The organism is Mycobacterium sp. IDUB_36 (genome assembly GCF_055419225.1).
Genome location: NZ_JBVAXH010000001.1, coordinates 905914 through 962815 on the forward strand (window position 1 = coordinate 905914; position 56902 = coordinate 962815).

Consider the following 56902-nt stretch of genomic DNA (forward strand, 5'->3'; position numbering starts at 1 on the left):
ATGAACGCGTACTCCTGACCGGTGACATCGGGCACGAGCAGGTCGATGCCCGTGACTGGGATGCCGATGGCCTCGGCAGCCGTCACCGCAACCCGGCACAGTTCCTGGTTCACTTTGGGGGTGACGTCGTGGATGGTGCCGCCCTGGTGCAGGTTCGCGGTGTGCCGGACGCGAAGCCGCATCCCCTGCGGCAGAACGTCATCGAAGCTCCAGCCGTATTCTCCGACCGTGGCCTCGGTGACTGTGTCGAGCGGGATGCGCGACTCACCTCCGGTGGCCGCGGAGCGCCGTCGGCTCTCACCGACGATCAGATCGCGGATGGTGTGCTCACCGGTGCCGATGACCTCCGGCGGCAGCCGCAACGCGGCCGCTACCACCCGACCGTCGATCACCACGAGGCGAAGGTCGTCGCCTTTCACCCGCTGCTCGATCAGGACCTCGGGGAATTCCGCCCGTGCTCGCGCGACCGCGGCAGCCAATTCGTCGACGCCGTGCTCGACGGTGATGCCCACCGTGATGCCCTTACCCTGTTCTCCGCGAGTGGGTTTGACGACAACCTCGCCCACGTCATTCAGGAATTCGAAGTCGCCCTCGTCGAAAGTTGCCAGGCGGGCCCGCGGGACGGTGATACCGGCCTCGGAGACCAGTCGTCGGGTCAATCTCTTGTCGTCACAACGGCACATCGCGACCGCCGAGGTGAATTCCGACAGCGACTCGCGGGTAATCACACTGCGACCGCCGTGGCTGAGCCGGATCTCGCCGGTCTCAGCGTCCAGCACTTCCACCCAGATTCCGCGACGTATCGCCTCGTCGGCGATGACCCGGGCATAGGGGTTGAGGTCATCGATGGTTTCCGACGGCGGAGTGAACAGCGGCACGTTGATGGCGTTCTTGCGCTTGATCGCCAACACCGGCACGCGCCGGAAACCCAGCTTCTCGTACAACCGGATCGCGGCCGCGTTGTCATGTGTGACGGAGAGATCCATGTAAGCGCGGCCCGCACGACGGAAGTGGGCGGCCAACTTCCGAGTCAGGGCGATGCCTATGCCCGGGATGCCGGCCCCCGGGTCGACAGCCAACGTCCACAGGCTCGAGCCGCGTTCGGGATCGGAGAACAGCAACTGGTGGTCGACCCCGGTCACCGTCCCCACCACAGCGCCGTCGTCGTCGCGCACGGCGAGCAGGTAGGTGATGGCGGGTTGGTGAACATGGTTGTCCCAGATCACCTCGACCGGCGCCGGGACCATTCCGCAGCGGACGAAGACGCGATTCATGGTGTCGGCATCGCCCGGGTCGTTGAGCGCGCGCACCGTCACACCGACCGGCGATGGCGCTGTGTCGGCGTCGTCCGAATCCTCGGTGAAGCGCAGTCGATAGGTGTGGCTGGGGTCGATGAACAACTCGGTAGGCGCTCCCGCCACCACGACATGGGATTCGCGCGCATAGATACAGATGTCGCGCCGCCCGGGCGCCTCCCGCCGGAGGGCCTCCGCCAACGTCCGAGGATCTGCAAAGGTCTGGCCGAAAATCAACCGGCCCCAACCCAATTCGACTTCGACATCCTTCGCCATCGCATCGACCAGATGCGGCGGGGTCGCGTCATGGAGGCCGAGGGTGATGGCCTCGGTGTGGTCCTCTTCAGGACCGTCGGAGGTCATGCCGCCGGCCCGGTTACACCATGACGTTGTAACCAGAGTTCGAGCAACGCGATCTGCCAGAGTTCGTTTCCGCGCAGCGGCGTCAGACGACCGTTGGGGTCAGCCAGCAGCGCGTCCACCGCTCCAGTATCGAACAGCCCCCGCTCCTTCGCGACCGGAGCGTAAAGAGCGTCGCGGACCATATCGAGGTAGGGCCCCTGGAGGTGAGTCAGCGCGGGCACCGGAAAGTAACCCTTGGGGCGGTCGATGACTTCCGCCGGAATGACCCGGCGCGCAGCCTCTTTGAGCACACCCTTGCCGCCGTGCGCGACTTTCAGCTCCGGCGGGCAGGTGGCGGCCAGCTCGACGAGCTCATGGTCGAGGAACGGCACCCGGCCTTCCAAACCCCAGGCCATCGTCATGTTGTCGACCCGCTTGACCGGGTCGTCGACCAGCATCACCATCGTGTCGAGCCGCAGCGCGCGGTCGATGCCAGTCTCGGCGCCGGCGTTGGCGAAGTGCTTGGAAACGAAACGCTGGCTCGGGTCATTCGGCGCCAGGTAACCCTCGGCGAGCAGGGCGGCGAGTCCTTCTTCGTCGCGGTCGAAGAAGGCGGCGCGGTATTCGGCGACGGAGCTTTCGACGGGTGATGCCGCGGACGTGCCCATCGGCGGGTACCAGTGGTAGCCGGCGAAGACCTCGTCGGCGCCCTGTCCCGACTGCACCACCTTCACGTGCTTGGCCACTTCCTGGCTGAGCAGATAAAAGGCCACGCAGTCGTGACTGACCATCGGTTCGCTCATCGCCCCGATGGCGCCGTCGAGGGCGGGCAGCATCCGCTCGGTGCCGATGCGGATCTGGTGATGATCGGTGTCGAAACGCTCGGCCACGATGTCGGAGTACTGGAACTCGTCGCCTTTGATATCGCCCGCCGACTCGAATCCGATCGAGAACGTCGCCAACCCGTGCTGCCCTGCCTCAGCGAGCAGGCCGACGATCAAGCTGGAATCGACACCGCCGGAGAGCAAGCAACCCACCGGCACGTCCGCGACCAGTCGCCGCTCGACCGCGGTCCGCAGCGACGCCAACACAGCGTCTTCCCAGTCGCGCTCGGACCAGTCGGATCGGTCCTCGTGCCGGGTGAAGTCCGGAGCCCAGTAGGTGGTCGCGACGCGGCGCCCGTCCGGCTCGATGGCCAGCAACGATCCGGGCGGGATCTTGCGCACGCCGCGCAGGATGGTGGCCGGAGCGGGCACGACGGAGTGGAACGTCATGTAGTGGTGCAGCGCGACGCGGTCGATGCGGGTGTCCACGCCGCCCCCGGCCAGCAGCGCCGGCAGCGACGAGGCGAATCTGATCCGGTGGGTGTCCTCGGTGACGTACAGCGGCTTGATGCCGAGGCGGTCGCGACCGAGGAGAACGCGGCCGCTGTCACGTTCGACGATGGCGAAGGCGAACATGCCCTTGAAGTGGCTGACGAAGTCGTCGCCCCAGCGGTGATAGGCCTTGAGCAGGACCTCGCTGTCGCTGGTGGAGAAGAATCGGTAGCCGTAGCCCTGAAGTTCGCTGCGCAGCTCTTTGTAGTTGTAGATGCAGCCGTTCCAGGCGATCGTCAGCCCGAGGTCGGAGTCGACCATCGGCTGCGCGCCCGCCTCGGTCAAGTCGATGATTTTCAGGCGACGGTGACCGAGCGCGACACGACCCTGCGACCAGACGCCCGCGCCATCAGGACCCCGCGGGGTCATCACGGCGGTCATCGCGGCCACCGCCGCTACATCAGGCGCTAGACCGTCGAGTCGCACCTCACCGGTGGCTCCACACACGCGAATAACCCTACAGAGGTCGTTTCCCGGGCGCGCGCCGCTGACCGGCGCCGGCGACGCTCGCCACCGATGTACTCCGCGTGCGTTCCATGTGAGGGCTCACTTCCCGTCGGTTGCGTTGTCTTCGACACACAGGCGCGGAAGGCGTGCCAACCGGTCGGCGTCCTCGTTCTCCACCTGCAGGTAGCGACGCCCGTCATCGGCGGTGGCGACCTCGACGGACGGGCCGTCCCCGCTGACGCTGTCAGGTTCCATGAACAGCTGTAGTTCGCCGGAGTCGGCGTAGAGCATGGCGTCGTCGATGGAGAGCTTCCATGGCTGGTCATCGGTCGGCCAGCGGCCGGCGACCACCCGGACCTCAGGGTGTTCGGCTTCTTCGTCGTCGACCGCGACGCTGCCGATCCACATCTTCGACGGCAGCGGGCGGAAGTACACCGCGAGGCGCTGACGGTTGAAGTCCACGTCGACCGGTATTCCGATCGGCGGCAACGACGTTCCCTCCGGACGGTCGTTGAGCGATTGCTTCACTTGCCGAGAGCCGAGCCCGACGCCGAACCAGTCGATGGTCAGCACAGTGGTGAGGTACTGCACGATGGCGAGACTCAGCAGACCGCCTGCGCCCGCGGCGCCAACGCCGGCCGCCCCCGCCACCCAGGTCACCGGCAGCGCGAGCAGTCCGACAGTGGCCGCGGCACCGGCTGCCGCCGCCACCTTCCCGGGGATGGTCAGGCTGAAGTCCGGGTTGACTTCCGCCTCGGACGGATTCTGGGTCGGTCGCACGCCGACGGTCTTGGGAAGGTCGTCGAGCCGCTCGTGGACCCGTTTGACCTCCGCCTCGTACTCTTCGTCGCTCAACCGGCCGGCCCGCTTCTGGTCGCGAGCCGCGCTGAGCGCTTGCTCGAGGCTCTCGATGGTTTCCAGATCGGCGCGACGGGTCTCGTGGCCATCGGGATCGCGCGGGATGTCGTCGAGACCCATCTCGTAGGTGACTTTGAAGGTGGCGTTGAAGTCATAGAGGGTGGTTTCAGCGCTCACCGTGCCGTCGACGACCAGCCGGCCGTCCTGAGTGCGCGGCACGACGTCGGCGTCGAGGGCTTCCAGGCAGCGCTCCTGCCCGCCGATGGAAATGGTCTTCGGGCCCGCAAGCAGGCAAGGAACCTCGGCGTCGAAGTCGCTCTCCTCGAGATCGAAGGTGTTCATCACCGTGTCGCGGACCTGACGAAGAATGCTCCAGCCCGTGACGGCCAATCCTGTTTTCTCATGCGGGTTTTCGGCCAGAATCGAGATAGGCAGCTCTTCGCCCGACGGCAACTCGCGCACGGTCTGCAGCTGAATGACCATGGACTCATGGGTGACCCCGCCGAGGTCGAAGCGCTGGACAACGGCGTCGAGGGCTTTCACCGTACTGTCGTCGCGTGACTCGGCGTCGACTTCCAGCGCGGCCGGCATCAGGTCCATCACGCCGCCCTCGCCCATCTCGGCGAGTTTGGGTCGGACAGCGTCGGCGATCTGGGCGGCCAACGAGTCCAGCACTCTGAGCCTGGCGTCGTCGTCGGAAAGGGTGGGATGTTGCACCTTTTCGAGGTTCACCATCAACTCGCCGGCGATGCAGTGGGTGATCCAGTACGCCTCGGCGTAATCCAGTTCCCAGGTGATGCGCGGATCTTGGTCGGTGAACGCGACACTGCCGTCAGGGCGCCGGTCGATGTGCGCACCGAATATCTGCGATGCATAGTCATCGTCGGAGGGCTTGACCAGCAGCACAGGCGAATCCTGGCCGTTGAAATTCAGCGCGATAGTTTGCTTGCCCGGCTCTGTTTCCCGTGGTTCGAGCTGATCGTGGACGGTCAGCCGCCCGAATAGCGGGATCTCGTTGTACGGGATGTCGCGCGACTCATCGGCGCGCGGGCCGTCCGGGACCGTGATTGTCCTGGGCGGCAACGAGACCAGCGGAATACACGACACCGAGTCGATGGCGATTTTCGAGTCGAAGATTGCCAGATCGATTGCGAAATGCCTTAGTGGATCCGTAGTTTCGTCGTCAATTTGTTCCTGCCACGGCCGCTGCTGCGCGTCGTGGATGAACCAGACGCGGTCGAGGGTCAGATCAAGTGTCGCGGTGGCCGAGTAGCCGGGTCCGTCGACTGCCTCGGTGTACTGGTCGCCGCCGAACATCTCGACGGTCTGATCCTGGACGCGTTCTCGGTGTATCTCGATCATCGTGTCGGGCCGTTGCATGCCGATCTTGTACCCAGAACATGCGGTATTACAACAGCCCTTCCGACCTGCTCATAGGGTTGTCGAGATGGGATCTGAGAGCGTTGCCTTGACCGCCTTCATGGCCGCAACCTTCGTGTTCCTGACCGCCCTGCTCATCGCCATCGACTGGGCGGCCGCGAAGGGGCGCCTGCGGCGTAACCAATTCGTCGGGATTCGCACACCTTCGACGATGCGCAGTGATCGCGCATGGGTGGCCGGTCACCGGGCAGCGCTGCGCCTGACGCCACTGCACGTCGTCACGGGCGTTGCGGTTGTTGCGGCGGTCTTGTCGGTGCGGACCGTCCGCGGTCTCAACATCGCCGGGCCCTGCGGTGCAATCGTTTTCGTCGCTGTGGCCCTGGTGACCGCGATGGTGGCGGGTCGGGCCGCGAAGGTGGCGGAGCGGGATTCTGCGCTGTGAACCGGCCTAGTTCCGGAGGATTCCAGCGTGCGCGTCGTCGTAGCATTCGACTATTCGATCTCTCACTGCTGTCAGCTGCTCAGAATCGGACTTGGCCTTGTAACCGACGTTTTTAGCCAGCTCCTCGAGCGACACATCGGGAGTCGGCGAGAACTCATTGAGGAATCGCCAGGTCAGCGACCGGTCTTGCGGACCGAACGCGTTGCGCGCGGATATCGGAGCGATCATGCAATTGACGTTGCCTTCACGCGATGACTTGTAAATTTGAATCTTGCAATCAGACGCACGGTAGTAAACGACTGCGGCCGGTCGCCCGCCTTCGTCGAAACTGCCGTCAACCTCTTCCGTTAACCCGTCGAACGTGAGGCCCAATTTATCCAATGTCGGTCCAACGATCGTTCGTACGTCGTCAGCGAACGTTGATGCCACTGCTCACCTCGTCAGCAATCGTGCTTCGACGCGAATCTGCGACGAGCTGGCTCGATATGAATTTGGAATAGCGCTTCAAGCCAAGCCATTTCGGTTTCGTCATCTGCACCCGGCCCTGGCGTCACGAGATCATCGCGTGCCTCACTCAGCATCAGCATGAGGTGCCATTTTTCCGATCTGTTGCTTAGCGACCGAAAATCCGGCCTGCGCCAGGCAGGGTCTAAGTTTCTGTTCCACTCGGACTGCGTCCATCGACAAGCTTCTCCGCCACTTAACAGAAATGGCCGCCCGCTAGCTCGGCGGACCGTACTTCTCCAGAATACCGGCCCTCGCCGCGTCAAAGTGCTTGATAATGCGATCTTTCACCCAATCCAACCGGTCGTCGTACGCCCGTACTTCCGCGAGCGCGGCGCGGACCCGCTCCTGGGGTGAAACATTTGGTGGCCGCTCTGAAAAGTAACTGACGAAGTACCACTTCTCGTCATTCAACCCGAATTGATTGCGGGCATTCGCCGGCGCAACCATGCAATTGGTTTCGCCTTCGCGCGCAGAATAGTAGATCTGTAATTTACAGTCGGTAGATCGGTAGTAAACGATGTGACGCGCGGCCCCGCCATCATCAGGACTGTCATCCACGTCGTCTAATACGAAACCAAGACTGTCTAGCAGCGGCTCAATTTTGACCTTGACTTTTGCGTAAAACTCGGAGGTCATCTCGTCCCTCCTCCCATGTGTATCCACGAGTCTCCGACGCGCTCGTAACCATACGTGTGCGCCACCTCGTTGAGATAATTTACTTCGTAGGAAGCATAAGATCCTGCACGGTCTTCGGCCATGTGCTCCAGAGACGAGTATTTGGGATCCAGCACGAAGTCGATACGCCCGACCTGATCCTCCATCTGAGTGCGAAGGAATTGCTCGTTGACCGGCCAGACTAGATCTTGCTCGGTGTATTTGTTCAACCCCTCGGCTAGGGCTTTCCATGTCGGGTCGCCCGTATCGAAGAAGATGCCGCCGTGCGACCGGGCTTCACCGATGTAGCCGCCGTCCTGGCCGTCCCATCTCCCCAGCACTACTCGATCGGGATTGTCACCAACCGTGTGAGTCACCATGTCAGAGAGATGTTCCGTCAGGCCTCCAGTGGGCTCCCCATGCGTGAAAGCTGAAAAAAGATCTTGGGCCGCTGACTCAGCCCACTTGTGGTAACTGGTCGGATTGTCAAGGCCGATATCAACATTCGCGGGACGCGTCATGCCGGCATACACGTCGATATCACTAAGCCCTGCCCTCAGGCCCAAGGTCTCTGGACCGAACATCATCGCCGGCGCGGAGATGGCAGCGTCAGCAGTTCTGCCGCCCGCGTAGTAAGCGGGGTTGTCCAGGAAGCTCTTGACTTCGTGCGTCAGATCATTGACGGGGGCAAGCGGCCCGTAGCGTGCCAGTTCCTCGGCTCTGTTCGCCAGGCCCTTCGCCATTCCGCCCCAGGCGTCGCCCATTGCGCCGCCGCCGTTTTGCCCGGTGAGGTCGTGGATTGCGTTCTCCATGGCGAACCATCGGTCGCCGAATCCCTCACCGAATCCCGGGGCAGGCGGCCGCGGGGCTTCCGGGGCGACGTAGTTCGGCGCCCCGGCATTCAACCACTGCTGGGTATTGGCGACGACTGCATCGAGCCTGGCCTCGATCTGCTCCGGCGGCACGCCGTCGTTGATCATTGTCTGGCGTGCCATTGCCTTGAAACTCTCGATTTCCGCCGGCTTCAACGGCGGCGGGGCAGCGCCCCTGTTCGCAGGTGGTATTCGGCTCAACAGCTCGAGCGGATCTCCGGACGGGCCCTTGGGGCCGGCCGGCTCACCGCGCCCAAGCATCATGTCTTCCAGCGACGGCGTCACGCCACCCGCAGCATCACCTGGAATCGGCGGCCCCTTTGCCGGGTCGCCGCCACTCTGCGCGCCGGCAGGACCGGCCGATAAAAGCATGTCTTGCAACGTCTTCGGCTCACCCGCACCCAGCGGTGAGGGTGCAACGCCATCCGGAACCTCGCCAACGGCGCTGCGAATCGCGGCGGCGAGTTCTTGATCAGCGCTGTGCGCGTGCAGCCTGCAGACGTCGAGCGTCCCCTGCAGCTGTTGTTGCGCAAGCAACTTGGCGTTCTCGAGCTTCGCGCCACCGGTGTCGACCCGCCAGTCCGAGGTGATGGTGAAGCCGAACTGGTGTGCCGATTGCTCAATGCTCTCGAGCTCAGCCTTGACCGCTCGCACGTCAGCCTCGGCACGCGATACCGCCGCGGCGACCTGCCTGGACTCATGCCCGTCTGCTTCGATGTCACGCCGCGTCTTGCCGAGGTCGGCACGAAACGCGTCGCCGGACTCCCCGTGCCATTCACTGAGATTGAGGTGCACCTGCTGCAGGTTGTCGCCCAGCGTCTGCAAACTCGACGCGCGATTGGTGGCGGTCTGGAACACACCGTGGATCGCTTCAGGATCCCAACGCTTGACGTCGGCCGGAGTCAGCGGCGCCACGAACTACCTACTCCCCCAACGACCTGACCGCTTGAGTCGAGTTGTCCTCGTGGGCGACGAAGCGAGTCATTGCCTCACCGACATGTGACCCCAGCCTGCCGACCTGTGACTTGTGATGACCGTGGCGGGCTTCCCAGCGCGCGGCTAGCTCGCCGAGCGCCTCCTGCGAAGAGCCGATCCAACCCGAGGCGGCCGCGGCCAAACCGTCCTCGTGGCCGACGAAACGCAACGACGCATCACCCACCGAATCCAGCAGGTCATTGCTGCCGTTGTGCAGCGCGACGGGATCGACCTTCACCTCGTCGGCCATGACGATCGCTCCTGTTCGATGGGCTTTCGCGCCGAAGCATAACGCGAAGTACGGGGGTGCGCCCTTCACCTTTTTCGCCAGGCTAAAGCCTGGTCAACGGTCGATATTCAGGGTCGGCGGAGGGTGACGATGGTGACGTCGTCGTGGGCGTCACCCCACTCCATCACCTCCCGGATTCGCGACGCCGGCGCGTCACCCGGGCGGGTGAGAGTCTCCTTGAGCCGGTTGATGCCGTCGTCGATCGCCTCACCGCGTCGTTCGACCAAACCGTCGGAGTACATGACCAGCCTGTGCCCCGACTCGATGGTGAACGTGCTTGCCGCGTAGGTCACGTGCTTGAGACCGATCGGCGGTGAAAGCTGTATGGGCGCCTGGAAAGCCGTCACCGCGTTCGTCAGGAATGGGATCAGGTGGCCCGCGCAGGCTGCCTCGACCTCCCCGGTGCTGAGATCGATGCGCGCGACGACCACCGTGGCGAACGCCCGCGGCATCAGGTGCTCGCAGAAATCGTTGAGCTCCTTCAGCGCCTCCGCTGGATGGGTACCAACGAACAGTTGCGCGCGCAAGGCATTACGCAACTGCGCCATCGTGCCCGCAGCGGTGATTCCATGTCCGGCAACATCACCCAGAACCACCACCAGTCGCCCGTCACGCAATTCGAAAGCGTCGTACCAATCGCCGCCGACCCGACCGCCTGCTGCAGGCTCATAGTGTGCCGAAAGCTGCCAATTCTCAAGGGTGGGAATGGAATCGGGCAGCAAGCTGAGTTGCATCGTCTCGGCCATGCGTAGCGCACTGCGAGTGCGGCGATAGAGCGATTCGACCAGATGACGGCGCAGCGCCTCGGCCGACTCGGTCTCGGTCACGGTCCACGGTTCGCTGCGTTCCCGCACGACCTCGCGCCAACGTTCGAACGACTTACGCGGGCTGATTCGTACTTCTTCACCCTCGCTGACGGCAATCGCCTTATTGTGCGGATCGCCACCCCAGTCCACGGATCGCTCCACCTCGCGTCGGAACCAGATGGCGTATTGACCGTCGGGCAAGTTCAGCGCGAACGCCCCAGCAGCCACGTGCGGGTCGAGGCGCAACCCAGGCAGGTCCCGGGAGAGAAACTCGGTGCTCGCAATTTCTTCTCCCGCCCCGCGCGCCCATTCCGCGACCGCGGTCACCGCCTCTGGCGATGGGACCGTTCCGCGGACTTGGGTGTCGCCGTCGATACTGATCACGACGCCGTCCGCGGGGACGAGGTCCAGTAAGTCGGGCGCCCCCAACAACGCTGACGCGATCGATTCGTCCTCGCCCATCGTGGCGGACGTGAGCTTGGCCAATACGGCTTGCGATGCCAGGCGCTTGTGTAGTTGATCGTCCTCGAACTGATCGACCAGACGCAGCGACAGAGTCGATCCGAGGAATTCGGCCGCCGCTCGAGTGCCGAACGGCGGAAGGTGCGGACCCGCGTAGTGATGACACGCAATGAGTCCCCACAGCCTTCCGCGCCGCAGCAACGAAATCGACATCGACGCGTGCACGCCCATGTTCTGCAGATATTCGATGTGAATCGGTGACACGCTGCGCAGCGTCGCGTACGTCAGATCAAGCGCCGCGCCGGTGTCCGGGTCGACGGGCGGCATCAGTGGAATCGGCGTGTAGTTGACGTCCGATATGAGCCGGATCCAATTCTTTTCATAAAGCGCACGCGCCTGCGCTGGGATGTCAGTGGATGGGTAGTGCAGGCCGAGAAACGAATTCAGCTCGTCGCGCTTCGACTCGGCGACAACCTCACCGTTGTAGTGATCGTCGTAGCGATAGACCATGACGCGGTCGAAGCCGGTGAGGTCGCGGACTGCACGCGCAGTGGTGTTGTACAACTCGGCCAGGGTCGACGCTTGGTTCAGCTCCTCTACGGAGCTCCGAACCGCCTGATACGTATTCGGGAACGAGAAAGGCCGCTCGCCGAAAGCGATTTCGAGCTCGACGAGCAGAACACCGTTCGGCTCACGGCGAAGAATGGCATCGAAGGGACGCAGGTCTCCGGCGACCTCGACCTGACAATCGAGTGGGTTGCGCTGGCGGAGCTCACCGAACGTGGACGCAGCCTGCTGAATGCGCGCGGCCTGCGCGACACCGATCAGCGCCGACAGGTGCTGTCCGAGGACGTCGTCGACGGAGCGGCCGAGGAGTTCGGCGACATTGGCGCTGACCTGCCGGATCTCGAAGCTGGGCTCACGCAGCACCGCCAGCACACCGCGCGGCTGGATGCTGCCGGGAATGTGAATGGGTTCGCGGGCGCAGTTGTCCAGGTCGATCGGTGTGCCCACCGGGACGAAGTCGTCGAGCGGCTGGTCGTCCGGCGCGAATGAGTCACCGTTCACGCGAACCGCTCTCCGCGAACTGGTCGCTGAGTTCGTCCAGCACAGCCTGGTTCAGTACGAACGCGAACTTGACCTCACGCAGCAACGTTTCGATCTGCTCGGCGTCGAGCGCCAGCGAGTCGAGACGAGCCCGGTACTCGTCCTTGTACTGCTTGGGCCGCACGGGGAACGCGTAGAACGCAAGACCCGCACCACCGAGGTCGAAGACGCGATCCAAGCTGCGACCGATGGCTTGGCCGCCGGACAGGTCGCCGAGATACCGGGTGTAGTGGTGGGCCAACAGCGCGGCACCGCTGTCGAGGCCTTCCAACCGACGTCGGTACGAGTCGGCGGCCGGCGACTCGAAATGTGCCGTCGGACCGTCGGCCCAGTGATGGAGGTCGCCGTCGATCGCCGGCAGACGTTCGAGCGCGGGGTCGTAGACCGTCGCGACGACTGGGTCACGGCGATAGTGACGGATCGCTTCCTCCAACGCGGCATAGATGGTGCGCAGCCTGACCAGGTAGGCACAGTAGGCCTCCGCGCCGAGGCTGCCATCGAGGAGGTCACTGATGAAGGGTGATCGTTCGGCGGCGTCGTGCTCTTTTTGCGAGGCGGCACGCATCGCGGCCGATAACTGCCAGGCGGCTGTGGGAACAGCAGCAGCATTCATCCACGTGCTCCACGGGTCGAGACTCACGATGACGGACAAGGGGTGAGGGGCGCCGATTCCGACAGTGTGTCAGACATCTGCCCGCGGCTCACCAGCCAGGTCACCTGTGTTTCGCGCGAATTTTGGCGACCGCCTTGAGGTCACGGCCGCTCCCCGCGGACTCCTTCCATGATCCGATTCGTGTCTTTTTCGTTAGGAATGTTTAGCCCAACTGTAATCGAGGGAATTACATACGTGTGATTCGTCGTTACACACCCTGAGGCCGTCCAGCCATGAGTCGAAAAGGACATCGGATATGAACACCATCCTCTACTTCAGTCCTGAGGGCGCCGTTTACGAAACCCGCGCCTACAGCAACGCCGATATCGTCGGGCTGGTTCACGATTACGGGCTGGAAAGCCTCAGCAGTGCCGACCGTCAGTTCGACTATTGGTTCACTCCGTCCACTCGACGTTGCCGGCGCAAGGTGAATCGCAGCGCTACCGAAATGCTTCTGGCGACCACCGAGTTCACCGCAAAAACCGTTCCGCTGCTGTACGGCGCGGTGGTCGTCGCGACTCACGATTCCGTGGGCGATCTCGACGGACTCAGCTGGAAGCAGTTGGACCTGCTCAGCAAGCGTGCCGCCACTCTGACGCGACGGGACGACCGGGTGCTCAACCGGCGGATCAAGCGGGAAACGCAACGCCTGGCGGACCTGGCCACGGCAAACGTCGTGACCGGTCGGTACGTCGAGCAGCGCATCGTGACCGGAAACTGACCGACCGGAGCCGTAAGCGTCCGAGATGATCGGCACGGTCCGTACCGTGAGGCCATGAATGGGCTCTCACCGCAGGCGGTCAGCCGCCGCCGGCTGTTCCGGTTTGCGGGAAGCGTTGCCGTCGCGTCCGCTGTCGGCGCGTGCTCTAGTTCGGCGAGCTCGACCACCCGCGTTCAGTCGACGGCCGCCGAATCGGCGCTGTTGCTGTGCCGGGAGGCGTGGGGCGCGCGACCTGCGCGGCCCGGCGGAAAACACCACACGATTACCCGGCTGACTCTCCACCATGAGGCAGTTGTGCTGGGCGACAACCGAAACGCTCCGGAGCGGCTGCGCAAAGACCAGGAGTACCACCAGAACAAGGGTTGGATCGATATCGCGTATCACGTCGCTGTCGACCGCAATGGCAACCTCTACGAATTGCGGAGCACCGAGTTGGCCGGCGACACGGCGACCGATTACGACACCACCGGACATTTCCTGGTGCTCTGCGAAGGCGACTTTGATCGCGAGGCAGTGTCGGAAGCCCAACTTCGCGGAACAGCACTGGCATTCGCCTGGGCCGCGCAGAATTTTCGCGTCAAGACCGAAACGTTGGCAGGTCATCGAGACTTCGCGCAGACGTCATGCCCCGGCGCGAATCTCTATGCCCACCTGTCGTCCGGCGACCTCAAGCGCCGCATCGACGCTGTGCTCGCGGCGGGCGGAGTGAACCTAGAGCGGTTCTGCGGACCCGACGCGACCGCGCGGGTCGCGGCCATCGAAGCCGGCCACTGAGCCGCGTCACCGTCTCGAGCGATGTGCTTTTGAAGGCTCGCAGGCCAGACCATCACCGTCGAAGTCCAACTCCGGCTGATAGGCCGGGTCGGTGTAGGGAATGCTGGATCGCCCGTCGGCGCGGGCCTGGTCGCAGTCCTGGTAAGGCGGGTCGGCTGACGCCACCGACGCAGTACCGACCTCGACCCCGAACAGCAGCGTCAAGCCGACGCAGGCGGCGTGCAGCGCGCGGATCGTTACCACCCTCGCTATTTTAGGCAACTCGCGCGCCGCAAGGGCGCGTTTGTTTACGCCGAGCCCCCGGTGAATGAATCCGACCCGCTCATCCAGCCTTCAGGCGCACCCACCGTTATTGGAGCTCCGTCGAATAAACTCGGCGATTCTCGCCCGTGCCGCCCTGACCTGCCGATACGCTCCCTCCACTCAAATACCCGATACGAGGGGCGGCAAATGGCACACAATTCGACCGGTCGAGACCTCAGTCGCCGACGGTTCATCACAACCTCAGCGGCGCTCAGCGCCAGCGTGGCATTTGCCGGAACTGGATCCTGGCCCGCTTTTGCCGATCAACCGAACGACAACTGCGGCGGTAAGGACGACAACGTCTCGCTGTGGAAGGACGTCAAGGACGCCACCCCGGCGGCGCCGCATCCCAATACCAAGGTCGACTATCCGATGAACCCGAAGAATCCTGAGCCTAAAGACGGTTACGCGGTTCACACCGGTGGTCCGGAGTTCGCCGAGTGGGATTGGTTGGTACTACCCCTCGTTCGGGCGACCGGAATCGAATGCCACAAATGCTGGAAGCCCGACGAAATGCTCAACCTCTGGCCCTGGGCCGCGAATTGGGCCAAAGATTCGGCCAGCCATCTCGCCGGACAGGACTGGGTGCTGGCCATCAATTCCGGCAACACCCACAAGGTCCCGCAATTACACATCCACGTCACCAGGTTCGAGCACAACATCCGGACCATGCTGACCGAGGCGGCCAAGACGGCTAAGCCCGCGACCACCGCCGCCGACTGGCCGAATCACACCGTGGCACTGGACGACAAGCTGTACCGGTGGCTGCAGCTGAAATCGATCGACCATCAATTGTTTGCAGATGTGCGTAACTACGTGGCCAAAAGCGACCAGGCGATGGTCGATCAAATCATTGCCGTCATCCAGGTCGACCCCAGCAACCCGGGCGGCGGGTACTACGTCCTCAACAGCGACAAGGCATTGAGTGCTCACAAGCCGTTCGGTGTCGACTACGTCGAGAACCTCATGCACCGCAAGCACTAGACGCCGGACCGAATACAAGGGAAAACCCTGTATCGCCCGAGCAACCGCCGCCATAGCGTCACCTAGAGAACCCCGGGGGGCTCTCGGGTGTCGCGAAGGAGATGGAAATGATCGGTGCACACCGCTTGATGGGCTCGGCCGCGGTCCTTGCCTGTATGGCCATCGGTTCGACCGGTCCTGCGTGGGCCGCACCGCCGGCCGACGGCGACTACATCGGAACCGTGACCGAAAGCAGCGACCCCGGCCAAGCCCGCGTGGGCAACACCACGAACATGCACCTGTCGTCCTGTGGTGACGGATGCATTCATCTGCAGGGCCGGGGCTGGACCGCCGACACCCACCCGGAGGGTGCTGTGTGGAGCGGTCCCACGTCCGGGGGTGACCATGTCTGGTTTGACGAGAACACCCTCGCCGGCGGGATGGACTGGAGCAACGGTGTCCACCTGAAGACCCAGATGAAGCGCGCCTAAACCGGCGACAACGCCGGCTGTTTGCCGGAATGAGCCCTCTCGCTGAAATCGGGCCGATAGGGTCGTGCTGTCGTCGCGGACCGACTGATGGAGGCGCTATGAGCTATCGGGTGATCGTGGTTGGCACGGACGGCTCGGAGTCGTCGTTCCGCGCGGTCGACCGTGCGGGCGCTATCGCCGCGCAAGACTCAGCCAAGCTGGTCATTGCGAGCGCGCACACCGACACCTCGGAAAAGGGTGGATGGTCGCGACCCCCGTCCCCCGATCGGGTGACCGACGGCAGGGCCGCCGACAGCCTCGGCGATTCGGGTTACCGCATGCACGGAAGCGCGCCCGTATACGCAATCCTTCAAGATGCCCGCCTACGTGCGAAGTCCGCGGGTGCCAGCGACATCGAAGAGCGCTCGGTCGTCGGGGCGCCGGTCAACGCGTTGCTGAAGCTGGCCGACGAGGTCGATGCGGACTTGCTCGTCGTCGGCAACTTGGGTCTGGGCACTGTCGCCGGCCGCCTGTTGGGCTCGGTACCCGACACCGTTGCACGCAAGGCGAAGGTCGACATCTTGATCGTCCACACCATCGACTGACGCGGTGCTGCGCTACCAATTGCTCGGTGCGTAGTCCTTCAGGAAGCAGCCGTACAGATCCTCGCCGGATTCCCCGCGAACGATGGGGTCATAGACCCGGGCGGCACCGTCGACCAGATCCAGCGGGGCGTGGAAGCCCTCCTCGGCGAGGCGAAGCTTGGTCGGGTGCGGACGCTCATCGGTGATCCAGCCCGTGTCGACCGCGGTCATCAGAATGCCGTCCTGCTCCAGCATCTCTCCGGCACTGGTCCGGGTGAGCATGTTGAGCGCTGCCTTGGCCATGTTGGTGTGCGGATGCCCGGGACCCTTGTAGGCGCGGCTGAACTGGCCTTCCATCGCCGAAACGTTGACGACGTATTTGCGCCGCGCGGGCGATGACGCCATCGCCGGGCGCAGCCGGCTCACCAGAATGAACGGCGCCGTCTGGTTGCACAGCTGCACTTCGAGCAGCTCCATCGCGTCGACCTCGTGCACGCGTTGGGTCCAACTGTTGATCGATGCGGTGTCGGGCAGCAGACCGCCGGCGTCGATCGCGATGCCCGCAGCGATCCGGTCGGGTGACGCGCTTCGCGCGGCGAGCGCCAATTCGGTTAACGCGTGCGGAGTTTGGTGTTGCGCGAGACTTCCGGCCAGCGCCGCGGGATGGGCGTCGCTGACCCGGTCGAAAGTGATGACGTCGACGAGCTCCGGCGCCGGCGTCCGCTCGGCGTCGACGAGGGCCGCGTAGGAGCCAGGTGCCCTGCGCACGGTCTGAGCGGCGTTGTTGATCAGAATGTCCAGCGGCCCCTGCGCGGCCACGGTGTCCGCAAGCGCCACGACCTGAGCCGGGTCCCGCAGGTCGATGCCCACCACCCGCAGTCGATGCAGCCAGTCGCCGCTGTCGGGCATCGAAGCGAAGCGGCGCACGGCGTCGTTCGGAAACCGGGTCGTGATGGTCGTGTGGGCACCGTCGCGAAGCAGACGCAGCGCGATGTACATGCCGATCTTCGCGCGGCCGCCGGTGAGCAGCGCACTCCTGCCGGTCAGGTCGGCGCGGGCGTCGCGCTTGGCGCGGTTGAGCGCGGCGCAGTCCGGGCAGAGTTGGTGATAGAACGCGTCGACGACGGTGTGGTGGTTCTTGCAGATGTAGCAGGCCCGCGATCGGAGCAGCGTTCCGGCGCTCGCCCCGACCGCGGTCGAGACAAGCGGCAGGCCTGCGGTTTCATCGTCGATGCGGCCCGGGGCACCCGTCGCAGTAGCAGCGATGACGGCGCGGTCGGCGGCCGCCACCGCGTCGCGCTTGGCGTGCCGGCGGGCTTTCTTGACCGACTTGAACAGGCGTGCGGTGGCGCGGCGCACTGTCACCGCGTCGGGATGCTCCGGCGGCAACGCCTCGATATCGGCTAGCACCTGAAGGCAAATGTCGAGCTTGCCTGGGTCGATCGCGTTCACGGTGGAAGGGTACGGCGTCGCGACCTCGGCCGACGGCATCAGGCGGTGTGAGGTACCCAGACTCGTGACGTCAGGTTGACTCATCGACCTCTGGATCTACCGTAAATACCTGCACCGCCGCCGACTTGCCCTTCAACGCGTGCGATCCCCGGTCGATCAGGCCGAGCGGCCGGCGAGCGAGCGCGTCGACGCACGATTGGCTGATCAAGACGGTGTCGCCGGTCGATTTGGTCAGCTGCTCGATGCGGGCCGCGACGTTCACTGCGTCACCGATCAGCGTGAACTCGAGTTTTCCTCCGCCGCCGATGGTGCCCGCGATCACGACGCCGGTGTTGATTCCGACACCGATCTTGAGAGCGCTGCCGAATTGCGCGTCAACCCGCCGCAGAATTCGCCGGGCAACGGACACGGCTTGATCGGCGTGATTCGCGAGGTCGTTCGGCGCACCGAATACAGCCAGCGCCCCATCGCCGAGGAATTTGTTGACATGCCCTCCGGCATCGACGACGGCAGGCACGACAATCTCGAACAGCGCGTTCAAACGGGCAACGGTGTCCTCGGCCGTATTTGCCTCGGCGAACGGAGTGAAATCGCGGATGTCGATGAACATCACGGTCACTTGGCGACGCTCGCCGGTGAACACGTCGTCGCCCTGCTCGAGTAGCCGCGACGCCAACGCAGGATCGACGTACGTCCCGAAGGCACCTTGAAGCCGTTGCCGCTCAGCCAAACCCGTCTGCATCCGGTTGAACGACCCTGCCAGCGCGCCCAAATCGTCGTCTTGTACCACCGGCAAACGCTGGCTGTAATCCCCCATCGCGACACGTTCGGCACCGGCAGCGAGGTCGCGTATGGGTTGAAGTGATTGAGAGAAGCCGAGCCCGACAGTGACCGGTACCGCAAAAGCGAACGTCATGAGTCCACCGATCACAACGGACAGGATTGGAGCGTCGCTGACTGAATTGAATGCGGTCGCAAGCATCGCGCCGGCCACTCCGTATCCGAGCGACACGGAGATCATCGACAAGTTGGAGCGCATGGCGAACGAGGGGCGCGACCGCGGCAACGTGTCGCCGATACCGGTATCACCGATGAGGGCGATACGAACTGGTCGCATCGTTCCCTCGACGATGCTGTGGTAGGCGATCAGTTGCACGGCCGCTCCGATGACGGCGCCCCGCATCCCGTATTGGATCACTCGCGACCAGGGAGCCCCGGCTATCGCGGCGATGCCGACCGAAAGCACAGCGGCCCAAACGCCGGTCGCCCACACCACTCGAATCGATGCGGTGCGGGCATAGGTGTAGGTGGCTTCCAACGCTTTCAGTGGATCGACATCTTGGCCCGCCCCCCACTGCTTCACCAGTCGGGCCCACCGACGACTCGGGAGGATCATGATGCACGCCAGCACAGCAATTGCGGCGACGGTGACAGCCGTTGCCCCGCAGTAATTGTCGGACTTCTCGAAGGCGACGATCGGCAGTGATACCAGCGTCGAGTAGATCGGCAGTGACACGAAAACGCTGGTCGCGCAGAGCCACCAGATGTAGTACCTCGACCCGTATCGGTCCCACGCCCACTGCCAAATGCGGTCCATGTCGGGAGATTAAAGGGACAAAAGCCGCGACAGATCAGAAGTGCACATCTGGTGAGCGAGCCAACCCCAGTGGGAAGGTACGGCGTCGCGACCTCGGCTGACGGCATCAGGCAGTTGCTCACGCGTCAAAAGTCAGGGCCGGCCCGAGCGCCGAAACCTCAATTGGCCTCGCGGCTGCGCTCAAAACCTACGTACTATGGGTAACTAGTCGGGGTTCATCGCATCCGAAAGGAACGCACGGCCCATGAAAACGGGGATGGCGATACCGCTTCAGCGCATCGATACGTGTGACGAACTTGCTGCTCTGCCGCTGAAATCGATGGTTCGCGAAGTGCTACAGCGCCGACCCTTTGCCGCCGACCACGGCGGTGTCTGGGAACGACGACGGTCGGGTTGGAACCAGATTTCCGGATCCACTACCCAGCCGCCGCACGAAGCGCCCGCTCTCCCGGTCCGTCTGCTGTGGCACCCGAAGTGGCGGGAGCTGCTGAGCTAGCGTCCGGTCAACCCGACTCGTCCGCCTAGGCACCGAGGCACCATGTAGTCATGGTCGCCGTCTACCGCGTGCCGATGCGATCCCGCGACGATGCAGTCGAGACGCAAGCCGCCATCGACCGCGCTCGGCTCCTCGGACTCTGCGGTTTCGGGCAGCTAGTGAGTGGCCCGGCTGGGCACGAACGGTTGGTCCGGAGAGTCGCCCGATTTGCCGCAGTCGACAACGACTCCTTTGTCTGGACTCGCGACATCAATGGGTGGTACTGGCTGGGCCGCATCGCCGGGAACTATTTTCGCGACGCCGAGAAATCGGCCACAGAGGTCGACCTCGTGCACGTCCGGCGCTGCGCGTGGTTGAAGACGCCAATCCTCGAGCAAGATGCGCCGGCCGCCGTCGTTGCCACGTTCCGTAGAGGTGGACGGAACTTTCAAGAGATCCATCACCCGTCGATCGGCGATCAGACACGACGGCTTTGGGATGCTCGAAGTAGTTCTGCCGCATCGCGATAACGTCGGGCCTATCTCTGCGGCCCGTCGAATTGTCGGAGTCGAAATCAATGTTCCCTGAGCGGACAGGAATTGACCTCTCCGCCAATCGAACCCGCTTCTCTAGCAGGGCTTTTGCCGCCTAACCTGCCGTCTCATTACGGCTCGGTCCGGCTCGCGTCTCGTAACCTGCGGGTTCGTTCTCTTGTCTTGACAGCGTCAAGACCTGAGGCTCGGTTCGACCCGCGCTCGCGCTGTCTGCTTTGTTCTCCTCCCCCGCCGCTGCTGTCGCCGAACAGCTAAATCCCCGCTGAGACCGAAAGGGTTTTTAGGTAATTTCTGAGACTCAGGCCGGAGTAAGATGTGAGTTTCTCAGCTAAACTTCGCCGCGAATGCGCCAGCAGCCCGACGTTAAGGGGATTCGGAAATGGGTCGACTTGTTCGTTCATGGGCAGGAGTCATCGGCGCAGTCGGTGCCGGTGTACTGGGCGCAACGTTCCTCAGCAGTCCGATGGCTTTCGCCACTGACGACCCGCTTCCCACGCCGTCACCGTTGGATTTCGTGCCACCCGGCTTTCTGGGCGACCCGACGACGACGATCGAATCCTCGTCGATTCCCTACGTGTACAACTTCGAGGAGCAGATCCTGCCCTACACCTTTTTGGACGGGGCCACCGTTACTGGAGCCTATGACGTCAAAGACACCGGTGGAATCATCGGTTTGCTCCCGCTCATCGGCTTCAGCGACGATTCGCAGGTAGTCACCGATAGCACAGGACTAGCGCCCGCTGTCGGAACCGGATGGGACCAAATCGCTCTCGGATCAGCGGCGCTGCCCGGTCCTGCACAAGTGTTGTTCGGGGATTCTTCGATGACGAGCCCGGACGGGACCTCGGCCAATATCGTTGAGTTCTTCGGCCAGTTCGGCAACTATTTTTCCACCGGGCCGACCGGCACGATCGATGAGCTGGACTTCTTCAACACGTGGTTGCCTATCATCGACACTCCCGCCGCAACCGCAATGTCAGCAGATCTCGCCCACCTCGGCGGGCTAGCCGACCTTGGTGGGCTGGCCGACCTCAGCGGTATCTCGATCTGACGTCAATCGCAGGTTGGTTTCCGGAAAACCTCAATTCCTCTCCCCCACAACTCATTTGAGGGCACGAAGGTTCGAGCAATCCGGTGTCGGTTACCGCACCTGGATCAGCGCAGGGGTCGGCTCGATCAGCCGGGTCGCGGAGGAGTTGGCGGCGTCGGAACTCGCCGGCGGCACACTGCTCCCCACACCGGACGACTGGCCGGCCTAACAGGGTGGTCGAGGCGATGACCGAGACGTCGAGCACGAACGGTCTCGACGGAGTAACACACTGACGTGTTGATGAAAAAGGAAACAGGCCAGACCTTTCGGCCTGGCCTGTTTCCATTCGGTGGAGCTGCCGGGAATCGAACCCGGGTCCTACGGCATTCCCTCAAGACTTCTCCGTGCGCAGTCCGCTGTGTCTCTACTCGGATCTCCCGGTCACGCGAACAAGCCGAGATGACGATCCCAGTCGCTGTTTGATGTCCCTACGGATCCCGCGACCGGACCCGTAGGTTTGTCCCTCTAGCTGATGCCAGGGTCCGGGCCGAGGGCGCTCCCGGTCTGACAGACACGCAGTCGCTTAGGCAGCGAGTGCGTAGTCGCGCTGATGTGAATCGGCGCTTATATGGTTGCAGCGACGCTTACGGTGGTCTCTTGCCTGCACCGGCACGCTTCCCTTGATTCGATGCGCGAAGTCGAAACCGTTCAGCCCCTCGCACCCCTGCCGATTTTCGGCAAGACAATTCATGATACGCGCTTGTCAACGGCAGACCGGGCAGCGTTCATTCCCGGTCAGGCAGCGATCATTCCCACCGACACCGCGGCCAGCAGCATGCCGAACGCCTGCCAGCGCGTCAGCCGCTCGCGCAGCACGATGATCGCCAGGACGACGGTCGTCGCCGGGTACAGCGAGATCAGAATGCTGGCCAGCGACAGCATCCACTTCTGGATCGCCAACAACATGCTGACGTTCGCGCAGGTGTCGAGTAGCGCTGCCAGGAGCGCCAACCGCAACGGCGTGCGGGACGGCAATGCGAGATTGTCACTCGCCGCCGCCACGGCGATCACCAGAACTGTGGCCGCGGCACGGGCGAAGAACAGCGGCCACATGCGGCACGCCACCGGGGCCTCGTGCAGCAGCACGAAATCCAGCCCGAACGCCACGCCCGACCCGATCGTCAGCCAGGCGACCTTGCTGGTGAATCTGTGGGTCCGGACATCGGCGTCGTCGGGCGACTCCCGGCTGACCATGATCACCGAGAGCATCGCCAGCGCCACGCCCGCCGACGCGCCGGCGCCCGGTCGCTCGCCGATTGCCACGCCGACCGCGACGGGAACCGCGGCGTTCAGCACTGCGGCCAACGGCGAGACCACCGAGATGGGGCCGGCACTGACGGCGGCGTAGAACCAGTAGACCCCGACCGCCTGACTGATTCCGTACAGCGAACCCCACAGCACCGCACCCGAGTGGATGGGGCCCCCGGAGGTCACTGCGAGCACTCCCAGCAACAATGTTGCGAGTGGGTAGGTGACCAGCATGACGCGTAGCCCGGCCGCCCGGCGGGACGCTACACCGCCGACGAAGTCACTGACGCCGTAGCTGACTGCAGAGAGCTGGGCGTACGCCGCCCCGATCAGCTCATGCCCTTGGATCGCCTGCCCAGCTCGCGAATCACTTCACGTTGGGCGTCTCGCTTGGCCATGTCCTGCCGCTTGTCGTGGGCCTGCTTACCGCGCGCTAATGCAAGCTCCACCTTGACTTTTCCTTCGAAAAAATACAGCGACAACGGAACGAGCGCGAGGTTACCATCCTTGATTTTGCCGATGAGTACATCGATCTGCCGCCTGTGGAGAAGTAACTTCCGGTTGCGACGCGGAGCGTGGTTGGTCCAGCTGCCGTGGTGATACTCCGGAATGTGCAGGTTGCGGAGCCAAACCTCGCCGTCGTCGACGGTGGCGAACGCGTCGGCCAACGACGCCTTACCTTCCCGCAAACTTTTAACTTCAGTACCGACTAAAACTATCCCGGTCTCGTAGACGTCCAAGATCGAGTAGTTGTGCCGGGCTTTGCGGTTGGTCGCCAGGATTTGCCGAGCCGGCGCATTCTTGTTCGGCGTCTTGGCCACCACTACCGCCGTACGTACAGGCGCAACGTCGCGTACGACGTCACTCCGGCCATCGCGACGCCGACCAGCAGCAGCAACGGTGAGATGTAGAGGATGTCCGCATAGTCAACCTTGGCGATCAGGTGGGCCTGATAGAACTGGCTCAACGCGCTGTCGAGGAACAAGGCACGAACGACCATCAGCCCGACGATGGCAATCAGCACACCCAGTGTTGCCGCGACCATCGCCTCCACCAGGAATGGCAACTGGGTGTACCAGCGGGTGGCGCCGACCAGTCGCATGATGCTGACCTCGGTGCGCCGCGTATAGGCGGCCACCTGAACCATGTTGGCAATCAGCAGAATTGCGCCAACTGCCTGAACCAACGCCACAGCGAACGCGGCATTGGACAACCCGTCGAGCACTGCGAAGAGCCGGTCGATCAGCTCCTTCTGATTGAGCAGATGGTCGACCCCGGGCTGACCCTGCAGGGCCGCGTCGAATTCGGCGTGCTGCTCGGGGTTCTCCAACTTGACGATGAACGAGGCCGGGAAGGCGTCTTTGCTCGCGAGATCCTTGAATTGAGGGATCTTGCGGATCGCGTCGTTGTACGCATCCTGACGGTTGAGGAACCGCACCGACTTGACGTCGTTGCGCTTCTCGATTTTCTCGCGCAACGCTTTGCACTGCGGGCTTTCGCAATTCGCATCGTCGGCGGAGATGTCGTTGGTCAGGAAGACCTGGGTCTCGACCCGGTCCAGATAGATGCTTCGGGAGTGTTCGGCCAGCCGAACCACCAGCAGACCGCCACCGAACAGACCGATCGAAATGGCCGTCGTCAAGATCATCGCGACGGTCATCGTCACGTTGCGCCGGAAGCCGGTCAGGACCTCGTTGAACAGGAAGCTGAAACGCACTTATCGGTCCATCCCGTAGACACCGCGCTGCTCGTCGCGAACCAGCCTGCCCAGCGACAGTTCCACGACGCGCTGACGCATCGAGTCGACGATGTGGTGGTCGTGCGTGGCCATCAGCACCGTGGTCCCGGTGCGGTTGATTCGTTCGAGCAGATCCATGATGTCGTTGCTGGTCTCCGGGTCGAGGTTGCCGGTGGGCTCGTCGGCCAGCAAGATCAACGGCCGGTTGACGAATGCGCGCGCGATAGCCACCCGCTGCTGTTCGCCACCGGACAATTCGTGCGGCAGTCGGCCGGCTTTGCCGGACAATCCCACCATTTCCAGCACGTCGGGGGTGACCCGGTTGATCACGTCGGCCCGTTTACCGATGACCTCGAGGGCGAACGCGACATTCTCGAAGACGGTCTTCTGCTGCAGCAGCCGGAAGTCCTGGAACACGCAGCCGATCACCTGACGCAGCTTGGGCACATGGCGCCCGGGCAGGGTGTTCACATGGAACTTGGAGACCCGTACGTCACCTTTGGTCGGCGTCTCGGCGCCCAGTAGCAGTCGCATGAAGGTCGACTTGCCCGAGCCCGACGGCCCGATGAGGAAGACGAATTCACCCTTGTCGATCTTGAGATTGACGTTGTCCAGCGCAGGCCGCGCGGAGGACTTGTACAACTTGGTGACTCGGTCGAGGGTGATCATCACGGGTCGCCAGTCTAACCGTGAACGTCCGGCGTCCCGACCACGCGGCGCGCTGGCCGGCCCGGGCGCGTCATCGCGGCAGGCCCGGTAGCAGGGGCAATCCGGCCGCGGGCGCCGGAGCGGGGGTGGTTCCCGGCGATGCCGGGCTGGGCGTCGTCGGGGGGCCGAACGGCGGCGGCAGCTGCGGCAGCGTGAACAGCGGCGGCGGTGTCGTCGTCGTCGGAGAGGTCGTCGGGGGCGGAATGCTCGGCGGCGTCGACGTCACCGTGGGAGTCGGCGTGCGCGTCGGCGTGTCATAGCGGGGTTCCTGCACGCGGGTACGCGGCACCCAGGTGTAGTTGGGGTCGGGCACGTAGCCGGGCGGCACGACCTGTGGCACGACGGGCGGCGGCGGGTGTGGACGGTAAGTGTTGTAGGTCCACCAGGTGGCGAAGAACGCCGCGATCAACACCAGGGTCGACGTGCGGAGCCGACCGCCGAACATATAGGCGGGCCAGCGCTTGTCCGCGTTGCGGGGCGGGTTTTCCAGGACGTTGAGTGTCAGCTTCATCAGCGTTGAACCGGTTCGTGGGACTTTTCGTACTCTTTCCGCTCTGCCTCGGCCACCTCGACACCCGGGCCGTCGACCACACCGACCGTCGCATCGGCAGCGGTCACGATTCCCGCGCGGGCCAAGCCCCGAACGACCAGGACACGCAGCTGACGACCAGCCTCGAACTGCTTGCCGGGCAGCGTGCGGGCGACCATCCGCAACGTGACGGTGTCGACCTGAATGCTCTCCACGCCCATCACAGTTGGCGCGTCCAGCAGCAGGTCTCCGAGTATCGGATTGTCGAGCGCGTTCTCACACTCGTTGCGCAGCACCTCGCTGACGCGGTTGAGGTCGACGCTCGTCGACACCGGGATGTCCACCACCGCGCGGGCCCAGTCCTTGGATTGGTTGACCGCCTTGATGATCTGACCGTTCGGGACGGTCAGCACCTCACCGTTCGGCGAGCGAAGTCGGGTCACGCGCAACGTAACGTTCTCCACCGTGCCGCTCGCCTCGGCCGTCGACACCACGGTCAACGTGACGAGATCGCCGAAGCCGTACTGCTTTTCGACAATGATGAAGAACCCCGACAGGATGTCGCGGACCACCTGCTGGGCGCCGAAACCCAGCGCGGCCCCGATGACCGTCGCCGGCGCGACCAACCCTGAGACGGAAAAGCTCAAGACGCTGGCGATTTGGACGATGACCCAGATCGCGATGAGGACGATCGACACCCACTGAATCACCGACGCCACGGCTTGCCGGTGTTTAGAGGATTCCGACCGGACCAGGGCATCACCCTCGACGAAGCGCTCGTCGAGTTGTCGGCTGATCTGATCAGTCACCCACGTGACGAACCGGACAGCCAGCATCGCGACGATCACCAGCATCACCACCCGCAGACCGCGGGTGATGATCCACTGACCGAGCGCGCCGTGCCAGAAGTCGTGCCAGCGCTGCGCTGAGCTCGCCGCTAAAAGCGTCGTGTTAGTCGTCATCTTTTCTGTTACGCCACCTGATTCCTGCTTCCAGGAATCCGTCGATGTCTCCGTCGAGAACGGCCGCCGGGTTACCCACCTCGAACTCGGTGCGCAGGTCCTTGACCATCTGATACGGGTGCAGCACGTACGACCTCATCTGGTTTCCCCAGGAGCTGCCGCCGTCACCCTTCAATGCGTCGAGCTCGGCACGTTCTTCTAAACGCTTGCGTTCCAACAACTTTGCCTGAAGCACCCGCATCGCTGCAACTTTGTTCTGCAGCTGGGACTTCTCGTTCTGGCAAGTGACGACGATACCCGTCGGGATGTGTGTAAGGCGAACCGCGGAGTCGGTGGTGTTCACCGACTGACCTCCCGGACCACTGGAGCGGTACACGTCGACCCGCAGGTCGCCCTCGGGAATCTCGATGTGATCGGTGGTTTCCACCACCGGCAGCACCTCGACTTCGGCGAACGACGTCTGCCGCCGGTTCTGGTTGTCGAACGGGCTGATCCGCACCAGCCGGTGGGTGCCCTGTTCGACCGAGAGCGTGCCGTACGCGTAGGGAGCATGCACGGCGAACGTCGCGCTCTTGATCCCGGCCTCTTCGGCGTAGGACGTGTCGAACACCTCGACGCCGTACTTGTGCTGCTCAGCCCACCGGATATACATCCGCATCAGCATCTCGGCCCAGTCAGCGGCGTCCACACCGCCGGCACCGGAGCGGATGTTGAGCAGAGCTTCCCGCTCGTCGTACTCGCCGGACAGCAACGTCCTAACTTCCATCGCCTCGATGTCGGCGTGCAATGCCTTCAGTTCGGCGTCCGCCTCGGCTTCTGTCTCCGCGCCACCGGCGCCGGCCTCGGCCGCCATCTCGTAGAGCACAGGCAGGTCGTCGAGCCGCTGACGCAGCCCTTCGACACGGCGCAACTCGCCCTGGGTGTGGGAGAGCTCGCTCGTGACGCGCTGCGCGCGACCCTGGTCGTCCCACAGGTTGGGATCGGCCGCCTCGTGCTCGAGCTTGTCGATCCGACTGCGCAGACCGTCGACGTCCAACACCCGCTCCACCGTGGTCAGCGTGGAGTCGAGTGCTGCGATATCGGCCTGTCGATCGGGGTGCACGCCTGCTCACGTTACCGGCCGGGTACACAGCCCCGTCGCAAAGATGCACTCCGCGCCGCGGAGCGAGGAGGAGTCGGGCAATCAAAGCTGTCGGCCACGGGCGAGCAGGGCGGACGTTTAGCATCGTGGGCTATGCGCCCTTTCCACGTTGCGATCGTCGGGTCGGGTCCCTCGGGATTCTTCGCCGCGGCCTCGCTGCTCAAAGCCGCCGACTCCGACGACCGATTCGACGTCGCCGTCGACATGCTGGAGATGCTCCCCACGCCGTGGGGCCTGGTTCGTTCCGGCGTCGCACCCGACCACCCCAAGATCAAATCGATCAGCAGGCAGTTCGAGAAGACCGCCGAGGACGACCGGTTCCGGTTCTTCGGCAACGTCGCGATCGGTGAGCATGTCAGCGCGGCCGAACTCGCCGAGCAGTACGACGCGGTGGTCTACGCGATCGGCGCGCAGGCCGACCGGCCGCTGAATATCCCGGGCGAGGAGCTGCCCGGCAGCGTCGCCGCGGTCGACTTCGTCGGTTGGTACAACGCGCACCCGCACTTCGAGGAGATCTCACCCGACCTGTCCGGCGCCCGAGCCGTAGTCGTTGGCAACGGCAACGTCGCATTGGACGTCGCGCGCATCCTGGTGACCGAGCCGGACGCGCTTGCCGAGACCGACATCGCCGACCACGCGCTCGAATCGCTGCGTCCCCGCGGTGTGGAGGAAGTGATCGTCATCGGTCGCCGCGGCCCGCTGCAGGCCGCCTTCACCACGTTGGAGCTTCGTGAACTGGCGGACCTGGAGAACGTCGACGTTGTCGTCGATCCCGCCGACTTCGAGCACATCACCGAGGAGGACGCGACGGCCGTCGGCAAGGTGTGCAAGCAGAACATCAAAGTGCTCAAGAGCTACGTCGGCAAGGAATTGCGGCCGGGCCACCGCCGGATCGTGTTCCGGTTCCAAACGTCACCGATCGAGATCGCCGGTACCGACCGGGTCGAGAAGATCGTGCTCGGGCACAACGAACTCGTCACCGACGACACCGGGCGGGTGACCGCCAAAGACACCGGCGAGCGGGAGGAGGTGCCCGTTCAGCTGGTCGTCCGTTCGGTGGGGTACCGCGGCGTTCCGACCGAGGGGCTGCCCTTCAACGAGAAGTCCGGAACCATCCCGCACAGCGACGGCCGGATCGAGGGCAGCAGTAATCAATATGTGGTCGGCTGGATCAAACGCGGCCCGTCCGGGGTGATCGGAACCAACAAGAAGGACTCGCAGGACACCGTTGACGCCCTGATCGCCGACCTCACCGCCGCGGCCGACCTGGCCGAATTCGACAGCGACCACGCCGACAAGCTTGCCGAGTGGTTGATCGAACGGCAGCCCAAAGTGGTCACCGATGCGCACTGGAAGGCGATCGACGAGCACGAACGCTCGGCCGGCGAGCCGCACGGCCGGCCACGGGTCAAGCTGTCGAACCTGGCCAAGTTGCTGCACATCGGCCACAGCTGACCGGTCAGTCTGCCGCCGGATCCGCCGGGGCGAAAGCCCAGTTGTCGGGATTGCGTTCCGAGTAGACCACCGGCTTCAACTCCCCCACCGACGGCCAGCGGTCGACGTCGGCCGTCATCCGTTGGTAGACGGTGTAGTCGCTGACCGTGGGTCCGTCGATCACCCCGGTGATCGTGACGTACTGCTCACCGGCGGCGTCGGGTGGCGGACTGACACCGGTGATCAGCAGCGTGCCGCTCAGCGAATTCGCGCCCAGCCTCCGACGGAAGAGCCGCGGCGCCAGAAAGCCTACGACGATCGCGATGAGCAACAGCACCGAGAGGATTTCCCACACGAGGCCATGGTAGGTCCGCGGTCGGGCGAGGCGCTCCGGTCAGGCCGGGCGGTAGGTGGGGCGCCAGTGCACCTGCTCGATCCGCTCGGCGATCTCAGCGCTGCTGCGCTGCGGGGCGACGCCTTCGGCCACGGCCTGTTCTGCGACGGCCTGCGCGATGCGCACCGCGACATCCGGGGCGTCCGACCACGACGGCAGCAGCGGCTGGTCGGGGTCGCTGAGGGCGGGTGACGCCTCGCCGAGGGTGGCGGCCGCGACCCGCATCATTTCGTCGGTGACCCGGGTCGCTTGCGCCGCGGTGACAGCCAATCCCATCGCCGGAAAGATGTAGACGTTGTTACATTGTGCGACAACATGTTCGACGCCATCTCGGCGAATCGGCGCGAAGGGGGAACCGGTGGCGATCAGTGCCCGCCCGTCGGTCCAGTGGTCCAACTCGGCGGGGTGCGCCTCCGCACGGCTGGTCGGATTGGAGAGCGGGAAGATGATCGGCCGCTCAGTCTTGCCTGCCATCTCGCGGACGATCGACTCGGTGAAAGCACCTGTGGCCGTGGATAACCCGAGTAAGACTCCCACGTCGACACGATGCACCACATCGGCAAGCTGCGCCGGACCCGGTAGCCCCCAGTCAGCCACCCGCGCGGCGGGCTGGGCGAACACCCGCTGATCATCCGAGAGGTCGGTCCGGTCGTCGGTGAGCAGACCCACCACGTCGACCACCCAGATCCGTTCCCGGGCAGCCTCTTCGGAGAGTCCTTCGCTGACCATCTCGCGGTGGACCATGGTCAGCACTCCGATACCGGCCGACCCCGCACCCAGCATGACGACCTGTTGCTGCGACAACGGCCGGCCGGCTACCTCGGCGGCGCCGTGCAGCGCCCCGACCGTAACCGCCGCAGTGCCTTGGATGTCGTCGTTGAAGGTCAACAGCGTGTCGCGATAGCGAGCCAGAATCGGCTGTGCGTGCGCTGTGGCGAAGTCTTCCCACTGCAACAGCACATCGGGAAGCTGTTGACGCACCGCGGTGACGAACCTGTCGATGAAAGCGTCGTACTCGGCGCCGTCGATGCGGCGGTGACGCCAGCCCAAATACTGGGGATCCTGAAGGAGTTCGACGTTGTCGGTGCCGACGTCGAGCACGATCGGAAGTGTCCGAGCCGGATCGATTCCACCGATGAGGGTGTACAGCGAAAGCTTGCCGATCGGGATGCCCATCCCGCCGATGCCCTGGTCCCCCAGCCCCAGGATGCGCTGACCGTCGGTCACCACAATCACGTCGACGTCGCGGTGCGGCCGGTTTTCCAGCACCTCCTCCAGACGGTCTCGATCGGGGTAGGACACGAACAATCCGCGTGGACGGCGGTAGATCTCGCTGAACCGCTGGCAGGCTTCGCCTACCGTCGGGGTATAGACGATGGGCAGCGCCTCGGGGATGTGGTCGGCCAGGACGCGGTAGAACAATGTCTCGTTGCGGTCCTGCAGCGCCCGCAGATAGATGTGCTTGTCCAGATCGTCGTGTCGCGTGGAGAACTCGTGCCAGCAGTGCGCGACTTGCTCGTCCATTGTTTTGACCGCGGTCGGCAACAGGCCCAGCAGGCCGTGGGTGCGGCGCTCCTCCTCGGTGAAGGCAGTGCCCTTGGTTGTCAGCGCGTCGAAAAGGGCTGCTTGCCCACGTCTTTCGTCGACCATCCCGGACGTCCCCTCTCGACCGATGCGCCGCGACCGCACGCGACCCACCGGAATCATCGCTGATATCGCTGCGGACCGCGACGGTTGCCCACCCCGTCGACCGGGTCGAGCTCGAGGACGTCAACGAGAATGTGGAGGCGCTCGACCGCGGCGACGTGGTGGGGCGTGCGGTCATCGTCTTCGACTGAGGCTTTACTGATGTCATGAGCGACGACGACCTTGCGGTGGCGTTGGACCTGGCCGATCAGGCGGACGCGATCACGCTGGACCGCTTCGGCGCCGTTGACCTGCGAGTCGACACCAAACCGGACCTGACACCGGTCAGCGATGCCGACCATGCGGTCGAATCCCGACTGCGCGAGACCCTGGCCCGCGTCCGCCCCGACGACAGCGTCCTCGGCGAGGAGTTCGGCGGGTCGACCAGCCTGGCCGGGCGCCAGTGGATCATCGACCCGATCGACGGCACCAAGAATTTCGTGCGCGGCGTGCCGGTGTGGGCCAGTCTGATCGCGCTGCTCGACGACGGCGTACCCCAGGTCGGCGTGGTGAGCGCGCCTGCGCTGCAGCGCCGTTGGTGGGCGGCCGCAGGTGCTGGCGCGTTCGTCGCCGTCGGCGGTGCCGCACCGCGTCGGTTGTCGGTTTCGTCTGTGGCGCAACTCGATTCGGCCAGCCTGTCGTTTTCGAGCCTGTCCGGGTGGGCCCAACTGGGTCTACGCGATCGATTTCTCGAACTCACCGACGAGGTGTGGCGGGTGCGGGCGTTCGGCGATTTCCTGTCCTACTGCTTCGTCGCCGAAGGCGCGGTCGACATCGCCGCCGAACCTGAGGTGTCGGTGTGGGACCTGGCTCCGCTGGATGTCCTGGTTCGCGAGGCGGGTGGAGCGTTCACCAGCCTGGACGGCTCTCCAGGCCCGCACGGTGGCAATTCCGTGGCTACCAATGGTCTGTTGCACCACCGGGTTCTGCGGAAACTGTCCGCCGGGTAGTGCGATACGTGTGAACTGGGTAACAGGCACCTTCTATCTTACTCCGGAGTAAGATACAGTCATCGCACTGCCCCAACGACCGAGGCTGCATTCATGACAAACACTGTCACCCACACGAACGGCTCGCGTAACGGCTCCAAGTCGCGTGCAAAGCGCAGCGGCAACGAGTCCGCCATCGGCGAGCAAACCCACAAGCGCACCGGCATCGACGTGGCGATCGGCCTGCTCACGCCGCTCGTCGGCCAGGAGTTCCTGGACAAGTACGGCCTGCGCGACCCGCTGAACCGCGGACTGCGCTACGGCACCAAGCAGGTCTTCTCCGCTGCCGGTGCGGCCAGCCGTCAGTTCAAGCGAGTGGAGAACCTACGCGGCGGTGCGACCCGGCTGAAGACCAGCGGTAAGGACTACTACGACCTCACGCCGGACGACGACCAGAAGATGATCGTCGAGACGGTCGAGGAATTCGCCGCGGAGATCTTGCGGCCGGCGGCGCACGATGCCGACGCGGCCACCACCTATCCCCCGGACCTGGTCAAGCAGGCCACCGAATTGGGGATCACCGCGATCAACATTCCCGAGGACTTCGACGGCATCGCCGCCGAGCGTTCCAGCGTCACCAACGTGCTGGTGGCCGAGGCGCTGGGCTACGGCGACATGGGCCTGGCGCTGCCGATCCTGGCACCGGCCGGCGTCGCCGCCGCACTGACCCACTGGGGCAGCGCCGGTCAGCAGGCGACCTACCTCAAGGAGTTCGCCGGCGAGAACGTTCCGCAGGCCTGCGTGGCCATCGCCGAACCCCAGCCGCTGTTCGACCCGACGGCCCTGAAGACCACCGCGGTCCGCACTCCGGGCGGCTACCGGCTCAGCGGCGTCAAGTCGTTGGTTCCCGCGGCCGCCGACGCCGAATTGTTCATCGTCGCAGCCCAGCTCAACGGCAAGCCGGCACTGTTCATCGTCGAATCCGGCAGCGATGGCCTCACAGTGAAGCCCGACCCGAGCATGGGTATCCGCGCGGCCGCGCTCGGCCGCGTCGAACTCGACAATGTCGCGGTGCCGCTCAGCGCGCGCCTCGGCGACGAGGACGCCACCGATGCCGACCTCGCCCAGAACTATTCCGAGGCGATCGCACTGTCGCGGTTGGGTTGGGCCGCTCTGGCGGTCGGCACCTCGCACGCCGTGCTGGACTACGTCGTCCCCTACGTGAAGGAACGCGAGGCGTTCGGCGAACCCATCGCCCACCGGCAGTCGGTCGCGTTCATGTGCGCCAACATCGCCATCGAACTCGACGGCCTGCGGCTGATCACCTGGCGTGGCGCGGCGCGGGCCGAGCAGGGTCTGTCGTTCGTTCGCGAGGCAGCGCTGGCCAAGAAGCTCGGCACCGACAAGGGCATGCAGATCGGCCTGGACGGTGTGCAGTTGCTCGGTGGTCACGGCTTCACCAAGGAGCACCCCGTCGAGCGTTGGTACCGCGACCTTCGAGCCATCGGCGTGGCCGAGGGCGTCGTGGTCATCTAATAGTCATCTGAGTCGGACTTACCCAAAGGCAACGAAAGACCAATCATGGCAATCAATTTGGAACTGCCCGGCAAGATGCGCGCAGTGATGGAGAAGGCCCACCAGGGCGCCGCAGAGATGATGCGGCCGATCGCCCGTAAGTATGACCTCAAGGAGCACGCCTACCCCGTCGAACTCGACACGCTGGCCGAGCTGTTCGCCGGTGCCTCCGAATCCAGCTCGCTGGATATGGCCGGCGCCAACGGTCTTCGCAGCAGCGAGAACAACGGCGAGAACCGCAACGCGGCCAACATGGCAGCGGCGTTGCAGGCGCTCGAGGCCAGCTGGGGTGACGCGGCCATGCTGCTGTCGATCCCCTTCCAGGGCCTCGGCAACGCAGCCGTGTCCGCGGTGGCCACCGACGAGCAGTTGGAGCGCCTGGGCCGGGTCTGGGCCGCAATGGCCATCACCGAGCCGGGATTCGGATCCGATTCGGCAGCGGTGTCCACCACCGCCAAGTTGGACGGCGACGAATACGTCATCAACGGCGAGAAGATCTACGTCACCGCCGGTTCGCGAGCCACTCACATCGTGGTGTGGGCGACGCTCGACAAGACCAAGGGTCGTGCGGCGATCAAGTCGTTCATCGTGCCGCGCGAGCATCCCGGAGTCACCGTCGAGCGGCTCGAGAACAAGCTCGGCATCAAGGGCTCGGACACCGCCGCCATCCGGTTCGAGAACGCTCGCATCCCCAAAGAGAATCTGCTCGGCAACCCCGAAATCGAGCCGGGCAAGGGCTTTTCCGGGGTCATGGAGACGTTCGACAACACCCGGCCGGTGGTGGCCGCAATGGCCGTCGGCATCGCCCGCGCCACCCTGGAAGAGCTGCGCAAGATCCTGACCAACGCGGGCGTGGAGATCTCCTACGACAAGCCCGCACAGGTGCAGAGTGCGGCCGCGGCCGAGTTCCTCCGGATGGAAGCCGAGTGGGAGTCCAGCTATCAGCTGACCCTGCGCGCCGCCTGGCAGGCCGACAACAACATCCCGAACTCCAAAGAGGCGTCGATGTCGAAGGCCAAAGCCGGCCGAGTGGGCAGCGACATCACCCTCAAGGCGGTCGAATTGGCCGGCACCATCGGTTATTCGGAAGACACGCTGCTGGAGAAGTGGGCGCGCGACTCGAAGATCATGGACATCTTCGAGGGCACCCAGCAGATCCAGCAGCTGGTGGTCGCCCGCCGCCTGCTTGGCCTGTCGTCGTCCGAGCTGAAGTAGGCGCGCTACCGCTCAGGCGGCAATGAGCTTGAGCGGCAACCGTTCGTGTCGCCGGATGATGTTGTTGATCGCCCATGTCGGTGACGACGTCAGCTCGATCCGGTCGACGCGCTCCGCCAGCGCTCGCAGCATCGCCTCGGTTTCCAGCCGAGCCAGCCCCTGCCCTGCGCAGGCGTGTGCGCCGTGGCCGAAGCCGAGTTGTCGGCCGGCGTCACGACGGATGTCGAAGACGTCCGCGCGGTCCCATTCGCGGTCGTCGCGGTTGGCCGACGCGTAGAGCACCAGGACACGCGAGCCCGCTGGAACAGTCGCCTCGCCGATTGCGGCTTCGCGGACTGCCTTTCGTGCAAACCCGCGCAACGGTGACTCGTAACGGATGACTTCGTTGACAGCGTTGGGGATCAGGTTGCGATCGTCTTTGAGGATGTCCCATTGCTCAGGAAACATCGCGAACAGATGCAGCGCGCTGGAAATGGCACTGATAGTGGTGTCCAGAGACGGAGCGATGTAATCGACCATCAGCGGTGGGCATTCGCGGTGTAGCAGCTTGCCCTCGTCGGCCGCGGTCAGCACATCATGGCCCAGGCTGCCCTCGATCACGCTGCGCCGGCGCACCACGCGCCGTGCGAAGCGCAACATCTGCACGCTCGACCGCGACGCTTTGAGCCAATGCCCGTTGAGCGGACCCAGGACATCGAATGTCGCTCCGGCCCAGACCAACAGGTGGTCCCGCTGGTCGCGCGGCCACCCGACCAGGTCGGGAACGACAGCCAGGGGCAACGCCGTCGCGAGATCGGTGACGCCGTCCACATCACCCTTGGCCACGGCGGCGTCGACAACCTGCTCCGCCTGCTCGGTCACGTTGGCGCTGATGGCTCCCAGCGCTCGCGGCAACATGCGGTGCGCCACCAGTTTGCGCCGCCGATTGTGTTCTGCCCCGTCGCTTCCCAATGTCGTGCCGCGGGAGAGCCGGTTGCTGATCGGGTTCAGCGCTACCGCACCGCCGGAGACGAACGTTCTGTCGTCCCGCAGCACGGCCTTGCACTCCGCGAATCGTGACAGCGCGTAGACCCGCTGCTTGGGCAACCACACCAGCGGCCCGAGTTCACGCAGGCGCGCGTAGTGCGGATATGGGTCGACGATGGCGTCGGAGGCATAGATATCGGGCCGGTAGGCAGGAATTCCCCTGACCGGACTGGACTTCGGTGATCCTGGCATCCGCGCTCTCATTTCTCGAACAACACCGGACGGCGTTTCTGCGCACTCTCCGCGAATCGCGGTACGGCGTCGCAGAGGGCCCGTAGCCGGACGCCCGCCTGCATGACAGTTCGGTCGGGTCGCACGACAGCTGCCAGCGCCCGCCCGCCCCGCAACCACCGCGCCAACTCCGATCCCGGTGGCGCGAGGATGACTGTGGCACCCCGTGACTGCAGCTCGTCCCGCAGCGAGGGCTCCAGTGGCTCGGCAGTGACGAGGGCGAATCCGTTGCCCACTCGGGCATCCAGCCGGACCGCCCCGTCGATCGCGGGATTGGGACACAACGTGCCGGCCAGCCCGTGCGGTCGCCATGACTTGACGATCAGGGCGGAGCGGCGCAGCGGCGGTGTGCTGCTGTCGACCAGCCGGGTCCGCAGCCCGGGAATCATATGCAGCCGCGGCGCCAGCGACCGACGGATGACGTTGCCAAGACGGCCGCCGGCGGTCATCGCCCAGCCCATTATCAAGGCGAGGCGAATCATCAGGCGCGCATGCGGTTTTCGTTCCGCCTGGTAGGTGTCCAGGATGCTGGCCGGCAGGGCGTTGTCGATCACGGCGGCCAATTTCCAGGCCAGGTTCATCGCGTCGCGCATCCCGCTGCCCATACCCTGCCCGATGAAGGGAGGGGTCAGGTGAACGGCGTCGCCGAGGATGAACACGTTGCGGTCACGCCACCGATCGGCCAGCTGAGCACGGAACGTGTACTCGGCGACGCGTACGACATCGAGTCGCTCGTCGTGAATGCCATTGACCCACGGCCCGATCAGCTTGCGCAGCCCCGTCAGCGTCCGGTAGTCGTCGACGCTCTCTGCGGGCAGCAGCCGGAACTCCCACCGGTAGCGGGTCGGGCCGATCCTCATGTAGGTCGCGGCGCGCACCGGGTCGCAAACCTGGTGCACGCCATCCCACTGGTCCAACTCGGCGTCGGTCACGACGTCGGCGACCAACCAGCGCTGCTCGAAACCGAGGTCGTCCATCTCCGCGCCGATCGAGGTGCGCGTAATGCTGTTGGCGCCATCGCAACCCAGGACGTAACCGGCGTCGACCCGATGCCGGTCGCCGGTCGAGCGGTCGGTGAATGTGACCTGGACGCGGTGTGGGTCGAGCTGACGAATGTCGGTGACGTCGACGTCGCCGCGCAGTTCCGCTTCGGGGTACTTCTCGAGGTTCGTCCGCAGGAGCGCCTCGAGTTCCGGCTGGTCGAACATGTTGGCCTGGGGATAGCCGTGGACGCTGTCATCGGCATCGCGTCGAAATTCGGCCAGCAGGCGAAAGTCATGGTCCACGAGCCTCAGCCCCATCGCCGGCCGGGAGATCGCCGAGAATTCCGTCTCGACACCCAGACGGGCAATGATGCGGTGAACTTCGTCGTCGAGGTGAACAGCTCGAGGCTGCGGATACGCACTCGAGTAGCGGTCGAGCACCAGGCATCGAATCCCGTACTGGGCCAGCAGGGTTGCCGCGGTGATCCCGGTCGGACCGGCGCCGACGACGACTACCGGGACGGATGACTCAGCAGTGAGGGCCATGGGGATCCGGCGCCGATCAGGTGTACTTCACGGAGTTACGTTGTTCACCAAGGTCTATGGCGCCGTCGTCGGTTGCGACAGTGGTCTCGACGACGTCGCCGTCATGCAGGTACTTGGGGTTCTTTGCTTGCCGGCCGAAGAACGCCTTCCACTTCACCGCCGGCGGCAGCAGCGATCCGATGATCTCGATCGGTTTGGGCGGAGCGCTCAGCGCCGTGCCGACCGGGGTACCGGTCAACACCAGGTCACCCGCATCGAGGCGCTGAAACCGGGTCAGCGCCTGTAACGCTTGCACCGGCGGGTAGATCATGTCGCCGTCGACGACCATGTTCTGGCGCACTTCGCCGTTGACCCGCAACCGGAGCCGCAGGTCACCGAACCGCTTGAGCTCGTCGGCGTCGAGCAGTACCAACCGGGGACCCACCGGGGTGAACGACGGGTACGACTTCGACTCGTAGAACTGGGTTTTCGGCAGTTGAATGTCACGCGCCGAGACATCGTTGGTCACCACCAGACCAGCGACATAGTCCGCGAGATTTTCTTCGGTGACCACGGTGCCTACCGGCATGTCCCGGCCTATCACCAGGCCGATCTCGACCTCGTAGTCGAGGAAGCGGACGTGGGCGGGCTTGACGATGTCATCGAACGGGCCCGTGATCGAGCCCGAAGCCTTACGGAAGAACGTCAGCGGCGTCGCGGTAGGATCCATTCCCGCGTCTTTGACATGGGATGCGAAGTTGGTCATCTGGGCGACCACCCGGCACGGCGCGGTGATCGGGGAGGCCAGTGTGAGGCTGTCCAGCGGCACGTTGTCCGATGCGGAGGCGACGGCGTCTTCGATGGCCGCGCGGTCGGCGAGCACCTCCCGGGTGGTGGCCGCGTCACCGGCGATCTTGTTGGCACCGGATCCGGTGACCACCCACCAGGAGCCATCGGCGCGCGCGATCGAGATTGTCATGAGCTGGCTACTTTCATCATGCCGATCATTCGACGGAGATCGAATTCGTTGTGATCACGAAGTGCGCCGATCATCGAACGCGCCTCGTGCGGAAGGGATTTGGGATTGATACCGAGGAAGTCCTTACTCGTGGGCGGTCCCCACTGCGACAGTCCCGACGACGTGAACGGCGCCCAGCCAGGTTCCAGTGTGGCGTCGAACATGTCGCCGTCGGTGAAGTGCTCCACCATGAGTCCGTCGGGGTCACGCCAATAGTCGAAGATCTGGCTGCCTTGGATGTGGCGACCGATACCCCACGACCGTTGATAGCCATGGTCTTTGAGGTGCTCGCCGCCGGCTGCCAAGGCATCCAGATCACAGACTTGATATGCCGAATGAACGTAGCGATTGGCCGGCCCCAACGCTATTGCCAGGGTGTGATGGTCGACGGGAGTCGGGCCGTGGTCGCAGCGGATGAAGCTCATCGTCGGCCCGCGCTCGCGCTGACCGGGGAAGTACAGGAAGTCGCTGACGATCATGCCGAAGTGATCGAGGTACCAGTCCAGCACCTGACGATATTTCGCCGTCTGCAGGACGACATGACCGAGCCGTTGCACCCGGGCAGGCTCCCTGGCTGAACGTTGGGTGGTGTTCGCGCGCCGCAAGTCGTGTCCGAAGTTGAAGGTGTGCGGCGACTGTCGCGGAAGGGCCTCGTGTTCGTTCGTTCGGGTGACCACCCGCACGAGCAGACCGCTCGGATCAGTGAGGTCGATCGCGAGACCGCCGATGGTTTCCGGCAGGGCTCGCGTGCGGACACCGGTGGCGTCGGCGAGGCGCAGCAGGTCGGCTTCGTCGGCGGCCTGCAGCGCCATCCCGACGAACCGTGAAGACGGTCCGCGGCGGATCAGCACGCACGGAGCGCCGGCATCGGTGCCACGCAGCTGAAGCTCGTCGTCGGTGCGCAGCACCGTCGAGAAGCCGAACGCGTGCGCGAACTGCTCGGCGCGCGCCAGATCCGGCTTGCAGAATTCCAACCAGGCCAGAGCCTGCACCTTGATCACCGGGTTTCGTGACCGGCCCAGATGTTCTCCGCGACGGCGGCCCTGGTCGCTGTGTAGGTCGTGATGAGCGCTCACTGTGCTGCTCATGTCGAACTCCTCGATTGACTGACGAAATCGTCACATACGACGTTACACTCAGTCAACAGAATCTGACGAAATCCTCAGAAGTGAGCAAATCGGTTAAGATTGCCGCGCGGAAGGGAGTCCAGGGTGGCAGCGGAATCGGTCGGTCAGCCCGCGGCGTTACCGAATCGCCTCGAGCGACGGAAGCAACGAACCCGTGCCGCGCTGATCCACGCCGCACAGGTCTTCATCGGCGCGGGCAAGCTGAACGCACCGATCTTGGAGATCACCCAGGCGGCCGACGTCGGGATGGGCTCGTTCTACAACTACTTCGACAGCAGGGAAGAACTCTTCGCCGCCGCCCTCAACGAGGTTCTCGATGCGCACGGCGCCCTGCTCGACACCGTCACCGAATCGCTCGAGGATCCCGCGGAGACCTTCGCATGCAGCTTCCGGCTCACGGGCCGCCTCTTTCGGCGCCGCCCCCAGGAAAGCCGAGTGCTGCTGGCCACCGGCGTGCTGTTGACGTCGGCCGATCGAGGTCTTGCTCCGAGGGCACTGCGCGATATCGTTGCGGCCATTCGGGCCAAGAGATTTCGCACCGACGACCCCACCCTGGCGCTGGCCCTCGCCGGTGGTGCACTGATGGGGTTGGGTCAATTGCTGGCCGCCGAGCCTGACCGCGACGACGCGGAGGCGACGGATCGCGTCGCCGAGGACATGCTGCGCATGTTCGGCATGGATGCCGACGAGGCCCGCGACATCTGCCGACGGCCACTCCCCGACCTCGATCAGCACCAGGCTTGAGTCTGCGATGCTGCGCATCGACACTCACCACCACGTGATCCCACCCGACTATCGAATCGCGTTGCAGCGGGCCGGACTTCTCGAAGCAGGTGGACGCGCACTGCCGGACTGGACGCCGGAGACCTCGCTGCGGGCGATGTCCGACCTCGGCGTCGGCACCGCCATCCTGTCGGTGTCCACGCCCGGCACGGCGTTTGTGCCCAACCCCGCCGACGCGGCCGCGCTCGCGAGGGACGTCAACGACTACACCGCCGGGGTTGCGATGGCCCACCGTGACCGCTACGGATTTTTCGCCTCGGTTCCGCTGCCCGACGTCGAGAGAGCGGTTGCGGAAACCGTTCGCGCTATTGATGACCTGCAGGCCGATGGCGTGGTGCTGCTGGCGAACAACGCCGGGACGTATCTGGGCGAAGGCGGCCAGGACGCGTTGTTCGCCGTTCTGGACGAACGCTCGGCGGTGGTCTTCGTCCACCCCGGCGAATTGCCCGAATCGGCCGTACCAAACATTCCGCCATTCGCGGCGGACTTCCTGCTCGACACCACCCGGGCCGCATATCTGTTGGTGCGTAACGGGATTCGAACCCGATACCCCAACATACATTTCATCCTCAGCCACGGCGGCGGCTTCGTACCGTATGCCAGTCACCGGATGGCGGTGGCGATCACCGCCGACACCGGTCGCAGCCCGGCCGATGTTCTCGACGAGTTCGCCGGTTTCTACTTCGACACCGCGCTGTCGTCGAGCGCGGCCGCCCTTCCGACGCTGCTCGCGTTCGCCAAACCCGGACACATCACCTTCGGCTCCGACTGGCCGTACGCCCCGATTGCCGCCGGAAAGCTGTTCGCGGCCGGTCTGGAGACCTACCCGGGTATCGACGCGGCGACGCGCTCGGCGATCGAACGCGATAACGCGCTCGCCTTGTTCCCCCGGCTTGGCGCTGCGCCGCAACCGATGTCACAGCCGGGCATTCAACGGCTGCGCCGCACCGTCAGTCGCGCGGTAATGCGCGGTGCGGCTCGATTGATGAGCACGCAGTAGCCGATGCGCACCGCCGGACGACGCGGGGCTAACGTCAACCGCTAGCGACGTTCAACGGAGGTGGCATGCGCGCAGCACAATTGACTCGGCTCGACGGTCCGGACGCGGTCAAGGTCAGCGAAATCGACGAACCGACTGGCGACGGTGTGGTCGTCGAGGTGCACGCGGCCGGCGCGGCCTTCCCCGACGCATTGCTGACCCGCGGCCTCTACCAGTACCGCCCGGACCCGCCGTTCGTGTTGGGCGCCGAGATCGCCGGGGTCGTGCGATCGGCCCCCTCCGGCGCGCACGTACAGGCCGGCGACCGCGTGGTCGGCCTGACCATGCTGACCGGCGGCATGGCGGAGGTCGCAGTGCTGCAGCCGGATCGGGTGTTCAAGCTGCCGGACAACGTGAGCTTCACCGCCGGCGCCGGCCTGCTGTTCAACGACCTGACCGTCTACTTCTCGCTGACCGTGCGGGGACGGCTGCGCGAAGGCGAGTCCGTACTCGTGCACGGCGCCGCCGGCGGGATCGGCACCTCGGCGCTGCGACTGGCCCCGGTCCTGGGCGCCTCGCAGGTCATCGCGGTGGTCAGCACCGAAGACAAAGCCGACATCGCGCGGGCAGCAGGCGCGACCGACGTCGTGCTGGCCGACGGATTCAAGGATGCGGTCAAGGAACTCACCGGCGGCCGCGGCGTCGACATCGTGGTCGATCCGGTCGGCGGCGACCGGTTCACCGACTCGCTGCGTTCACTCGCACCGGCCGGCCGGCTGCTGGTAATCGGATTCACCGGCGGGGAGATCCCGACCGTGAAGGTAAACCGATTGCTGCTGAACAACATTGACGTGGTCGGCGTCGGATGGGGCGCCTGGGCGGGCACCCACCCCGACGCGCTGGCCGAGCAATGGGCCGCCCTCGAGAAGCTGCTGGCCTCGGGCACGCTGCCGCCGCCCGAGCCGGTCGTCTACCCGCTTGAACAGGCCGGCGCAGCGATCGCCTCGCTGGAAAATCGCACCGCCAAAGGCAAAGTCGTGCTGCAGGTTCGGGACTGACGGTCAACCGGCCTGTCGGATGGCGGCCAGCTCGGCCAGGTGCTCGAGCGAGTTGTCGAGATGCGAAGGTTCGAACGGCGGAAACTGAATGTGCTCGCGGAGTTCGGGCGGCACCGCGGACCAGTCGTAGGTCAGTGTGACGTGCGCTTCGGAAGGTCCCGCGTCGGCGATGTCGTAGCGCCAGATCCATCCGCCGAATAACAGGTCGCCGTCCCCTCCCGCATCCTGACCCGGCTCCCAGGCGATGGCACGAGGGCGATCGAACACCACCACCTTGTTGGCCATCTCGTAGTTCTTGTCGGGGTGGTTCTCGTGGTACATCGCGATCCGGAACACCTGGCCGTTGCGGGTCAGCGATTCGCCGTCGAGGGATTCGCGGACCCAGCCGGTGCCGTCGATGGCCTCGTGGGTGGTCGGATCGGCCAGCAGGCCGAACACCCTGTCGGCCGATGCCGGGATCGTGAGGGTGGCGAAGGTGGTGTCGTCGTTGCTCATACCGGTGCAGACTGCGCGGAAGCCGGAAAATCATCTCTGCTTCGCTTGTGCGAGCTGATTAGAAAAAGTAATGTCACTTTCAGTTTTAGTCGTCCCCGACGCCGCCGCGACCCCGGAGCCACCATGGAATCGTTCATTCACCTGCGCAAAGGCAAGACGCCGCGGCGCCTACACGCCGACCTCGATGGACTGAAGGACGACGAGTTGGGCCGCGGCGGCTTTACCGGCCGCACGGCGAACCTGTACCGCCGCCACGACCCCACCGCCTACCGGACCGACGGTCCGCTGCGCCCTATCGACGTGCTGTCCAGCGAACTGAAACCCAGCGACGCCACCGACGCCGACGGTGGCCCACTGCTCATGTTCACCAACCCCGACTGCCGGATCTCGCTGTCCCGCCGCGAGCAGCCGATGCCGTACTTCGCCCGGCACGTCGACGGCGATCTGCTGTGCTTCGTACACCTGGGAGCCGGTCTGCTGGAGACCGAGTTCGGGCCGCTGCGTTACCGGTCGGGCGACTGGGTGTACCTGCCCAAGGCGTGCACCTGGCGTCAGGTGCCCGACGCCGAGACGACGATGCTGATGATCGAGGCCACCGACGAGTTCCGGGTGCCGCCACCGAGTCCGCTCGGCCGACACTTCCCGTTCGACCCGTCGCAGGCCGTCATTCCCGAGCCGGCGCCGATCGACGACGATGGCCGCGACGAATACCACGTCCGGCTGATTCACGAGGGTGGCCCGACAACCCAGGTCTACCAACACAATCCGCTCGACGTCGAGGGTTGGCGGGGCGACAACTTCGCGTTCACCTTCAACATCGCCGACTACAACGTGGTGACCTCCGACAGCGTCCACCTGCCGCCGACCGTTCACCTGTTCATGCAAGCCACCGGCGTCTACGTGATGAACTTCCTGCCCAAGCCGGCCGAAGGCGTTCCGGGCACCGAACGCACCCCCTGGTATCACCGCAACGTCGATTACGACGAGATCGCGTTCTTCCACGGCGGCTCGCTGTACGGCATTCCGATGCCGCCCGGCCTGATTTCCCATGCGCCCCAAGGTGTTCACCACGGTGCACCGGAGAAAGCACGCGAACGGGCCCGCCGCAAATTCGACGAGCACTCGCGCGTCGACTGGCAAGTCATCGCCGTCGACACCCGCCGTCGGCTCACCCCGTCAGCCGAGGTGCTGGCCAATGATCTGGGACAGCACTGATGACAACCACCGACGACAACACCGCACGAAGTGATCAGGAGGAGCAACGATGACGACCAGCGCGCCCGTAAAGCACGACTACGAGCGGATCCCCTATCTGGTTGCCTTTCAGAACAATTCCGGGGTCCGCGACGTCTACGGCGGATTGGCCGAGATCGTGGTGCTGGAGAGCTACCTCCTCAAGCCGAAAGACAGGCCGTCGGACACCGTGCTGATGTTCATGCATCCGATCGGCGGCGGAGCCTATCTGCCGATGATCAATGCGCTGGCGCGGGCGGGCAACCACGTCATCTACTGCAACAGCAGATTCCGTGGCACCGACTCGGCGCTGCTGATGGAGAAGGTGATCGAAGACCTCGGGGCTGCCATCAAGGACGCCAAGGACCGGCTCGGTTACCGCAAAGTCGTGCTCGCCGGCTGGAGTGGCGGCGGTTCGCTGTCCGTCTTCTACCAGCAGCAGGCCCAGCACGCGACCATCACCTCGAGCCCGTCGGGCGACGGGCCCGACCTCACCCAGCTCGACTTGCCGGCCGCCGACGGAATCATGTTGCTGGCCGCGCACATCAGCCGGCACGGCACGCTGACAGAATGGCTGGACGGCTCGATTCTCGACGAATCGGATCCGACCAAACGGGACCCGGAACTGGACCTTTACAACCCGGACAACCCGAACCAACCGCCCTACAGCGCGGAGTTCCTGGCCCGCTACCGGCAGGCGCAGATCGATCGCAACCGTCGAATCACCGCCTGGGTCAAGGACAAACTGGCCGAATTGAAGGCCGCCGGACGCCCAGACGACGAATTCGGGTTCATCGTGCACGGCACCATGGCCGACCCGCGCTGGCTCGACCCGGCCGTCGATCCCAACGAACGGGTCCCGGGAAGCTGCTATCTGGGCGATCCTCAAGTGGTGAACATGGGCCCGGTCGGCTTGGCGCGATTCTCGACGCTGCGCAGTTGGCTGTCGCAGTGGAGCTACGACGACGCACACGGCGACGGGATCGCCTGCGGTCGCGACATCGCGGTGCCGGCGCTGGTGATCGGCAACCTCGCCGACGATGCCTGCACGCCAGAGCACACCCGGCGCCTATTCGAGGCTATCGGTCATCCGGACAAGGAGATGCACGAAATCCACGGCGCCACGCATTATTACGCCGGCCCCGACCAGCGGGACAAACTGCGCGAGGCCGTCATCGTGGTCACCGATTGGCTTGAGCGCCATGACTTCACGGGGGTGCGGTGATACCAGCCGACGACGATGCAGAGCGCAGCGATGAGGAGGAGCGGCGCGACGGGCCAGCCGGCGACGATGCAGAGCGCAGCGATGAGGAGGAGCGGCGCGTGAACGAGCCGCCCGGCGCTCTGGACGGCATCCGGGTGCTGGAACTGGGCACCCTGATCGCTGGGCCGTTCGCCGGACGGCTGCTCGGCGACATGGGCGCCGACGTCATCAAGGTCGAGCCGCCGGGTTCGCCGGACCCGCTGCGCACCTGGGGCCAGGCCGAAGTCGACGGGCATCACGTGTTCTGGACCGTGCATGCCCGCAACAAGCGAGCGGTCACCCTGGACCTGCGCAAGCCGCATGGCCGCCAGTTGTTCCTCGATCTCGTCGAGAAGTCCGACATCGTCGTGGAGAACTTCCGCCCGGGCACGCTGGAGAAATGGAATCTGGGTTACGACGTTCTCAGCGAACGTAATCCGGGAATCATCCTGGTTCGAGTCTCGGGCTACGGGCAGACCGGGCCAGACGCGCACAAGGCCGGATACGCCTCGGTCGCCGAGGCCTCCAGTGGTCTGCGCTACCTCAACGGATTCCCCGGCGGTCCGCCGCCGCGGCTGGCGTTGTCCCTGGGCGACAGCCTGGCGGGGATGTTCGGCGCACAGGGCGCCCTGGCCGCGCTGTACCGGCGCGGTGTCACCGGACACGGGCAGGTCGTCGACGTGGCACTCACCGAATCTTGCCTGGCCGTGCAGGAATCAACCATTCCCGACTACGACGTCGGTGGTGTGGTACGCGGGCCGTCCGGCACCCGCCTCGAGGGCATCGCGCCGTCAAACATCTACCAGAGCGCCGACGGCTCGTGGGTGGTGATCGCGGCCAACCAGGACACCGTGTTCGCCCGGTTGTGCACCGCGATGGACCGCGCTGAACTGGCCACCGACGAGCGGTTCGCCAATCATGGTGCCCGCGGCCGCAACCAGGACGAACTCGACCAGATCATCGGCTCGTGGGCCGCCGAGCGCCAGCCCGGCGACATCATCGAAATGCTCAGTGCCGCAGGCGTGATATCGGGACCGATCAACACCGTTGCCGACGTGGTCAACGACCCGCAACTGCGGGCCCGCGGCATGCTGGTCGAGCATCACGACGAGCGGCTCGGCCGACCGGTGCTGGGGCCGGGCATCTCACCGGTGCTGTCGGAATCGCCGGGCAGCGTGCGCAACGCCGGCTCGGCGCGGCCCGGCCAGCACAACGACGACGTCTACCGCGGCGTGCTCGGCAAGAGCGCCGACGAGTTGGCGCAGTTGCGGGCCGAGGGCGTCGTGTGACACCGCCGGCGACGACAGACAGGGCAGTGCGATCCGATCGGTGTAGGAGGAGCGGCGCATGAGCCACGTCGACATTCGCGAGGTGTCGCTGCGCGACGGGTTGCAGATCGAGAAGCCAATCCCGTTGTCCGCCAAACTGGAACTGCTCGCGGCGGTCGCCGCAACCGGGGTTCGGGAAATCGAAGCCACCGCGTTCGTGTCGCCGTCGAAGGTGCCGTCGATGGCCGACGCCGCCGAGCTGGCGGCCGAGCTGTACAACTATCCCGATATCGACTTCTCCGCCCTGGTCGCCAGCCCCAACGGCGCCAAGCGGGCCGTTGCGGCGGGCCTGCGCTCGATCGAATACGTGGTCGCCGCCAGCGATGCCTTCAGCCAGGCCAACGTCGGGCGCAGCAGCGCACAGGCCACGGAGCAGATCGGTGAGATCGTCGCCATCGCGCACGACAGCGACGTCAGCGTCGAGGTGATCGTCGCCGTCGCGTGGGACTGCCCGTTCGAAGGACCCACCCCGCCGCAACGAGTCCTCGACATCGCCGCGTCCGCGCACGATCTGGGCGCCGACCGGTTCAGCATCGCCGACACCATCGGCACGACGACACCGGGACGGGTGCGCTCGCTGATCGCCCAGCTGCGTCCGGTGATCGGCGACCTGCCGCTGGGTGGGCACTTCCACAACACTCGCGGCGCCGGACTGGCCAGCGCCTACGCCGCCGTCGAGTCCGGTGTCACCCGGCTGGACGCGTCGGCCGGCGGGCTGGGCGGCTGCCCGTTCGCACCCGGCGCAACCGGCAACATCGCCACCGAAGACCTGGTGTACCTGCTGCGCGACAGCGGCATCGACACCGACATCGACCTGCAGGCCGCGATCAATGCCGCGGGTGTCGCGAAAACGGTTGTCGGCCATGACTTGCCGAGTGCGCTGCTGCGGGCCGGCGACCGGAAGCCACCCGATGCCCGCTGACGTCCTGACCGCCAAGGGCCGCCAGACCCGCGCGGCCATCGAGCAGGCTGCCCGAAAACTGTTTGCGGAGCGCGGCTTTCATGGCACCACCTTGGCCGAAATCACGTCGGCGGCCGGAAAATCGGCGGCGGTGTTCTATCGGTATTTCAACGACAAAGAAGACCTGCTCTTCGCTCTCGCGGAGTCATTTCTGCATGAGGTGCTGACGCCGTCCGGGCTGAGCCTGCACCTGCCGGACTCCCCCGAGGATGACGCGTTCTTCACGTCGGTGGTCACCGGATACTGGAACATGTTCAAGCAGAACATCGGAATCATGATCGCCGTCGATCAACTGGCCACCACCCAGCAGCGATTTGCCACTGTGCAGAACGAGTTTCGCCGTTTCGGGATGGACATCGTGGCAGCGTCGATTCGACACGTCCAGCAGCACGGCTACGCCGCCGACCTCAACCCCGAACACATCGCCGCGGCCATCGCGCTGCTGTTCGAGAACTTCACCACGGTGTTCGTGGGGCCGGCCGGATCCGGGCGGCTGGGACTGACGATCAGCAACGACGACGCGATCGCGACTCTCGCTACGGTGTGGAAGAAAACCCTGTACGGCGCATCAATGGGAACTTGAGGAGAAATCAGAGTGGATTTCACGTTGCCCGAACACCTTCCGGGCGTACTCGCCGACATGGACGCTTTCATCGAGCGTGAGATCGCCCCGCTGCAAGCCGAGAACATGCAGTATTTCGACCAGCGCCGTGAACACGCCCGCACCGACTGGGACAATGACGGCATCCCCACCCGGGAGTGGGAGGACCTGCTCGCCGAGATGCGCCGCCGTGCCGACAAGGCGGGCTGGCTGCGCTACGGGCTACCCGCATCGCTCGGCGGTCGTGATGGCACCAACATCGACATGGCCGTCATTCGGGAACATTTGGCCCACAAGGGTCTCGGACTGCACAACGACCTGCAGAACGAGTCGTCGATCGTCGGCAACTTCCCGCAGGTGATCATGATGGAACGATTCGGCACCGACGAGCAGCGCGCCGACTGGTCGGAGGCCTTGATCACCGGTGAACGGTCGATGGCCTTCGGTTTGACCGAGCCGTTGCACGGCTCCGATGCGACGTGGCTGGAAACCCACGCCAAGGCTGACGGTGACGACTGGATCGTCAACGGCTCCAAGCGCTTCAACACCGGAGTGCACCGGGCCACCCACGACCTGATCTTCGCTCGCACCTCCGGCGAACCAGGCCAGGCGCAGGGAATCACCGCGTTCCTGGTGCCCACCGACGCCCCTGGATTCGAAGTCCCCTACTACTGGTGGACTTTCAACATGCCCACCGACCACGGCGAGGTCGAATTGACCGACGTGCGGGTGCCCGCCGACGCGGTGCTCGGCGAAGTGGATCGCGGGCTGGAGGTCGCGCAGACCTTCTTGCACGAGAACCGCATTCGCCAAGCGGCCAGCAGCCTCGGCGCGGCCCAGTACTGCATCGACCGGGCCGCCGAATATGCCGGCACACGAAAGGTTTTCGGTAAGCCGTTATCGGCCAACCAAGCCGTACAGTGGCCGCTGGCCGAGCTGCAGACCGAGGCCCAGATGGTGCGACTGCTGGTGCAGTACGCCGCGTGGCACCTCGACCGCGACCACCACATGGAGGTGTCGGACAAGGTCTCGATGGCCAATTACCGCGCCAACCGTCTGGTGTGCGATGCCGCCGACCGAGCCATGCAGATCTTCGGCGGCCTCGGTTACAGCCGGCACGAACCGTTCGAACACATCTACCGCCATCACCGGCGCTACCGGATCACCGAGGGTGCCGAGGAGATCCAGATCCGTCGAGTGGCCCAGCGGCTGTTCAAGTTCGGCCGCACGTGATCGACGCCGTCGACCTGACACCGAAAGTTGCCGGCGTGCTGGAACCCGCGTTGGGTCCCGGGACTGTCGTCGAGAATCTGCACACGCTGACCGGTGGCGCCAGCAGGACCACGTGGGCATTCGACGCGGTCACCGATGGGCTACGGCGTCCGTTGATCCTTCGCACCGGCCCGCCCGACGAGGTGCACGCGGGTATGGAACTCGAAGCCCGCGCCCAACGCGCCGCGGCTGCCGTGGGCGCGCCGGTCCCCCACATCGTCGTCGCGGACGATTCTGTTGACGCCCTTGGCAATCCATTCCTGATCTGCGACGCGATCGGCGGCGAGACCATCGTCCGTCGCATCCAGCGTCACCTCGACGATGCAGGACGGCAACGGCTGCTGCGACAGTGCGCCGAAGCGCTCGCCGCGATCCACCGGGCCGACCCGGATCTGCCCGGCATCAGCGACGACGACCAGATGGCGCAGTGGCGCGACGAACTGGACACCATCGGCGACACCACCGCCACGTTCGAGTGGGCCTTCCGGTGGCTGGCCGACAACCGGCCCGCGCCATCGCCGACGCGCCTGGTGCACGGCGACTTTCGGATGGGCAATCTGATCGTCGACGAATCGGGGCTGGCGGCGGTGCTGGACTGGGAGCTGGTGCACGTCGGCGAGGTCTACGAAGATCTGGCCTGGTTCTGCATCCGGGCCTGGCGCTTCGGCGCGCCGGCCCACCTCGCGGCCGGTGGGCTGGGCAGCATCGAGGATTTCCTTCACGGTTACGAAAATGCCGGCGGCGCTGCCGTCGACCGGGCCGCGTTTCACTGGTGGCTGGTGCAGGCCACGTTGCGCTGGGGTGTCATCTGCCGCTACCAGGCAGAACGCCACCTGAGCGGGCAGACTCCCTCGGTCGAACTCGCGACCATCGGCCGACGCGTCTGCGAGACGGAATGGGACTTGCTCGACTTGCTCGAGAACGCGGTCGCGGATGCGCGTTGAAAGCCTAGGGTTGTGCTGTGGTCACTCCTGATCAGGCAATCGACGCAATTCGCTCAGCCGGCGGGGCGCAACCGGGCAACCGGGCGCTGCACGCCAAGGGGAAGCTTTACCGCGGCGCCTTCACCGCCGCCCCCGAAGCCGCAGCCCTCTCCCGAGCCGCTCATCTCAGCGGTGCGACGGTGCCGGCGCTGGTCCGATTCTCCAGCGGTTCCGGCAATCCGCAGCAACCCGACAATGCTCCCGGGGTGCGCGGATTGGCAGTGAAGCTCACCCTGCCGGACGGATCGACGACCGACGTCTCCACCCAGACCGCGAAGCTGTTCCCGGCCAGCACCCCCGACGGCTTCATCTCGCTGCTGCGCGCGTCACGTCCCGGCCCCACCGCCCCGCTCCGGTTGATCGGCTACATCGCCACCCACCCGCGTTTCGTCAAGTCGCTGCCGGTGGTCAAGGAAGCCAACAAGGTGCCCGCCAGCTACGGCGCCATCACCTATCACGGCCTGCACGCGTTCCGTTGGGTCGCCGCTGACGGCAGCGCACGCTTCGTCCGCTACCACCTGCGACCCGCCGCGGGTGAGGACATTCTGCCGCCGGACGTCGCTAAGGCCAAAGATGCCGACTTCTTGATCCACGAACTCGACGAACGTCTTGCCTCCCAACCGGTTCGGTTCGATTACCAGGTGCAGATCGCCGCGCACGGCGACTCGACCGTGGACCCGTCCAAGCCCTGGAACAGCGACCAGACCATCACCGTCGGCAGCCTCGAAATCACCGGTGTCGACACCGAACGCGAACACGGCGGCGACATCGTGGTGTTCGACCCGATGCGCGTCACCGACGGCATCGAGCCCTCCGAGGACCCGGTTCTCCGGTTCCGGACCCTGGCCTACTCCGCCTCGGTGAAGCTGCGCAGCGGCGTCGACCGTGGCCCGGAAGCGCCCGCGACTCGATGACCACCGCGCACGGTCGACCCACGGCGGCGGAACTGGTTGCCGCGGTGGCCGAATTCCTCGAGACCGATGTGCGGGAGTCGACGTCGGGTCAGGTCAACTTTCACTCCCGGGTGGCCTCCAACGCGCTGCGGATGGTCGAGCGGGAGCTGCGAGCCGACCCCGATGACGGCGTGGTCGAGGCCCTGGCTCGCACCGGATACGCCGACGAGGCCGACCTGGCCGCAGCGATCCGGGCCGGCGAGGTGAACGGGGCCGACGCCCCGGTGCAGTCGGCGTTGCGGGCGCTGGTCGGCCGCCGATTGGCCGCTGCCCACCCCGGCTACCAGGACGAATAGGGAGCTACGCGATGCCCGCTGCCGATGTTGCCGACGATTTGTTCGCCGCCATCGAACGTGGTGACGAGCCGCGACTCGACGAACTCTTCGCCGACGACATCGCGGTGTGGCGGGCCGCCGCTGAGCGCGACGACGACAAGGTCCGGGCGATGAAGGTCCTGCGATGGTTCATCCGGGTGACCAGCCAGCGCCGCTACGAGATTCTCGACCGTCAGCTGTTCCCCGGCGGGTTCGTCCAGCAGCACATCCTGCATGCCGCCGGAACCAACGGCGGGTCGATCGCGCTGCGGGTCTGCATCGTGATCAAGGTGAACGACAACAGCCGGATCAACCGGATCGACGAATATTTCGACCCGGCCGATCTCGCGCCGATTGTGGGATGAGACGGAGCGAAGCGATGACGAGGAGTGGCGTAGATGACTCCGCCGACGACGATGCAGAGCGAAGCGATGAGGAGGAGTGGCGTAAATGACGGAGCTCGACACACTGCTGAACGACCCCGGGACGTGGACCCTGGACCCCGGACGATCCACCGTCGGCTTCAGCGTCAAAAACTTCTGGGGCCTGCTCAGCGTCAAAGGGAAGTTCAGCGGCACCAACGGCGACGGTCACATCACCGGCAAGGGTGCGATCTTCGGTCGGTTCGACATCCAGGTCGCCTCGCTGCGCACCGGCATAGGCAAGCGCGACGAGCACCTGCGATCGGCCGATTTCTTCGATGCCGACCGTTACCCGGAGATCCGCGTGGAAGTGACCGGGATCGAGCCCGGTCCTGGCGATGCCGCCCACTTGCAAGCCGCCTTCACCATCAAAGGGGTCACCGCGCCGGTCCCGCTGCCGGTTCAGGTGCACGCGCTCGACGGCGGGGGTGTGCGAGTCACGGGACAATCGGTGATCGATCGCGACCAATTCGACATCGGCTGGAATCGATTGGGGATGGTCGGGAAGACGGCAACCGTGTCGGCCGACGCGTACTTCGTGCGCACGCCGCAGTAGACCTGACGGCAGCGGGTTAGTTCGACCCGGCCGATGTGCGGCCCGGATCGGCGCCGGGCAGTACGATCTGGACCGTGTCTGCCACCAGCCCCTTGCGGGTCCTCGTGTACAGCGACAACCCCAACACCCGACAGGCCGTGATGCTGGCGCTCGGCAAACGGGTCCACCCGGACCTGCCCGAGCTGAGCTACGTCGAGGTTGCGACCGGCCCCGTGGTGGTCCAGCAGTTGGACGCGGGCGGCATCGATCTGGCCATCCTGGACGGCGAGGCGACTCCCGAAGGTGGCATGGGCCTGGCAAAGCAGCTCAAGGACGAAATCGACGACGGTCCGCCGATCGTGGTGCTCACCGGGCGCCAGGACGACGCCTGGCTGGCCAGCTGGTCACGTGCCGAGGGCGCGGTTCCCCACCCGATCGATCCGATCCGGCTGAGTCGTACCGTCCTGGAGCTGCTGCGTACGCCGGTTCAGTAGCACTTCGACCGGCTGTAGAACCCGCCCGCGGATCAGCTGCGGGACCGCACCGAACACCTCGTCATATCCGTCTTATCCGTAGGCGGATTCTTTTCGTGCACTTCCGATTTCGCGGTTCCCACCGGCGTGGCCCAGCGGCGAGGGTCTGGTCGCGCCCAGCACCGGTGATGTTGTGGCTGAGGTCACATCTAACCTGATGAGCGCGCGACCGCACACGGTCGCTAGGCTGTGGTTGCGCTCACAGTCCAGCCCATAGACCAGAGTGAGGAAGCGTCGTCGCGGGATGAATCTGTACCTACCCATTCTCGTACTCGGAGGGATCGCCGCCGCGTTCGCGCTCGGCTCGGTCGCACTCGCCCAGATCACCGGTCCGTCCCGCTTCAACCGGGCCAAGCTGGAGGCCTACGAATGCGGGATCGAACCCAGCGACCAGCCGGCCAACGCGCCGCACGCCGGCAGCGGCCAGCGTTTCCCGGTGAAGTACTACCTGACGGCGATGCTGTTCATCGTCTTCGACATCGAAATCGTCTTTCTGTACCCGTGGGCGGTCAGCTACGACCAGCTCGGCTTGTTCGCGCTGATCGAGATGGTGGTCTTCATGCTCACCGTCTTCGTGGCCTACGCGTACGTGTGGCGCCGCGGCGGATTGACTTGGGATTGAGGTAAATCGTGGGCATTGAAGAGAAACTCCCCAGCGGCTTTCTGCTGACCACTGTCGAACAGTTGGCCGGATACTTCCGCAAGAGCTCGCTGTGGCCGGCCACCTTCGGACTGGCCTGCTGCGCCATCGAGATGATGGCCACCGCGGGCCCGCGGTTCGACATCGCACGCTTTGGCATGGAACGGTTTTCGGCAACGCCGCGTCAGGCTGACCTGATGATCGTCGCCGGCCGCGTCAGCCAGAAGATGGCGCCGGTGCTGCGTCAGATCTACGACCAGATGGCCGAGCCCAAATGGGTGCTGGCGATGGGTGTTTGCGCATCTTCAGGCGGGATGTTCAACAACTACGCGATCGTTCAGGGCGTCGACCACGTCGTGCCGGTGGACATCTACCTGCCTGGCTGCCCGCCGCGGCCGGAGATGCTGCTGTACGCAATCCTGAAGTTGCACGAGAAGATTCAGCAGATGCCGCTCGGCGTCAACCGCGAGCAGGCGATCGCCGAGGCCGAGCAGGCGGCGCTGTCCGCCCGGCCGACGATCGAGCACCTCGGGCTGCTGCGATGAGTTCTCCGGAACACGACCCGAAGCGGGCGACCAGCGAGGTCGGCGGCACTCCGGTCGGTGCCGACGCTTCTGACGCCGAACGGATCAGCGTGCGCCGTGGCATGTTCGGCGTCCGCGGTAGCGGCGACACGTCGGGATACGGACGCCTGGTTCGCCAGGTCACGATCGACGAAGGAAGCCCCCGCCCGTACGGCTTCTACTTCGACGAGCTGGTCGACCGGCTCGCCGAGGCGCTGCAATCCGACGACAACGTCGAATTCGCGGACGCCATCGAGAAAGTCGTGGTGTACCGCAACGAGCTGACGTTGCACGTGCGGCGTGAGTTGTTGCCGCAGGTCGCCCGCCGGCTGCGCGACGACCCGCAGCTGCGGTTCGAGCTCTGCCTGGGCGTGAACGGCGTGCACTACCCGGACGAGACGGACCGCGAGTTGCATGCCGTCTATCCGCTGAAGTCGATCACCCACAACCGTCGGGTCAGGCTGGAAGTGGCTGCGCCAGATGGCGATCCGCACATCCCGTCACTGTTCGGCATCTATCCGACCAACGACTGGCATGAACGCGAGACCTACGACTTTTTCGGCATCATCTTCGACGGCCATCCGTCGTTGACCCGGATCCAGATGCCTGACGATTGGCAGGGGCACCCGCAGCGCAAGGACTATCCGCTCGGTGGCGTCCCGGTGGAGTACAAGGGCGCCCAGATTCCCCCGCCCGACCAGCGGAGGTCGTACAACTGATGAGTGAAACCCTGGTAACTCTCGGTGGGCAGGACTGGGACAAGATCGTCGAGGCCGCCCGGCAGCGCGGTGAGCCCGGCGAGCGGATCGTCGTCAACATGGGCCCGCAACACCCGTCCACCCACGGCGTGCTGCGCCTGATCCTGGAGATCGAGGGCGAGACCGTCACCGACGCGCGCTGCGGAATCGGCTACCTGCACACCGGAATCGAGAAGAATCTCGAATACCGGTACTGGACGCAGGGCGTGACGTTCGTGACCCGGATGGATTACCTGTCACCGTTTTTCAACGAGACGGCGTTCTGCCTGGGCGTGGAGAAGCTGCTCGGCATCACCGACGAAATCCCCGAGCGGGTCAACGTCATCCGGGTGATGATGATGGAGCTCAACCGGATCTCCTCGCACCTGGTCGCGCTGGCCACCGGTGGCATGGAGCTGGGCGCGATGACGCCGATGTTCACCGGCTTCAAGGGCCGCGAGATCATCCTGACGCTGTTCGAATACATCACCGGCTTGCGGATGAACAGTGCCTACATCCGTCCGGGGGGCGTGTCGCAGGACTTGCCACCCGACGCCAAGACCGAAATCGCGGCGGCCCTCAAGGATTTGAAGCTCGCTCTGCACGAGATGGGCAACCTGCTCAACGAGAGCGCCATCTGGAAAGCCCGCACCAAGGACGTCGGCTACCTGGACCTGACGGGCTGCATGGCCCTCGGCGTGACCGGTCCGTGCCTGCGGTCCACCGGGTTGCCCCATGACCTCCGTAAGGCCGAACCGTACTGCGGATACGAGAACTACGAATTCGACGTGATGACCGATGACGGGTGTGACTCGTACGGCCGCTACATCATTCGCGTCAAGGAGATGTCGGAGTCGGTCAAGATCGTCGAGCAGTGCCTGGACAAATTGAAGCCCGGCCCGACCATGATCGAGGACCGCAAGATCGCCTGGCCGGCCGACCTGAAAGTCGGGCCGGACGGACTTGGCAACTCGCCGGAGCACATCGAGAAGATCATGAGCGGCTCGATGGAGGCGCTGATCCACCACTTCAAACTGGTCACCGAGGGAATCCGCGTTCCCGCCGGGCAGGTCTATGTCGCCGTCGAATCGCCGCGCGGCGAGTTGGGTGTGCACATGGTCAGCGACGGCGGCACCCGCCCGTACCGGGTGCACTACCGCGACCCCTCGTTCACCAACCTCCAAGCCGTTGCCGCGATGTGCGAGGGCGGCATGGTCGCCGACGTCATCACCGCGGTGGCCAGTATCGACCCCGTGATGGGCGGAGTAGACCGATGACCGCAGCACCCCAAGCCGGCGCCGGCAACGGCGAGCCCGGCGCCGACAAGGGCGAGCGGGTGTTCCTCCGCCTGGG

58 protein-coding genes, 1 other RNA gene and 1 pseudogene (2 of these 60 running past the window's edge) are annotated in these 56902 nt (G+C 65.0%); 33 read left to right on the top strand and 27 right to left on the bottom strand.

What is annotated here, in order from left to right; genetic code table 11:
- From ngg to ACZYW1_RS04415, 3 genes are all read right to left on the bottom strand, one after another.
- Positions 1–1658: the 5' portion of an N-acetylglutaminylglutamine synthetase gene (ngg, locus tag ACZYW1_RS04405; protein ID WP_463783588.1), read on the bottom strand. 154 nt of this gene lie to the left of the window's left edge; 1658 of the gene's 1812 nt are visible here — the first part of the coding sequence; its start codon is at positions 1656–1658; its stop codon lies beyond the left edge, outside the window.
- The gene (locus ACZYW1_RS04410) at positions 1655–3460 is read right to left on the bottom strand and encodes an N-acetylglutaminylglutamine amidotransferase (RefSeq protein WP_463783590.1); all 1806 of its coding nucleotides are present in this window, start codon (positions 3458–3460) and stop codon (positions 1655–1657) included. Before ACZYW1_RS04410 ends, ngg begins: the two co-directional genes overlap by 4 nt.
- Before the next feature lie 99 nt (positions 3461–3559).
- Positions 3560–5698: a hypothetical protein gene (locus ACZYW1_RS04415; protein WP_463783592.1), complete on the bottom strand. Its 2139-nt coding sequence runs from the start codon at positions 5696–5698 to the stop codon at positions 3560–3562.
- 67 nt (positions 5699–5765) lie between these two features.
- On the opposite strand from ACZYW1_RS04415, the gene ACZYW1_RS04420 reads away from it, so the two are divergent.
- A complete protein-coding gene (locus tag ACZYW1_RS04420) occupies positions 5766–6140 on the top strand; it encodes an SdpI family protein (protein ID WP_463783593.1) in 375 nt (124 codons plus the stop codon).
- A gap of 6 nt (positions 6141–6146) precedes the next feature.
- Here ACZYW1_RS04420 and ACZYW1_RS04425 read toward each other — a convergent pair whose 3' ends face one another.
- The 6 genes from ACZYW1_RS04425 to ACZYW1_RS04450 all read right to left on the bottom strand — a co-directional run bounded on the left by ACZYW1_RS04425 (position 6147) and on the right by ACZYW1_RS04450 (position 12425).
- Entirely contained in the window at positions 6147–6569 is a 423-nt protein-coding gene (locus tag ACZYW1_RS04425) for a hypothetical protein (RefSeq protein ID WP_463783594.1), read from the bottom strand.
- A 291-nt stretch (positions 6570–6860) separates the two neighbouring features.
- Complete coding sequence (locus tag ACZYW1_RS04430; RefSeq protein ID WP_463783596.1) at positions 6861–7283, bottom strand: hypothetical protein; 423 nt, start codon at positions 7281–7283, stop codon at positions 6861–6863.
- Entirely contained in the window at positions 7280–9088 is a 1809-nt protein-coding gene (locus ACZYW1_RS04435; protein ID WP_463783597.1) for a WXG100 family type VII secretion target, read from the bottom strand. The genes ACZYW1_RS04430 and ACZYW1_RS04435 overlap by 4 nt, the downstream gene beginning before the upstream one ends.
- Positions 9089–9095: 7 nt before the next feature.
- Entirely contained in the window at positions 9096–9398 is a 303-nt protein-coding gene (locus ACZYW1_RS04440) for an RNA 2'-phosphotransferase (protein WP_463783599.1), read from the bottom strand.
- Between the two features lie 107 nt (positions 9399–9505).
- Positions 9506–11773, bottom strand: coding sequence for a SpoIIE family protein phosphatase (locus tag ACZYW1_RS04445; protein ID WP_463783600.1), 2268 nt, complete (start codon positions 11771–11773; stop codon positions 9506–9508).
- Positions 11763–12425, bottom strand: a complete 663-nt coding sequence (locus ACZYW1_RS04450; protein ID WP_463783603.1) for a biliverdin-producing heme oxygenase — start codon at positions 12423–12425, stop codon at positions 11763–11765. Before ACZYW1_RS04450 ends, ACZYW1_RS04445 begins: the two co-directional genes overlap by 11 nt.
- A 295-nt stretch (positions 12426–12720) precedes the next feature.
- Here ACZYW1_RS04450 and ACZYW1_RS04455 point away from each other — a divergent pair, with 295 nt between their 5' ends.
- Together ACZYW1_RS04455 and ACZYW1_RS04460 are read left to right on the top strand one after the other, a co-directional pair.
- Entirely contained in the window at positions 12721–13185 is a 465-nt protein-coding gene (locus ACZYW1_RS04455) for a hypothetical protein (RefSeq protein WP_463783605.1), read from the top strand.
- Positions 13186–13239: 54 nt separating this feature from the next.
- Entirely contained in the window at positions 13240–13959 is a 720-nt protein-coding gene (locus tag ACZYW1_RS04460) for a peptidoglycan recognition protein family protein (protein WP_463783607.1), read from the top strand.
- Between the two features lie 6 nt (positions 13960–13965).
- Here the strand turns inward: ACZYW1_RS04460 and ACZYW1_RS04465 are convergent, their stop codons facing one another.
- A complete protein-coding gene (locus ACZYW1_RS04465; protein ID WP_463783608.1) occupies positions 13966–14202 on the bottom strand; it encodes an excalibur calcium-binding domain-containing protein in 237 nt (78 codons plus the stop codon).
- A 207-nt stretch (positions 14203–14409) separates the two neighbouring features.
- Between ACZYW1_RS04465 and ACZYW1_RS04470 the strand changes: the two genes are divergently transcribed.
- From ACZYW1_RS04470 to ACZYW1_RS04480, 3 genes are all read left to right on the top strand, one after another.
- Positions 14410–15246: a CDP-diacylglycerol diphosphatase gene (locus ACZYW1_RS04470; RefSeq protein ID WP_463783610.1), complete on the top strand. Its 837-nt coding sequence runs from the start codon at positions 14410–14412 to the stop codon at positions 15244–15246.
- 107 nt (positions 15247–15353) lie between these two features.
- Positions 15354–15716: a hypothetical protein gene (locus tag ACZYW1_RS04475; RefSeq protein WP_463783612.1), complete on the top strand. Its 363-nt coding sequence runs from the start codon at positions 15354–15356 to the stop codon at positions 15714–15716.
- A gap of 98 nt (positions 15717–15814) precedes the next feature.
- Positions 15815–16300 (top strand): universal stress protein, encoded by a 486-nt coding sequence (locus ACZYW1_RS04480; protein WP_463783613.1) that lies wholly within the window; start codon positions 15815–15817, stop codon positions 16298–16300.
- Positions 16301–16312: 12 nt separating this feature from the next.
- Here the strand turns inward: ACZYW1_RS04480 and ACZYW1_RS04485 are convergent, their stop codons facing one another.
- Both ACZYW1_RS04485 and ACZYW1_RS04490 read right to left on the bottom strand, forming a co-directional pair.
- A complete protein-coding gene (locus ACZYW1_RS04485; protein ID WP_463783615.1) occupies positions 16313–17731 on the bottom strand; it encodes an SDR family NAD(P)-dependent oxidoreductase in 1419 nt (472 codons plus the stop codon).
- Positions 17732–17801: 70 nt separating this feature from the next.
- Complete coding sequence (locus tag ACZYW1_RS04490) at positions 17802–19328, bottom strand: adenylate/guanylate cyclase domain-containing protein (RefSeq protein WP_463783616.1); 1527 nt, start codon at positions 19326–19328, stop codon at positions 17802–17804.
- A 1534-nt stretch (positions 19329–20862) separates the two neighbouring features.
- Between ACZYW1_RS04490 and ACZYW1_RS04495 the strand changes: the two genes are divergently transcribed.
- A complete protein-coding gene (locus ACZYW1_RS04495) occupies positions 20863–21408 on the top strand; it encodes a hypothetical protein (RefSeq protein ID WP_463783617.1) in 546 nt (181 codons plus the stop codon).
- A 55-nt stretch (positions 21409–21463) separates the two neighbouring features.
- Positions 21464–21616 (top strand): hypothetical protein, encoded by a 153-nt coding sequence (locus ACZYW1_RS04500; protein WP_463783619.1) that lies wholly within the window; start codon positions 21464–21466, stop codon positions 21614–21616.
- A 118-nt stretch (positions 21617–21734) separates the two neighbouring features.
- On the opposite strand, the gene ssrA is transcribed toward ACZYW1_RS04500, so the two are convergent.
- From ssrA to prfB, 8 genes are all read right to left on the bottom strand, one after another.
- Positions 21735–22103, bottom strand: a transfer-messenger RNA (tmRNA) gene (gene ssrA, locus ACZYW1_RS04505).
- Positions 22104–22182: 79 nt separating this feature from the next.
- On the bottom strand, positions 22183–22929 hold the full coding sequence (locus ACZYW1_RS04510; RefSeq protein WP_463783621.1) for an EamA family transporter: 747 nt from the start codon (positions 22927–22929) through the stop codon (positions 22183–22185).
- A gap of 95 nt (positions 22930–23024) precedes the next feature.
- Complete coding sequence (smpB, locus tag ACZYW1_RS04515; protein ID WP_463783622.1) at positions 23025–23516, bottom strand: SsrA-binding protein SmpB; 492 nt, start codon at positions 23514–23516, stop codon at positions 23025–23027.
- 2 nt (positions 23517–23518) lie between these two features.
- Positions 23519–24412, bottom strand: coding sequence for a permease-like cell division protein FtsX (gene ftsX / locus ACZYW1_RS04520; protein ID WP_463783625.1), 894 nt, complete (start codon positions 24410–24412; stop codon positions 23519–23521).
- A complete protein-coding gene (gene ftsE, locus ACZYW1_RS04525; RefSeq protein ID WP_463787678.1) occupies positions 24413–25102 on the bottom strand; it encodes a cell division ATP-binding protein FtsE in 690 nt (229 codons plus the stop codon). It lies immediately after the preceding gene.
- A gap of 70 nt (positions 25103–25172) precedes the next feature.
- Positions 25173–25652 carry a hypothetical protein gene (locus ACZYW1_RS04530; protein ID WP_463783626.1) on the bottom strand — a complete coding sequence of 160 codons (480 nt, stop codon included), beginning with the start codon at positions 25650–25652 and terminating at the stop codon, positions 25173–25175.
- The gene (locus ACZYW1_RS04535) at positions 25652–26632 is read right to left on the bottom strand and encodes a mechanosensitive ion channel family protein (protein ID WP_463783628.1); all 981 of its coding nucleotides are present in this window, start codon (positions 26630–26632) and stop codon (positions 25652–25654) included. The genes ACZYW1_RS04530 and ACZYW1_RS04535 overlap by 1 nt, the downstream gene beginning before the upstream one ends.
- Positions 26622–27734: a peptide chain release factor 2 gene (gene prfB, locus ACZYW1_RS04540; protein ID WP_463783631.1), complete on the bottom strand. Its 1113-nt coding sequence runs from the start codon at positions 27732–27734 to the stop codon at positions 26622–26624. Before prfB ends, ACZYW1_RS04535 begins: the two co-directional genes overlap by 11 nt.
- A gap of 132 nt (positions 27735–27866) precedes the next feature.
- Between prfB and ACZYW1_RS04545 the strand changes: the two genes are divergently transcribed.
- Positions 27867–29228 carry an FAD-dependent oxidoreductase gene (locus ACZYW1_RS04545; RefSeq protein ID WP_463783633.1) on the top strand — a complete coding sequence of 454 codons (1362 nt, stop codon included), beginning with the start codon at positions 27867–27869 and terminating at the stop codon, positions 29226–29228.
- 4 nt (positions 29229–29232) lie between these two features.
- Here ACZYW1_RS04545 and ACZYW1_RS04550 read toward each other — a convergent pair whose 3' ends face one another.
- Positions 29233–29562 (bottom strand): hypothetical protein, encoded by a 330-nt coding sequence (locus ACZYW1_RS04550; protein WP_463783634.1) that lies wholly within the window; start codon positions 29560–29562, stop codon positions 29233–29235.
- Between the two features lie 39 nt (positions 29563–29601).
- A complete protein-coding gene (locus ACZYW1_RS04555) occupies positions 29602–31251 on the bottom strand; it encodes an NAD-dependent malic enzyme (RefSeq protein ID WP_463783635.1) in 1650 nt (549 codons plus the stop codon).
- 203 nt (positions 31252–31454) lie between these two features.
- On the opposite strand from ACZYW1_RS04555, the gene hisN reads away from it, so the two are divergent.
- The 3 genes from hisN (at position 31455) to ACZYW1_RS04570 (ending at position 35006) form a co-directional block, all read left to right on the top strand.
- A complete protein-coding gene (gene hisN, locus ACZYW1_RS04560; protein WP_463783638.1) occupies positions 31455–32237 on the top strand; it encodes a histidinol-phosphatase in 783 nt (260 codons plus the stop codon).
- A gap of 93 nt (positions 32238–32330) precedes the next feature.
- Entirely contained in the window at positions 32331–33752 is a 1422-nt protein-coding gene (locus tag ACZYW1_RS04565) for an acyl-CoA dehydrogenase family protein (RefSeq protein ID WP_463783640.1), read from the top strand.
- 45 nt (positions 33753–33797) lie between these two features.
- Positions 33798–35006 carry an acyl-CoA dehydrogenase family protein gene (locus ACZYW1_RS04570; protein WP_463783642.1) on the top strand — a complete coding sequence of 403 codons (1209 nt, stop codon included), beginning with the start codon at positions 33798–33800 and terminating at the stop codon, positions 35004–35006.
- Positions 35007–35018: 12 nt separating this feature from the next.
- On the opposite strand, the gene ACZYW1_RS04575 is transcribed toward ACZYW1_RS04570, so the two are convergent.
- Genes ACZYW1_RS04575 through ACZYW1_RS04590 form a run of 4 tightly spaced genes read right to left on the bottom strand, consistent with a single transcriptional unit; the run spans position 35019 to position 39877 of the window.
- Positions 35019–36224 carry a cytochrome P450 gene (locus tag ACZYW1_RS04575; RefSeq protein WP_463783644.1) on the bottom strand — a complete coding sequence of 402 codons (1206 nt, stop codon included), beginning with the start codon at positions 36222–36224 and terminating at the stop codon, positions 35019–35021.
- An 8-nt stretch (positions 36225–36232) separates the two neighbouring features.
- Positions 36233–37792, bottom strand: a complete 1560-nt coding sequence (mhpA, locus tag ACZYW1_RS04580) for a bifunctional 3-(3-hydroxy-phenyl)propionate/3-hydroxycinnamic acid hydroxylase MhpA (RefSeq protein WP_463783646.1) — start codon at positions 37790–37792, stop codon at positions 36233–36235.
- Positions 37793–37808: 16 nt separating this feature from the next.
- Entirely contained in the window at positions 37809–38750 is a 942-nt protein-coding gene (locus tag ACZYW1_RS04585; RefSeq protein ID WP_463783648.1) for a fumarylacetoacetate hydrolase family protein, read from the bottom strand.
- The gene (locus tag ACZYW1_RS04590) at positions 38747–39877 is read right to left on the bottom strand and encodes a VOC family protein (protein WP_463783651.1); all 1131 of its coding nucleotides are present in this window, start codon (positions 39875–39877) and stop codon (positions 38747–38749) included. The genes ACZYW1_RS04585 and ACZYW1_RS04590 overlap by 4 nt, the downstream gene beginning before the upstream one ends.
- Before the next feature lie 123 nt (positions 39878–40000).
- On the opposite strand from ACZYW1_RS04590, the gene ACZYW1_RS04595 reads away from it, so the two are divergent.
- The 3 genes from ACZYW1_RS04595 to ACZYW1_RS04605 all read left to right on the top strand — a co-directional run bounded on the left by ACZYW1_RS04595 (position 40001) and on the right by ACZYW1_RS04605 (position 42736).
- The gene (locus ACZYW1_RS04595) at positions 40001–40660 is read left to right on the top strand and encodes a TetR/AcrR family transcriptional regulator (protein ID WP_463783655.1); all 660 of its coding nucleotides are present in this window, start codon (positions 40001–40003) and stop codon (positions 40658–40660) included.
- Positions 40661–40667: 7 nt separating this feature from the next.
- Positions 40668–41699: an amidohydrolase family protein gene (locus ACZYW1_RS04600; RefSeq protein WP_463783657.1), complete on the top strand. Its 1032-nt coding sequence runs from the start codon at positions 40668–40670 to the stop codon at positions 41697–41699.
- A 65-nt stretch (positions 41700–41764) separates the two neighbouring features.
- On the top strand, positions 41765–42736 hold the full coding sequence (locus ACZYW1_RS04605) for an NADPH:quinone oxidoreductase family protein (protein ID WP_463783659.1): 972 nt from the start codon (positions 41765–41767) through the stop codon (positions 42734–42736).
- Positions 42737–42739: 3 nt separating this feature from the next.
- On the opposite strand, the gene ACZYW1_RS04610 is transcribed toward ACZYW1_RS04605, so the two are convergent.
- Positions 42740–43231 (bottom strand): SRPBCC family protein, encoded by a 492-nt coding sequence (locus ACZYW1_RS04610; protein ID WP_463783661.1) that lies wholly within the window; start codon positions 43229–43231, stop codon positions 42740–42742.
- Between the two features lie 123 nt (positions 43232–43354).
- On the opposite strand from ACZYW1_RS04610, the gene ACZYW1_RS04615 reads away from it, so the two are divergent.
- The 18 genes and pseudogenes from ACZYW1_RS04615 to nuoE all read left to right on the top strand — a co-directional run.
- The gene (locus tag ACZYW1_RS04615) at positions 43355–44446 is read left to right on the top strand and encodes a homogentisate 1,2-dioxygenase (protein WP_463783663.1); all 1092 of its coding nucleotides are present in this window, start codon (positions 43355–43357) and stop codon (positions 44444–44446) included.
- A gap of 49 nt (positions 44447–44495) precedes the next feature.
- Positions 44496–45689 (top strand): alpha/beta hydrolase family protein, encoded by a 1194-nt coding sequence (locus ACZYW1_RS04620; RefSeq protein ID WP_463783664.1) that lies wholly within the window; start codon positions 44496–44498, stop codon positions 45687–45689.
- A gap of 15 nt (positions 45690–45704) precedes the next feature.
- Positions 45705–45776, top strand: a pseudogene (locus ACZYW1_RS04625) (hypothetical protein); the annotation flags it as partial.
- Positions 45777–45787: 11 nt separating this feature from the next.
- The gene (locus tag ACZYW1_RS04630) at positions 45788–46996 is read left to right on the top strand and encodes a CaiB/BaiF CoA transferase family protein (protein ID WP_463783666.1); all 1209 of its coding nucleotides are present in this window, start codon (positions 45788–45790) and stop codon (positions 46994–46996) included.
- 58 nt (positions 46997–47054) lie between these two features.
- Complete coding sequence (locus ACZYW1_RS04635) at positions 47055–47957, top strand: hydroxymethylglutaryl-CoA lyase (protein ID WP_463783668.1); 903 nt, start codon at positions 47055–47057, stop codon at positions 47955–47957.
- Positions 47947–48579, top strand: a complete 633-nt coding sequence (locus tag ACZYW1_RS04640) for a TetR/AcrR family transcriptional regulator (protein WP_463783670.1) — start codon at positions 47947–47949, stop codon at positions 48577–48579. Before ACZYW1_RS04635 ends, ACZYW1_RS04640 begins: the two co-directional genes overlap by 11 nt.
- Before the next feature lie 12 nt (positions 48580–48591).
- The gene (locus ACZYW1_RS04645) at positions 48592–49830 is read left to right on the top strand and encodes an acyl-CoA dehydrogenase family protein (protein ID WP_463783671.1); all 1239 of its coding nucleotides are present in this window, start codon (positions 48592–48594) and stop codon (positions 49828–49830) included.
- The gene (locus ACZYW1_RS04650) at positions 49827–50813 is read left to right on the top strand and encodes a phosphotransferase family protein (RefSeq protein ID WP_463783672.1); all 987 of its coding nucleotides are present in this window, start codon (positions 49827–49829) and stop codon (positions 50811–50813) included. Before ACZYW1_RS04645 ends, ACZYW1_RS04650 begins: the two co-directional genes overlap by 4 nt.
- A gap of 17 nt (positions 50814–50830) precedes the next feature.
- Entirely contained in the window at positions 50831–51766 is a 936-nt protein-coding gene (locus ACZYW1_RS04655; RefSeq protein WP_463783674.1) for a catalase family peroxidase, read from the top strand.
- Positions 51763–52101, top strand: coding sequence for a DUF6285 domain-containing protein (locus ACZYW1_RS04660; RefSeq protein ID WP_463783676.1), 339 nt, complete (start codon positions 51763–51765; stop codon positions 52099–52101). Before ACZYW1_RS04655 ends, ACZYW1_RS04660 begins: the two co-directional genes overlap by 4 nt.
- Before the next feature lie 11 nt (positions 52102–52112).
- Positions 52113–52484 carry a nuclear transport factor 2 family protein gene (locus ACZYW1_RS04665; RefSeq protein ID WP_463783678.1) on the top strand — a complete coding sequence of 124 codons (372 nt, stop codon included), beginning with the start codon at positions 52113–52115 and terminating at the stop codon, positions 52482–52484.
- Positions 52485–52569: 85 nt separating this feature from the next.
- Positions 52570–53097, top strand: coding sequence for a YceI family protein (locus tag ACZYW1_RS04670; protein WP_463783679.1), 528 nt, complete (start codon positions 52570–52572; stop codon positions 53095–53097).
- A gap of 74 nt (positions 53098–53171) precedes the next feature.
- Positions 53172–53570, top strand: coding sequence for an Rv3143 family two-component system response regulator (locus tag ACZYW1_RS04675; RefSeq protein WP_463783681.1), 399 nt, complete (start codon positions 53172–53174; stop codon positions 53568–53570).
- Positions 53571–53853: 283 nt separating this feature from the next.
- Positions 53854–54231 carry an NADH-quinone oxidoreductase subunit A gene (locus ACZYW1_RS04680; protein WP_422203650.1) on the top strand — a complete coding sequence of 126 codons (378 nt, stop codon included), beginning with the start codon at positions 53854–53856 and terminating at the stop codon, positions 54229–54231.
- Positions 54232–54239: 8 nt separating this feature from the next.
- Entirely contained in the window at positions 54240–54794 is a 555-nt protein-coding gene (locus ACZYW1_RS04685) for a NuoB/complex I 20 kDa subunit family protein (protein ID WP_292991512.1), read from the top strand.
- The gene (locus ACZYW1_RS04690) at positions 54791–55531 is read left to right on the top strand and encodes an NADH-quinone oxidoreductase subunit C (RefSeq protein ID WP_463783682.1); all 741 of its coding nucleotides are present in this window, start codon (positions 54791–54793) and stop codon (positions 55529–55531) included. Before ACZYW1_RS04685 ends, ACZYW1_RS04690 begins: the two co-directional genes overlap by 4 nt.
- Entirely contained in the window at positions 55531–56826 is a 1296-nt protein-coding gene (nuoD, locus tag ACZYW1_RS04695; protein WP_463783684.1) for an NADH dehydrogenase (quinone) subunit D, read from the top strand. The genes ACZYW1_RS04690 and nuoD overlap by 1 nt, the downstream gene beginning before the upstream one ends.
- Positions 56823–56902, top strand: the 5' end (the start) of a protein-coding gene (nuoE, locus tag ACZYW1_RS04700) for an NADH-quinone oxidoreductase subunit NuoE (RefSeq protein WP_463783686.1). It continues 763 nt past the right edge of the window; the window shows 80 of its 843 coding nt (coding positions 1–80); the start codon lies at positions 56823–56825; the stop codon falls past the right edge of the window. The genes nuoD and nuoE overlap by 4 nt, the downstream gene beginning before the upstream one ends.

Coding starts and splice junctions, on each gene's coding strand:
- ACZYW1_RS04665 (WP_463783678.1), top strand. CDS start 52,113: ATGCCCGCTGCCGATGTTGCCGACGATTTGTTCGCCGCCATCGAACGT.
- ACZYW1_RS04610 (WP_463783661.1), bottom strand. CDS start 43,231: ATGAGCAACGACGACACCACCTTCGCCACCCTCACGATCCCGGCATCG.
- nuoD (WP_463783684.1), top strand. CDS start 55,531: ATGAGTGAAACCCTGGTAACTCTCGGTGGGCAGGACTGGGACAAGATC.
- ACZYW1_RS04690 (WP_463783682.1), top strand. CDS start 54,791: ATGAGTTCTCCGGAACACGACCCGAAGCGGGCGACCAGCGAGGTCGGC.
- ACZYW1_RS04605 (WP_463783659.1), top strand. CDS start 41,765: ATGCGCGCAGCACAATTGACTCGGCTCGACGGTCCGGACGCGGTCAAG.
- ACZYW1_RS04570 (WP_463783642.1), top strand. CDS start 33,798: ATGGCAATCAATTTGGAACTGCCCGGCAAGATGCGCGCAGTGATGGAG.
- ACZYW1_RS04585 (WP_463783648.1), bottom strand. CDS start 38,750: ATGACAATCTCGATCGCGCGCGCCGATGGCTCCTGGTGGGTGGTCACC.
- ACZYW1_RS04575 (WP_463783644.1), bottom strand. CDS start 36,224: ATGCCAGGATCACCGAAGTCCAGTCCGGTCAGGGGAATTCCTGCCTAC.
- ACZYW1_RS04490 (WP_463783616.1), bottom strand. CDS start 19,328: ATGGACCGCATTTGGCAGTGGGCGTGGGACCGATACGGGTCGAGGTAC.
- ACZYW1_RS04600 (WP_463783657.1), top strand. CDS start 40,668: ATGCTGCGCATCGACACTCACCACCACGTGATCCCACCCGACTATCGA.
- mhpA (WP_463783646.1), bottom strand. CDS start 37,792: ATGGCCCTCACTGCTGAGTCATCCGTCCCGGTAGTCGTCGTCGGCGCC.
- ACZYW1_RS04670 (WP_463783679.1), top strand. CDS start 52,570: ATGACGGAGCTCGACACACTGCTGAACGACCCCGGGACGTGGACCCTG.
- ACZYW1_RS04440 (WP_463783599.1), bottom strand. CDS start 9,398: ATGGCCGACGAGGTGAAGGTCGATCCCGTCGCGCTGCACAACGGCAGC.
- ACZYW1_RS04565 (WP_463783640.1), top strand. CDS start 32,331: ATGACAAACACTGTCACCCACACGAACGGCTCGCGTAACGGCTCCAAG.
- ACZYW1_RS04480 (WP_463783613.1), top strand. CDS start 15,815: ATGAGCTATCGGGTGATCGTGGTTGGCACGGACGGCTCGGAGTCGTCG.
- ACZYW1_RS04640 (WP_463783670.1), top strand. CDS start 47,947: ATGCCCGCTGACGTCCTGACCGCCAAGGGCCGCCAGACCCGCGCGGCC.
- ACZYW1_RS04660 (WP_463783676.1), top strand. CDS start 51,763: ATGACCACCGCGCACGGTCGACCCACGGCGGCGGAACTGGTTGCCGCG.
- ACZYW1_RS04420 (WP_463783593.1), top strand. CDS start 5,766: ATGGGATCTGAGAGCGTTGCCTTGACCGCCTTCATGGCCGCAACCTTC.
- ACZYW1_RS04460 (WP_463783607.1), top strand. CDS start 13,240: ATGAATGGGCTCTCACCGCAGGCGGTCAGCCGCCGCCGGCTGTTCCGG.
- ACZYW1_RS04470 (WP_463783610.1), top strand. CDS start 14,410: ATGGCACACAATTCGACCGGTCGAGACCTCAGTCGCCGACGGTTCATC.
- ACZYW1_RS04680 (WP_422203650.1), top strand. CDS start 53,854: ATGAATCTGTACCTACCCATTCTCGTACTCGGAGGGATCGCCGCCGCG.
- ACZYW1_RS04545 (WP_463783633.1), top strand. CDS start 27,867: ATGCGCCCTTTCCACGTTGCGATCGTCGGGTCGGGTCCCTCGGGATTC.
- ACZYW1_RS04555 (WP_463783635.1), bottom strand. CDS start 31,251: ATGGTCGACGAAAGACGTGGGCAAGCAGCCCTTTTCGACGCGCTGACA.
- ACZYW1_RS04450 (WP_463783603.1), bottom strand. CDS start 12,425: ATGAATGCTGCTGCTGTTCCCACAGCCGCCTGGCAGTTATCGGCCGCG.
- ACZYW1_RS04430 (WP_463783596.1), bottom strand. CDS start 7,283: ATGACCTCCGAGTTTTACGCAAAAGTCAAGGTCAAAATTGAGCCGCTG.
- ACZYW1_RS04590 (WP_463783651.1), bottom strand. CDS start 39,877: ATGAGCAGCACAGTGAGCGCTCATCACGACCTACACAGCGACCAGGGC.
- ftsE (WP_463787678.1), bottom strand. CDS start 25,102: ATGATCACCCTCGACCGAGTCACCAAGTTGTACAAGTCCTCCGCGCGG.
- ACZYW1_RS04535 (WP_463783628.1), bottom strand. CDS start 26,632: ATGACGACTAACACGACGCTTTTAGCGGCGAGCTCAGCGCAGCGCTGG.
- ACZYW1_RS04475 (WP_463783612.1), top strand. CDS start 15,354: ATGATCGGTGCACACCGCTTGATGGGCTCGGCCGCGGTCCTTGCCTGT.
- ACZYW1_RS04530 (WP_463783626.1), bottom strand. CDS start 25,652: ATGAAGCTGACACTCAACGTCCTGGAAAACCCGCCCCGCAACGCGGAC.
- ACZYW1_RS04635 (WP_463783668.1), top strand. CDS start 47,055: ATGAGCCACGTCGACATTCGCGAGGTGTCGCTGCGCGACGGGTTGCAG.
- ACZYW1_RS04510 (WP_463783621.1), bottom strand. CDS start 22,929: ATGCTGGTCACCTACCCACTCGCAACATTGTTGCTGGGAGTGCTCGCA.
- ACZYW1_RS04620 (WP_463783664.1), top strand. CDS start 44,496: ATGACGACCAGCGCGCCCGTAAAGCACGACTACGAGCGGATCCCCTAT.
- hisN (WP_463783638.1), top strand. CDS start 31,455: ATGAGCGACGACGACCTTGCGGTGGCGTTGGACCTGGCCGATCAGGCG.
- ACZYW1_RS04455 (WP_463783605.1), top strand. CDS start 12,721: ATGAACACCATCCTCTACTTCAGTCCTGAGGGCGCCGTTTACGAAACC.
- ACZYW1_RS04615 (WP_463783663.1), top strand. CDS start 43,355: ATGGAATCGTTCATTCACCTGCGCAAAGGCAAGACGCCGCGGCGCCTA.
- ACZYW1_RS04415 (WP_463783592.1), bottom strand. CDS start 5,698: ATGCAACGGCCCGACACGATGATCGAGATACACCGAGAACGCGTCCAG.